This window comes from Methylobacterium brachiatum, assembly GCF_900113845.1.
GTDB lineage: Bacteria > Pseudomonadota > Alphaproteobacteria > Rhizobiales > Beijerinckiaceae > Methylobacterium > Methylobacterium brachiatum.
Genome location: NZ_FOQW01000010.1, coordinates 225,624 through 266,060, shown reverse-complemented (window position 1 = coordinate 266,060; position 40,437 = coordinate 225,624). Strand labels below are relative to the sequence as shown.

Annotated in this window: 35 protein-coding genes and 1 pseudogene (1 of these 36 cut by a window edge); 18 read left to right on the top strand and 18 right to left on the bottom strand. The window is 70.0% G+C overall.

The annotated features are described in order from the left end of the window. Positions 1-259: pseudogene (locus BMZ47_RS15440) on the bottom strand (sugar transferase); the annotation flags it as partial. Between the two features lie 853 nt (positions 260-1,112). Between BMZ47_RS15440 and BMZ47_RS15435 the strand changes: the two are divergent. Then, positions 1,113-1,781 carry a collagen-like protein gene (locus tag BMZ47_RS15435; protein WP_244536832.1) on the top strand — a complete coding sequence of 223 codons (669 nt, stop codon included), beginning with the start codon at positions 1,113-1,115 and terminating at the stop codon, positions 1,779-1,781. Positions 1,782-1,853: 72 nt separating this feature from the next. Here BMZ47_RS15435 and BMZ47_RS15430 read toward each other — a convergent pair whose 3' ends face one another. Next, positions 1,854-2,312: a nucleoside deaminase gene (locus tag BMZ47_RS15430; RefSeq protein WP_091863287.1), complete on the bottom strand. Its 459-nt coding sequence runs from the start codon at positions 2,310-2,312 to the stop codon at positions 1,854-1,856. Positions 2,313-2,363: 51 nt separating this feature from the next. Beyond that, complete coding sequence (locus BMZ47_RS15425; protein ID WP_091863286.1) at positions 2,364-3,431, bottom strand: spore photoproduct lyase family protein; 1,068 nt, start codon at positions 3,429-3,431, stop codon at positions 2,364-2,366. 182 nt (positions 3,432-3,613) lie between these two features. On the opposite strand from BMZ47_RS15425, the gene BMZ47_RS15420 reads away from it, so the two are divergent. After that, a complete protein-coding gene (locus BMZ47_RS15420; RefSeq protein ID WP_244536828.1) occupies positions 3,614-5,641 on the top strand; it encodes a putative bifunctional diguanylate cyclase/phosphodiesterase in 2,028 nt (675 codons plus the stop codon). A gap of 375 nt (positions 5,642-6,016) precedes the next feature. Beyond that, the gene (locus BMZ47_RS15415) at positions 6,017-7,069 is read left to right on the top strand and encodes an acyltransferase family protein (protein ID WP_091863285.1); all 1,053 of its coding nucleotides are present in this window, start codon (positions 6,017-6,019) and stop codon (positions 7,067-7,069) included. Here BMZ47_RS15415 and BMZ47_RS15410 read toward each other — a convergent pair. Genes BMZ47_RS15410 through BMZ47_RS15400 form a run of 3 tightly spaced genes read right to left on the bottom strand, consistent with a single transcriptional unit; the run spans position 7,061 to position 10,298 of the window. Next, positions 7,061-8,539: a flavin-containing monooxygenase gene (locus BMZ47_RS15410; RefSeq protein ID WP_091863284.1), complete on the bottom strand. Its 1,479-nt coding sequence runs from the start codon at positions 8,537-8,539 to the stop codon at positions 7,061-7,063. The genes BMZ47_RS15415 and BMZ47_RS15410 overlap by 9 nt on opposite strands. Further along, entirely contained in the window at positions 8,536-9,444 is a 909-nt protein-coding gene (locus BMZ47_RS15405; RefSeq protein WP_091863283.1) for an alpha/beta hydrolase, read from the bottom strand. Before BMZ47_RS15405 ends, BMZ47_RS15410 begins: the two co-directional genes overlap by 4 nt. Positions 9,445-9,446: 2 nt before the next feature. Further along, positions 9,447-10,298, bottom strand: coding sequence for an SDR family NAD(P)-dependent oxidoreductase (locus tag BMZ47_RS15400; RefSeq protein WP_091863282.1), 852 nt, complete (start codon positions 10,296-10,298; stop codon positions 9,447-9,449). A gap of 102 nt (positions 10,299-10,400) precedes the next feature. Here BMZ47_RS15400 and BMZ47_RS15395 point away from each other — a divergent pair, with 102 nt between their 5' ends. Both BMZ47_RS15395 and BMZ47_RS15390 read left to right on the top strand, forming a co-directional pair. Then, positions 10,401-11,042 (top strand): TetR/AcrR family transcriptional regulator, encoded by a 642-nt coding sequence (locus BMZ47_RS15395; protein WP_091863281.1) that lies wholly within the window; start codon positions 10,401-10,403, stop codon positions 11,040-11,042. Between the two features lie 57 nt (positions 11,043-11,099). Further along, positions 11,100-12,347, top strand: coding sequence for a NupC/NupG family nucleoside CNT transporter (locus BMZ47_RS15390; RefSeq protein ID WP_091863280.1), 1,248 nt, complete (start codon positions 11,100-11,102; stop codon positions 12,345-12,347). Between the two features lie 12 nt (positions 12,348-12,359). Here the strand turns inward: BMZ47_RS15390 and BMZ47_RS15385 are convergent, their stop codons facing one another. The 3 genes from BMZ47_RS15385 to pqqA (BMZ47_RS15375) all read right to left on the bottom strand — a co-directional run bounded on the left by BMZ47_RS15385 (position 12,360) and on the right by pqqA (BMZ47_RS15375) (position 13,811). Beyond that, positions 12,360-13,334 carry an NAD-dependent epimerase/dehydratase family protein gene (locus BMZ47_RS15385; protein ID WP_091863279.1) on the bottom strand — a complete coding sequence of 325 codons (975 nt, stop codon included), beginning with the start codon at positions 13,332-13,334 and terminating at the stop codon, positions 12,360-12,362. A 218-nt stretch (positions 13,335-13,552) separates the two neighbouring features. After that, positions 13,553-13,642, bottom strand: coding sequence for a pyrroloquinoline quinone precursor peptide PqqA (pqqA, locus tag BMZ47_RS15380; RefSeq protein ID WP_007559225.1), 90 nt, complete (start codon positions 13,640-13,642; stop codon positions 13,553-13,555). A 79-nt stretch (positions 13,643-13,721) separates the two neighbouring features. Next, the gene (gene pqqA, locus BMZ47_RS15375) at positions 13,722-13,811 is read right to left on the bottom strand and encodes a pyrroloquinoline quinone precursor peptide PqqA (protein ID WP_007559223.1); all 90 of its coding nucleotides are present in this window, start codon (positions 13,809-13,811) and stop codon (positions 13,722-13,724) included. A 425-nt stretch (positions 13,812-14,236) separates the two neighbouring features. Between pqqA (BMZ47_RS15375) and mgtE the strand changes: the two genes are divergently transcribed. Then, positions 14,237-15,607 (top strand): magnesium transporter, encoded by a 1,371-nt coding sequence (mgtE, locus tag BMZ47_RS15370; protein ID WP_007559221.1) that lies wholly within the window; start codon positions 14,237-14,239, stop codon positions 15,605-15,607. 186 nt (positions 15,608-15,793) lie between these two features. Here mgtE and BMZ47_RS15365 read toward each other — a convergent pair whose 3' ends face one another. From BMZ47_RS15365 to paoA, 4 genes are all read right to left on the bottom strand, one after another. Then, positions 15,794-17,335, bottom strand: coding sequence for a class I adenylate-forming enzyme family protein (locus tag BMZ47_RS15365; protein ID WP_091863278.1), 1,542 nt, complete (start codon positions 17,333-17,335; stop codon positions 15,794-15,796). 95 nt (positions 17,336-17,430) lie between these two features. Beyond that, on the bottom strand, positions 17,431-19,653 hold the full coding sequence (locus BMZ47_RS15360; RefSeq protein WP_091863277.1) for a xanthine dehydrogenase family protein molybdopterin-binding subunit: 2,223 nt from the start codon (positions 19,651-19,653) through the stop codon (positions 17,431-17,433). A gap of 21 nt (positions 19,654-19,674) precedes the next feature. Beyond that, the gene (locus BMZ47_RS15355; RefSeq protein WP_007559215.1) at positions 19,675-20,649 is read right to left on the bottom strand and encodes an FAD binding domain-containing protein; all 975 of its coding nucleotides are present in this window, start codon (positions 20,647-20,649) and stop codon (positions 19,675-19,677) included. Positions 20,650-20,659: 10 nt separating this feature from the next. After that, positions 20,660-21,310 carry an aldehyde dehydrogenase iron-sulfur subunit PaoA gene (gene paoA, locus BMZ47_RS15350; RefSeq protein ID WP_091863276.1) on the bottom strand — a complete coding sequence of 217 codons (651 nt, stop codon included), beginning with the start codon at positions 21,308-21,310 and terminating at the stop codon, positions 20,660-20,662. A gap of 204 nt (positions 21,311-21,514) precedes the next feature. Here paoA and BMZ47_RS15345 point away from each other — a divergent pair, with 204 nt between their 5' ends. From BMZ47_RS15345 to lptB, 9 genes are all read left to right on the top strand, one after another. Further along, positions 21,515-22,345, top strand: coding sequence for an aldo/keto reductase (locus BMZ47_RS15345; RefSeq protein WP_091863275.1), 831 nt, complete (start codon positions 21,515-21,517; stop codon positions 22,343-22,345). A 138-nt stretch (positions 22,346-22,483) separates the two neighbouring features. Further along, complete coding sequence (gene nadA / locus BMZ47_RS15340; protein WP_091863310.1) at positions 22,484-23,494, top strand: quinolinate synthase NadA; 1,011 nt, start codon at positions 22,484-22,486, stop codon at positions 23,492-23,494. Between the two features lie 2 nt (positions 23,495-23,496). Further along, the gene (locus tag BMZ47_RS15335) at positions 23,497-25,020 is read left to right on the top strand and encodes an L-aspartate oxidase (protein ID WP_091863274.1); all 1,524 of its coding nucleotides are present in this window, start codon (positions 23,497-23,499) and stop codon (positions 25,018-25,020) included. Next, entirely contained in the window at positions 25,017-25,904 is an 888-nt protein-coding gene (nadC, locus tag BMZ47_RS15330) for a carboxylating nicotinate-nucleotide diphosphorylase (RefSeq protein ID WP_091863273.1), read from the top strand. The genes BMZ47_RS15335 and nadC overlap by 4 nt, the downstream gene beginning before the upstream one ends. 175 nt (positions 25,905-26,079) lie before the next feature. Next, a complete protein-coding gene (locus BMZ47_RS15325) occupies positions 26,080-28,065 on the top strand; it encodes a potassium transporter Kup (RefSeq protein ID WP_091863272.1) in 1,986 nt (661 codons plus the stop codon). Between the two features lie 99 nt (positions 28,066-28,164). Next, on the top strand, positions 28,165-29,997 hold the full coding sequence (gene htpG / locus BMZ47_RS15320; RefSeq protein ID WP_091863271.1) for a molecular chaperone HtpG: 1,833 nt from the start codon (positions 28,165-28,167) through the stop codon (positions 29,995-29,997). A gap of 311 nt (positions 29,998-30,308) precedes the next feature. Beyond that, positions 30,309-31,028, top strand: a complete 720-nt coding sequence (gene lptC / locus BMZ47_RS15315) for an LPS export ABC transporter periplasmic protein LptC (protein WP_091863270.1) — start codon at positions 30,309-30,311, stop codon at positions 31,026-31,028. Continuing rightward, positions 31,025-31,693, top strand: a complete 669-nt coding sequence (locus BMZ47_RS15310; RefSeq protein WP_091863269.1) for an LptA/OstA family protein — start codon at positions 31,025-31,027, stop codon at positions 31,691-31,693. The genes lptC and BMZ47_RS15310 overlap by 4 nt, the downstream gene beginning before the upstream one ends. After that, complete coding sequence (gene lptB / locus BMZ47_RS15305; protein ID WP_007566282.1) at positions 31,690-32,550, top strand: LPS export ABC transporter ATP-binding protein; 861 nt, start codon at positions 31,690-31,692, stop codon at positions 32,548-32,550. Before BMZ47_RS15310 ends, lptB begins: the two co-directional genes overlap by 4 nt. Here lptB and BMZ47_RS15300 read toward each other — a convergent pair. Continuing rightward, a complete protein-coding gene (locus tag BMZ47_RS15300) occupies positions 32,547-33,749 on the bottom strand; it encodes an MFS transporter (protein ID WP_091863309.1) in 1,203 nt (400 codons plus the stop codon). The two genes, lptB and BMZ47_RS15300, sit on opposite strands and share 4 nt — an antisense overlap. Positions 33,750-33,819: 70 nt before the next feature. Between BMZ47_RS15300 and BMZ47_RS15295 the strand changes: the two genes are divergently transcribed. Continuing rightward, positions 33,820-34,179, top strand: a complete 360-nt coding sequence (locus BMZ47_RS15295) for a DUF4258 domain-containing protein (RefSeq protein WP_244536827.1) — start codon at positions 33,820-33,822, stop codon at positions 34,177-34,179. Further along, on the top strand, positions 34,176-34,373 hold the full coding sequence (locus BMZ47_RS15290) for a DUF2283 domain-containing protein (protein ID WP_091863268.1): 198 nt from the start codon (positions 34,176-34,178) through the stop codon (positions 34,371-34,373). Before BMZ47_RS15295 ends, BMZ47_RS15290 begins: the two co-directional genes overlap by 4 nt. Positions 34,374-34,439: 66 nt before the next feature. Here the strand turns inward: BMZ47_RS15290 and BMZ47_RS15285 are convergent, their stop codons facing one another. Then, positions 34,440-35,591 (bottom strand): dimethylmenaquinone methyltransferase, encoded by a 1,152-nt coding sequence (locus BMZ47_RS15285; protein ID WP_091863267.1) that lies wholly within the window; start codon positions 35,589-35,591, stop codon positions 34,440-34,442. Positions 35,592-35,787: 196 nt separating this feature from the next. Between BMZ47_RS15285 and BMZ47_RS15280 the strand changes: the two genes are divergently transcribed. Then, positions 35,788-37,101 (top strand): MFS transporter, encoded by a 1,314-nt coding sequence (locus tag BMZ47_RS15280; protein WP_091863266.1) that lies wholly within the window; start codon positions 35,788-35,790, stop codon positions 37,099-37,101. 7 nt (positions 37,102-37,108) lie between these two features. On the opposite strand, the gene BMZ47_RS15275 is transcribed toward BMZ47_RS15280, so the two are convergent. The 3 genes in view from BMZ47_RS15275 to BMZ47_RS15265 are tightly spaced (at most 11 nt apart) and all read right to left on the bottom strand, a layout consistent with a single transcriptional unit that may run on beyond the window. Then, positions 37,109-38,236, bottom strand: a complete 1,128-nt coding sequence (locus tag BMZ47_RS15275) for a glycosyltransferase family 4 protein (RefSeq protein WP_091863265.1) — start codon at positions 38,234-38,236, stop codon at positions 37,109-37,111. Between the two features lies 1 nt (position 38,237). Continuing rightward, on the bottom strand, positions 38,238-39,605 hold the full coding sequence (locus tag BMZ47_RS15270) for a right-handed parallel beta-helix repeat-containing protein (protein WP_091863264.1): 1,368 nt from the start codon (positions 39,603-39,605) through the stop codon (positions 38,238-38,240). Between the two features lie 11 nt (positions 39,606-39,616). After that, positions 39,617-40,437: the 3' portion of a glycosyltransferase family 2 protein gene (locus BMZ47_RS15265; protein WP_091863263.1), read on the bottom strand. Its footprint extends 121 nt past the window's final position; 821 of the gene's 942 nt are visible here — the last part of the coding sequence; its start codon lies off the right edge, out of view; its stop codon occupies positions 39,617-39,619.

Sequence of the window (40,437 nt, the reverse complement as noted above, 5' to 3'; positions counted from 1 at the left end):
GCCCGTCCCGGCCGAGCCGGGTGTGCCGGAAGATCGGCGCCTTGCGGTCGCCGGCCCAGACCAGGGCGGCGATCAGCAGCATCAGCGGCAGCAGCAGGAACAGCGCGGTCGCCGCGACCCCGATGTCGAGACCGCGCTTGGCCGCCCAGTCCAGCCGAAGCCCCCGGGCCACGAACGGCGTCTCCGGCAGAACCGCCTCCGCCACGGCCTCCGCAGCCTCGCTCACCTGATCCGCAATCTGATCGGCCACATCGGACATCTCAACCCTATGGTGCGGCGCAGAGGCGCCCGTGGATGTGGGGGATTCGGCATGACCCTGCATGGTCTCAGATCCTCGTTTGAGGCCAATGGCGGGTGGTTAATGATTAGTTAGTGCCGGGCTTATAGACGCCAATTAAGGGGCTGACAAGGCGGCGGCTATTTTATTTACCCTGCCTAAACAGGTTAGCTTTGTAAAAAAGTGCATATTGAACGGGGATTAAGCCGCCATAGGCGGGGTTGTCGCGCAAACCTCACGTTCAGTAGTTGATACTGAATCCCCGGCGCAGTCCGTCCGAAACAACGGACCGGACAACAACTTACGCAGCATTCGATTGTGCGCCGCACAAGCGGAATCCGCACAGGCTGCTGGCGGCCTCGAAGCGTGGCCGTGCTGGGTCGGGCGCTCATGGTGCAGCGCCGAACCCCCAAACGAACAACCTGCCAAAACCGTTGCATCGCGAAGGAACAGAAATTCGCGACCCGGCCCGGCGCGCGTCGGACAGCCCTCTTGCGGGGCGCGCTGGACAGGGCTGAGCGCCGCAGCGCCCCAAAAAGGGGCCGTTCCAGCAGCGGAGCAAGTGCCGACGACGCCCGTATGGCGTGACAGATCGGCGTACCGCCCTGTGCGCGACCGCACCCGGATCGGCTGTACCGGTCGGACGAAAGTGCGAGCCTTCGACCATATGGCGCATGTCAGCCATGCGAATACCGAATTCGGGCGTGTAGCTCGCTAAAACGTCGCTTTTCACACCGAACTTAAGCCGCGTTATTGCGAATCCGCAAAGGCGCGGCATGTTGCCGATATGAAGAACGCGGGACCCGCCATGTGTCTATCGCTCCGGTACGGGAGCGTGTTTCCGGTCTTTGCGGCGCTGATCGTCTGTATCGCGCCGGCCAAGGCCGATATGCGCATCGATGCCGCCAAGATCACGGCCGGCGACCTGTGGGTTCTGGGCAATACCGGAGAGCCGGACACCGACATCACGCTCGACGGCCGGTTCCCGCAGCGCACCGACAGCCGGGGCGCCTTCGAGTTTCACGTGGTCTATCATCCGGCCACCTGCATCGCGACGCTGCGCACCCCCAAACAGGTGCGCAGCGTCGTCGTGGGCGAATGCGGCCAGCAGGCGCCGGGGCTTCCCGGACCGCCCGGGCCGCGCGGCGAGGCCGGGACCCGGGGCGAGCCCGGTCCTCAGGGGGCGATGGGACCGCCTGGCCCCCCGGGTGCCGAGGGCCCGGTCGGCCCGCCCGGTGAGCGCGGTCCGCCGGGACCGGAGGGTCCCGTGGGCAGCGCCGGGCCGGCAGGTCCGCCCGGACCACGCGGCCCGCAAGGTGTGCCCGGACCGATCGGGAAGGCGGCGCCCCCGAGCCTCGCCGTCAAAGCCAAGCCCTCGCCGACCCGGACGGGCTCGGTGGCCAAACCCCGCGCGACTCCCCCGCTGCGGGAACCGGCACCGGGCACCGACGATACGGCGCCGTCGGACCCCGGAGCGGGAGTTTCCGCGGATGATCGCTACTAGCGTCCGTTACGGGGCGTGCCGGTCCGCGGAGACTCCGAGACGCCGCCTTGCAAAAACCCCTTCCGACAGGCCTCAGGCCTCGCGCCGCGCCCGCCACGCGGCGTAGGGCGCCGCGCCCGCGGGGCGGATCTGGCTGAGGCGCATCGGCTGCTCGTCCAGGGGGCGGCACAGCTCCGCATAGATCGCCGCGCTGCCGGCCCCGTGCTCCTCGGCTTCCTCGGCCGAGAAGGCGAAGTAGCCCTCGCGGAAGCCCGCGAGCCGCATCGCCGCATGGCACATCGGGCAGGGGCGGCCGCTCGCATACATCACGCAATCGGAGAGGTCGCGGCTGGCCAGAACCTGGCTGGCCTCGCGCAGCGCCACCATCTCCGCATGGGCGCTCGGGTCGTTGGTGGCGTGCACCGTGTTCGCGGCCCGGACCAGCACGGCCCCGTCGCGCACGATGACCGCGCCGTAGGGCGAGCCGCCGGCCCGGACATTCGCCTCGGCGAGCGCGACCGCCTCGCGGATATAGGCTTCGTGCTCGGACATCCCTGCGCCTTTCCCTGAACCCGCGCCCCAACGCGCCGTCGGCCCGGGAGTTCAGAAGGCGTAGCGCACGGTGCAGTACGGCAGGGTCTCGGCCAGCAGGGCCTTGAACCGGGCGAGCCATTTCCCCTTCCAGCCGGTCCGGTAGCGCAGGTTGGTGCCGCCGCCCTCCGAGACCTTCGCCTCCTGGATGTCCGGCCGCCACAGCAGGTCCTCGGCCTTGGGGTGCCAGCCGAGATTGACGTCGTGCAGGCCCGCATTGTGGGTCAGCATGATGATCTCGCATTTGAGCTGGGCCTTGGCGGCGTCCGAGAGCGTGTCGTCGATCTCGGCAAACAGCGCGCGCCAATCCGCCTCCCAACCCTCGTAGAGGATCACCGGCGAGAAATTGGCGTGGACCTCGTAGCCCGCGGCGACGAAATCGCTGATCGCGGCGATCCGCTCCGGGATCGGGCTCGTGCGCACATCGACGATCTTGGCGATCCGGGCGGGCATCAGAGAGAACCGGATCCGCGTCTTGGCCTGCGGGTCGTAGGCGAGGAGGTCGCGGTTGACCGCCTTGGTGGCGAAGGAGGCCTTGGCGTTCGGCAGGGTGCGGAAGCGCTCGACCAGGGTGCGCACGCCGGTGCTCACCGCCGCATCGACGGAGAGGTCGCCGTTCTCGCCGATATCGTAGATCCAGTAGGCCGGGTCGATCGTGTCGGGCTCCGGCAGGGGACCCTGGCGGTCGGCATGCCGGGCGATCGCCGCGCAGGCCTGGTCCATATTCACGAACAGCGAGATCGGGTTCGAGAAGCCCTTGCGCCGCGGCACGTAGCAATAGGCGCAGGCCATGGCGCAGCCGTTCGAGGTCGAGGGCGCGATGAAATGGGCGCTGCGGCCGTTGGGGCGCATGGTCAGGCCCTTCTTCACCCCGAGCACCAGGGTGGAGCGCTTGATGCGCACCCAATCCTCCACCGAGCCCGCGTTGCCGTGAAGCGCCGGGATGTTCCAGTGCGACGGGACCGGGATCCGCTCGGCGTCGGGAAAGCGCGCCAGGATCTCGTGCCCGATCGGGAACGCGCCGACATCGGGCTCGTGATAGATCGTCCGGATGTCGAGGAGGTCGCTGGTGAGGGCCATGGCGGATCCGGGGCCCGGCGGCGGCCCGGGATCGGATATGGCGCGGCGTGGCGGCACCGGAATGGCTTGCGACGCAGGGCCCCAAGTCCACAGACCGTGTCGGTCGATTCAACCGATCAACACGTTCAACACTCTCTTACGACTCTGGGTGGATAATCCGTGCGCCTCGGATTGGACGCACGATGACGCTTCACGACCTGGAGGGGCGCGCTCCTGGGCTGGCGGCCCCTGGTGCGACGTCCGATGATCCGGATCGCCGGCCGCAGGCGCTTGTCCGTCGGGATCAGCTCGAGGCCGTACGGCGCAGCGTCCTCACCGCCATTCCGGTCAACATGCTGCTGGGGCTCGCCAGCGTGCTGGTGGCGTTCCAGGCGGGCAACGGCCGCGCCGGGCTGATCTGGTACGCGGCCTCGACCGGCGCCAACCTCCTGCGCATCGGCCTGTGCAGGACCGCCTGTCCGGGGCTCGCCCTGACCGCCGCGATGCCCCCCGACATGGCCCAGGAGGCCGCGCGCTCGCTCGATGGGCATCTGCGCGCCTGCACCCTGGCGGCGCTGCTGTCGGGGCTCGTCTGGGCCTTTCAGCCGCTGCTCTGCGCGGGCTACACCTCCGCCCAGACCCTGTTCTACCTCACCATCACCTGCGGCATCACCGCCGGCGCGGTCACGCACGGCACCGCCTATGCCCGGATCCCGGTCTGCTTCATCCTGCTGCCGCTGCTGTCGGTGGCCTATTGCCTGTTCGCCGCCGACGGGTTCGACCAGAGCTGCCTGGCGCTCTGCGTGCTGCTCTATCTGGCCGCCCTGTCGCGGTCGGCGTTTCAGAGCGAGGCGGGTTTTCGCGAGGCGAGCCGGCTGAAGAACGAGGCCACCGCGCTGGCCCGCTCCCGGGCGGACGCGCAGGCCAGCGCCAACGCGCTCATCGAGGAGATGCGCTGGCGCGCGACCCATGACGACCTGACCGGCCTGCTCAATCGCGCCGGCTTCATCCAGCAGGCCGAGGCTCACCGGAACGCCGGGACCGCCTGCCTGCTGCTCCTCGACCTCGACGGCTTCAAATCGGTCAACGACGTCTACGGCCACCAGACCGGCGACCGGGTGCTGGTCGAGGTGGCCCGCCGGCTGCGGACCACCCTCCCGCCGGGTGGCCTGGCCGCCCGGCTCGGCGGCGACGAGTTCGCGGTGCTCTACGATCCCTCGGCGACCGGCGTGACCTACGCGGCCCTGGCCGCCGGCCTCATCGCCGCCATCGCCCAGCCCTTCGACGGGTTCGACGAGGGGCGGGTCGGGGTCAGCATCGGCATTCACGCCGAGCCCGAGCCCAGCCTGATGGAGATGCTGAGCTGCGCCGACGAGGCGCTGTACGCGTCGAAGGCGGTCGGGCGGAACCGCTTCCGCCTGTTCGACGCAGGCTTGCGCAGCTGCCTGGAGATGCGGCGCGACCTGGAGCGCGACCTCTCGCACGCGCTGGTCGAGAACGCCCTCGAGGTCTGGTTCCAGCCGATCTACGCCCTCGATGCCCGAACCCTGGTCGGGCTGGAGGCGCTGGTGCGCTGGCGCCATCCGCGCCTCGGCTGGATCTCGCCGCCCGAACTGATCGCCGCGGCCACGACGGCGGGGCTGACCGAATCGCTCCTGCGCTTCATCCTCGATCGGGTCTGCCGGATGATGCAGATCCTGCGTGCCCGGGGTCTCGGCGCCGTCCGCGTTGCCATGAACGTGTCGCCCCGGGAGATGGCGCAGATCCCGGTGGACGAGATCGTGATCGAGCGCCTCGTCACCCTGGGCCTGCCGGCCGAGATGCTGGAGATCGAGATCACCGAGGAGACCGCCCTCGATCTCGGCGCGGTGCAGGGCAAGCTGCAGGCCATCTCGCGCGCGGGTATCCGGGTGGCGCTCGACGATTTCGGGATCGGCTATTCGTCGCTGTCCTCGCTGCGCCAGCTGCGGGCCGACCGGATCAAGATCGACCGGAACTTCGTCACCGGGCTCAGCGCCTCCGACGACAAGCGCGGGCTGGTCCTGGCCGTTCTGGGCCTCGGCACGCTGCTCGGGCTCGAGGTGGTGGCCGAGGGCGTGGAGACGCAGGAGGATCTGCAGATGCTGCAATCCATGGGCTGCCCGTTCCTGCAGGGCTATCATCTCGGGCGACCCAGCCCAGTCCAGGATCTCGAAGCCGTCCTGTTCGCCCAGCAGCCGCAGGCGGCCTGAGGCGGGCGGGTCGGAACGCCTGGCGGACGCCGCCGGCGCGACCGGTGCGGCGCTGCCTTCCGAGACCAACGCCACGCCGAGGTGCCTCCTCGCGGTCGTCGAGTCGTGGAAGGGGCCGCAACCTCCTGGGGAGGTCCTGATCTCACACCACGTCGCCGAAGCGGCGCGATCGCTGTGTGCGCGTCAAAGCCGTGCCGGAACAACTGAAGAGCGTATCCTATTCATCAACACAACCGGTAGGCGCGTCTGCATGCAGAGGGTCGTCGCTGTCTAAAGATGCGACATTTTAACAGAATTCACAGCGTAAATTACTTGACACAGCCCTGACTTGATTGCTTAAGAAGATTAATATTTTATTACTTAGAGTTCTATGTCATGGCCTCTGAGGTGCGATATGAGGTCCTCGACGGGCTCAGAGGAGCCGCTGCAGTCGGGGTCATGATCTTTCATTTCTCCATCATCGGGCTCCCGCTCGCACCGCATGGCTATCTGGCGGTCGATTTCTTCTTCGTCCTGAGCGGCTTCGTCCTATCCCACGCTTACGCCGCGCGGCTCGACGCGATGCCGCTGGTCGATTTCATGCGGCTGAGGCTGATCCGGATGCTTCCGCTCAGCGTGCTCGGGCTGTCCATCGGAAGCTTATATTTCCTAGTTAGATTTTATACTCAGAATCATTCGCAATACAGCGTGTTCGATATCGTCGGCGGAACGGTGTTCAACACGGCCCTGCTGCCGAAGCCGTGGTCAAGCCCGGCTCCGACGGATACGATCTTCACGACGAATACGCCGCTATGGTCATTGTCGCTCGAGATCCTGATGAACCTCGTCTGGGCGGCGTTCTTTTATAAGGCGCGGTCCTGGATCTTGCTGATTGTTGCGGTCGTATCCGCTGTCGCCATCTACGCTTTCGCACTCGAGAATGGCTCGGCCGATCTCGGCGCGACGTGGCCCACCTATCCGGGCGGTCTCGCCCGGGCGGGATTCGGCTTCTTCATCGGTGTCGTTCTGTGGCGATACCGGCCTGAGCCCGACAAGGGGGGCTTTCTGCCGGAGATTGCGGCGGTGCTGCTCATCGCCGTTCTGTTCGTTCCGGATGTCGGCCCGTTATTCGATGTGTTTGCGATCCTCTTTCTGCTGCCCGCGATCATCTATCTCGCGGCCGGCTCGGATTATCGCAAGGAACGGGCGCTGTTTCGGGCCGCGGGCGGGTTGTCCTATCCCCTGTATGCCATCCATGTCCCGATGCTGCACTTCATGGTCGGCTCGGTGAAGATCCTCCACATGGAGAATCGTCCGGTCTTCGTCGCCGTGATCGCCGCGCTTCTCTGCACCGGGACCGCCTACGCGCTGGATCGGTTGTATGATCGCCCGATACGCAGGGTGTTGACGCGGGCCTTGGCCCCCGACCGCCCGCGACCTTCAACCTAGCCGGTAATCCGCCATCCGCGCCCGCCGCGCGCTGCGGCGGTAGGCCATCACCGAGTCGGGCCACAGGGTCGTGTTGCGGCCTTGGGCATCGAGGTACCAGCTGCGGCAGCCGCCGGCCTGCCAGATGCTGTCGGCCAGCCGGGTCCGGATCCGATCGAGGAACCGGGCCTGCGCCTCTGGGCGGACCTCGATCGCCCGGGCGCCGCCGCGCAGTGCCGCCAGGCAATCGAGGACATGCCGCACCTGGATCTCGATCATCGCGATGATCGAGTTGTGCCCGAGCCCGGTATTGGGTCCGAGCAGCATGAAATAGTTCGGGAATCCCGCGACCGTGATGCCCTGATAGGCGCCCATCCCGTCGGACCAGGCCTCCGCGAGGCGCCGGCCGTCGCGACCGACGAGGTTCATCCGGGCGAAGCTGCCGGTGACGTCGAAGCCGGTGGCGTAGACGATCACGTCGAGAGCGTGCGCCCGGCCGTCCGCGGTGGTGACGCCGGCCTCCGTGATCCGGGCGATGTCGCCGGTCTCGAGGGTTACGTTCGGGCGCTGGAGGGCCGGGTAATATTCGTCGGAGATCAGGACGCGCTTGCAGCCGAGGCGATAGTTCGGCGTCAGTTTGGCCCGCAGGGCCCGGTCGGGCACCGCCTTGGCGAGGTGGTGGCGGGCCAGGCCCTCGGCCTGCTTGGTCAGTTTCGAGACTTTGGTGAAGCCGAAGAACGCACGCAGCTCGTGCAGCCAGAACAGGCGCGCCCGCTCAAGCCGCCGGAGGACCGGCAGGCGCCGGTAGCGCGCCTTGGTGGAATCCGCGATGGCGTGATCGTGCTTCGGCATGATCCAGGGCGGCGTCCGCTGGAACAGGGTCAGGTGGCCGGCGACCTTGGCGATCTCCGGCACGACCTGGATGGCACTCGCCCCGGTGCCGATCACCCCGACGCGCTTGCCCGCCAGGTCGACGGAATGGTCCCACGCCGCCGTGTGGAAAGCCGCACCCGCGAAGGCGTCCCGGCCGGGCAGGTCGGGATAGGCCGGATGGTGCAGGCCGCCCATGGCGGAGACGATCGCCCGGGCCGTGATCGGCCCGCGATCGGTCTCGACATGCCAGAGCGCGCGCGCCTCGTCCCAGGTCGCGCCGGAGAAGGCGGTGCCGAGCTGGATCAGGGGCATCAGCCCGTGGCGCTCGGCGGTCTCGCGCAGATAGGCCTGGATCTCCGGCTGGGGGGCATACATCCGCGTCCAGTCGGGCTTGGGGGCGAAGGAGAGAGAATAGAGGTGCGAGGGCACGTCGCAGGCCGCCCCCGGATAGGTGTTCTCGCGCCAGGTGCCGCCGATATCCGCGGCCTTCTCGATCACCCGCATCGGACCGATCCCGGCCTGCCGGCAGCGGATCGCCATGGCGAGGCCGGAGAAGCCGGCGCCGACGATCAGGACTTCCAGGGGCTCGGCGGCGGGCTCGGTCGCAGGGGCCTTCATCGCGGCGAACTCCCCGATCCGGCCGCGTTCTGCGGCGCGTGGGCCTTGAGGAAGGCGGCGGCCTCGCCGAGCGAGGTCCGCGCCTCCGGGAGCATATGGGCGGCGAACTGCCAGGCATGGGCCACGACCGGGAAGAGCTTCAGCTCGGTCACGACCCCGGCCGCCCGGGCCTTCTCGGCCATGCGGATCGAGTCGTCGCGCAGGACCTCGCGCTCGCCCACATGGAACAGCAGGGGCGGGTAGCCGGTCGGATCGGCGAAGATCGGCGAGATCCGCGGATCGGCCGGGTCGGCATCGCCGAGATACATCGTGCGGATCACCGCCAGCGCCCCGGGGTCGAACATCGCGTCCCGCCAGGCATTGGTGCGCCGCGATCCGTCCTCGGAGACGAAGTCGGTGGCCGGCGAGAACAGGGCGGCCGCCCAGGGCATCGGCAGGCCGCGGGCGCGCGCCTCGCCGATCAGCACCAGGGCCATGTTGGCGCCCGCGGACTCGCCGGCGACGCAGGCGGGACCCTCGGCGCTGAACGCCTGCCAGACCGCCATCACGTCCTCCACAGCGGCCGGGAACGGATGCTCGGGGGCGAGGCGGTAATCGGGGACGAAGAGCGTGAAGCCGCGATTGGCCAGCGCGCCGGTCACCGGCCGATGGGTGCGCGGCGAGCAGGCGATGAAGCCGCCGCCATGGATGTAGAGCATCCGCAGACCCGATCCGGATTTCGGCCGGACCCATTCCCCCCGCACCCCGCCCAACGTGCCGGGCTCGTAAGTGACGCCCTTCGGGTCGGGGAAGGCCGGCGCCTCGAAGATGCGGCGGAAGGCGGCCGCGTCCCGGGCCTTCGACAGGGGGCCGCGCACTTTGTTGCGGACCATCCAGGTGCCCAGATAGGCGCGTAGGCTCGCCATGCTCAGACCTTCCCGCCGGACAGGCGCACGATCGTCTTCCAGTAGCCCACCGGCATCAGGCGCTGGATCAGGGCCGCGCTGCGCGCATCCTTGCCGATCAGGATGCGCGGCTGGCGACGCTCGATCCCCTGGATGATCGTGGCCGCGGCTTCCTCGGGCGAGAGCGTCAGCAGCTTGCCGAACGCCTCGCGCGCCTTCTCGTCCTCCACCCGGGCGCGCTCGGCGGCCTCCGGGTCCGTGGGCGGGCGCGGGCTGCGGGCGCTGCGGGCGATGGCGGTGGCGACGCCGCCGGGATGGACCACCGTGACCCCGAGCCCGGTGCCGGCATATTCGTGCCGCAGGGCCTCGGTGAAGCCGCGCACGGCGAACTTGCTGGTCGCGTAGGCGACCTGGCCGGGCGGCGCGATCAGCCCGAACAGGCTCGACAGGTTGACGATCTGGGCCGCCGGCCGGGCACGCAGCATCGGCAGGAAGGCGTGGCACATCCGCACGACGGCGCGCAGGTTGATGTCCATCAGCCATTCGAAATCGTCGAGATGCGTCTCGTCGAACCGCCCGCCCAGCGCGACGCCGGCATTGTTGATCAGGACGTCGAGGCGGCCGAAGCGCGCCTCGGCCCAGTCCGGGAGCGTCTGGATGGCCTCGGCGTCGGTGAGGTCCAGGACCCGGGTCTCCACGGCGGCACCGGCCGCGCGGGCCTTGCCGGCGACGGCCTCGAGGCCCGCCGCATCCCGGTCCACCAGCAGGAGGCTGCAGCCCTTGGCCGCCAAGCTCTGCGCCAGGGCGGCGCCGATGCCGCTCGCCGCGCCGGTGAGGAGCACGACCGCGCCCGCGAGTTGGAGTTTCTGGGCCAAGCCTCACCTCCCGTTCCGCCGAGCTTGCCCGACGACGCCATGGGGATAGCCCCGGCCGCGCGGATTGTCTAGGGTGGATACCCTAGAGCGGATTCGGGGATCATGCTGACAGGCGACAGCCGCAGGGGGCGAGGGGGCGACGGCCCGGAACGGCCCACGGGGACGCGCGAAAAAATTCTCGCGCAGAGTCTGGCGCTGTTCAACGCCCGCGGCCTGGGCCGGGTGACCACGGCGGAGATCGCCGCGGCATCCGGGATCCGGGAAGGCAATCTGCAATATCATTTCCCGCGCAAGAGCGGCCTCGTGGAGGCGCTGTTCTCGGCCTTCGAGGTCGAGGCCGAGACGGTGGCCGGGCGCATGCCGGCCGACCCCGCCGCCCCGGAGGCGCTGCTCGCCTATCAGCGGGGCTGGTTCGACCTGATCTGGCGCTATCGCTGCATCTACCGGGACGGGATCGCCATGGTGGAGATCGCCCCGGCGCTGCGCCCGCGGGTCCATGCCCTGCGGGCGCGGACGCAGGCGCTCGCCCGCGGCGTGTTCGAGGCGGCGGTTCGGGCCGGGCGGCTGCGGATCGCGCCGGATGCCCTGGGGCGCCTGATCGACAACGCCTGGATCGTGTCGAGCCACTGGATGAGCCACCGGCTCCAGGGCAGCACCGAGCTGACCCAGGCCGATCTCGACTGGGGCTTCGCGCAGGTCAGCGACCTGTTCGCTCCCTACCTCGTGATGGACAACCCGGATTGACGGGCCGGTTGGCCCGAACCTTCCATCCGGCGGTCAAGCTCGGACCCGAAGGATGCGATGCCCGACCGCCTGATCCATGCCGGCCTCTCCATCCTGCTCCTGCTGGCGATCGCCGCCCTGTGCTCCAACAACCGCCGGGCGATCCGCCCCCGGGTCGTGCTCGCCGCCCTGGCGCTGCAGGTCGGGCTCGGTGCGCTGGTCCTGTTCCTGCCGGCCGGGCAGGCCGCGCTGAAGGCCGCCGCGGACGTCGTGGTGACGGGGCTCTCCTACGGTGACCGCGGCACCGCGTTCCTGTTCGGCGGGCTGGTCGAGCCGAAGATGTTCGAGCTGTTCGGCGGCTCGGGGTTCATCCTGGCCCTGCGGGTTCTGCCGCAGATCCTGTACGTCTCGGCGCTGATCGGAGTCCTGTACCATGTCGGCGTGATGCAGGTGCTCGCCCGGGGGCTCGGCGCGGTGCTCCGGCGGATCCTGGGCACCTCGCCGATCGAATCCTTCTCCGCGGTGATCACCATCGCCATCGGCCAGAGCGAGATCGCGGTGGCGTTGCGCCCGTTCCTGCCGCTGCTCACCGGGGCGGAGCTGTTCGCCGTGATGGCGAGCGGCGCCTCCTCCACCGCTGGGTCGATCCTGGCGGGTTACGCGGCGCTCGGCGTGCCGATGACCTACCTGCTGGCGGCCTCCGTGATGGCGATCCCCGGGGGCCTGCTCTACGCCAAGATGCTGATGCCCTCGGTCGAGCCGACCCGGATCGCCACCACCCGGGTGGAGTTCGGCGAGATCCGGGCGGCCAACATCATCGAGGCGGCCGCCGACGGCACGCAGAAGGGCCTCGCGGTCGCGGTCTCGGTCGGCGCGATGCTGATCGCCTTCGTGGGCCTCATCGCCCTCGCGAACGGGATCGTCGGCTATGTCGGGGGGCTCGCCGGTTACCCGGCGGCCTCGATCGAGGGCGTGCTCGGCTGGGCGCTCGCGCCGCTCGCCTGGCTGCTCGGCGTGCCCTGGGAGAACGCGGCGCTGGTCGGCGGCGCGATCGGCCAGAAGATCGCCTTCAACGAGTTCCTCGCCTACGCCAACCTGTCGCCGACCCTGAAGGCCGAGACCCTCGACCCGCGTTCCCAGGCGATCGTCTGCTTCGCCCTGTGCGGCTTCGCCAACTTCGCCTCGATCGCGATCCAGCTCGCGAGCTTCTCCAGCCTGGTCCCCGAGCGCCGCGCCGAGGTCGCCCGCTACGGGCTGCGCGCGATCCTGGCCGGGACCCTGGCGAACCTCACGAGCGCGGCGATCGCCGGGATGTTCGTGGCCTGAGGGGCGGGGGCGTCAGCGGCCGAAGGCGTAGCGTTCCAGCCCGACCTCTTTCGGAGACAGGTAGGTCGGGTCGTGCGCGAAGGGCAGGGCGCGCCCGTCCCGCAACGCCTCCAGGATCTCGGCGAATCCGGTCCGGCAGCGGAAGTCGAGCACCGTCTCGGCGAGACGCGAATCGTAGACCCGGCCGATGCTGGCCGGCAGCGTCCAGCCTCTCCGGGCGTAGAGTTCCGCGGCGTCGGGGAAGTGACGCGCGATGACGGATGCGGCGTCCCGCTTGAGGTCTCCTGCCTCGGCGCGGTCGAACGGTGTCGGCGCGGAGAGGAGGAACAGGCCGAACCCGATCTCGGGCGCCCGCAGCAGCGCCGCGACGTGCCCCTCGGCGGCGTCCTCGACGGTCAGGCGCCGGTTCAGGAACTCGTTGGCCTTGAGGTTCTCGCCGGACAGCACCCGGTGCGTGTCGTCCTCCTCCGGGAAGAACCGGGCGGTGCGCAGGACCACGCAGGCCAGCCCGTACTCCGCGGCGTAGAGGCGGCACAGGCCTTCGGCCGCGAGCTTGGTCACCCCGTAGATGTTGCGCGGCGCCAGCGGCCCGCTGGTCTCGTCCAGCCAGATTGCGGCCTCGCCGGCCTCGTCGCGGATCGCCTGGCTGATCATCAGCGAGGTCGTAGAGGTGAACACGAAACGGTCGTTGCCGGCTGAGACCGCCGCCTCGAGCAGGTTCAGCGTTCCCGTGACGTTGCTGTCGATGAAGGCCTGCGCCGGGTAGCGCACGATGTCGGGCTTATGCAGGGCGCCGGCATGGATCACGGCCTCGATCCCGCGATCGAACGCCCGGCTGACGGTGCCGCGATCCGCGACGGAGCCGACCAGATCGGTCTCGGGCCCGGGGGCTACGTCGAGGCCGGTCACCCGATGGCCGAGGGCGCGCAGGCGCGGGGCGAGGAACCGGCCGAGCCAGCCGGAGGAACCGGTGAGCAGGACGTGCATGGCCCGACCCTTGGGGACCGGCGCTCCCGCTTCGGGGATCGCCGGGACATGTGGAAGCATCCGGCAAGGCTTCCGCCGTTAGCGACCGCCCGGGATGAGACCGCGCGAAGAAATCCGATCCTGCGCAGGTGATCAAGATCGTCCACCGGGCCTGCGCGCACAAAAAAGGCGCCGCTTCGTGTGAAGCGGCGCCCGAAACCATCCGGTGGATGGATGTCTCAGTTGAACGTGTCGATCTCAGCCGACTCGTAGCTGGTGACTTCCATGCCGACGCAGATTTCGGAAACGACGGGAGCGGACCAGGCCATGTTTTCCTCCAGGAAATGAACGATGGGACGATGACGACGACAATCCCCGGATCATTCAGCGACCCGGGGCGGGGGCGACTTAGTTGAAGGTGTCGATCTCGGCCGACTCGTAGCTCGTGACTTCCATGCCGACGCAGATCTCGGACACAATCGGGGCAGACCAAGCCATGGCGTTTCTCCTCGCTGTTGATGAGGATCATATAGGCAATATCTTGGGCGCAATACAAGCGAGCACAACACTTATATTTCTCATATGGACGCCGCCCGGTCCGGCCGCGGCCTTCCGGCAACGCTGCCGCACCGTCGTGCACGATGCCCGGGATGGGGGCCGGTTTCGGCTTGACGGATTTTTCCCGCAGGGGCACGAGGCAGCCGCGCGGGGCGTCCATCCGGGGGCGCCGCGCTCCCTTTCAGCATCGACCAGCGAAGCGACGTGCCTGACCGATCGTGCCTGCCGTGCCCGGCGACGCGCCGTCATCCCGCCTGAGCCGCTGAGAGGCCCGGCCGCGGGGTGAGCGGCGTGGCTCACCGGTCGCGGCCCTGAGAGCCAGCAAGACCGGCGGCGCGCCGTCTCGTCACCCGAGAGGCGAGGCCATGAACGAGATCGCCCCCATCGACGCGCGCGTCGACCCGTCCGTGCTGGCCGCACGCCTGTCGGACGAGCGCGCCCCCGACATCGTCGAGGCCCTGAACGAGGAGGCCCCCGAGGTCGCCGCGGCGATCATCCTCGGCCTGCCGATGGAGCGGGCGATCGAGGTGCTCGACCAGCCGGAACTCGACTGCGCGGCCGACATCATCGAGATGCTGCCGCGCGACCGGGTGGCCGCCTACCTCTCGGGCATGTCGGCCGACCGGGTCACGGACGTGTTCCGCGAGATCGAGGAGCCCGGCCGGTCAGACCTGCGCGCCCGCCTCGACGCCGAGACCCGCGGCGCGGTCGATCGCCTGTCGGCCTACGGCGAGGAGACGGTCGGCTCGCTGATGACCACCGAGTTCGTCACGGTGCCGGGCACCTGGACGGTGGGCCAGACGCTGGAGCACATCCGCCACGTCGAGAAGACCCGCGAGACCATCTACGCGATCTTCGTGCTCGACCCGCGCACCCGGGCGCTGACCAAGGCCGTGCCCCTGCGCCGGCTGATCTCGGGCGACCCGAACGACAACGTCCTCAGCGTCGCCCCCGGCCGGCGGCCGCTGGCCGTCTCGCCCACGGCGAGCCGCGAGGAGGCGGCCCGGCTGATCTCGAAATACGACCTGCTGGCGCTGCCGGTGGTCGACGCGGTCGGCCACGTGATCGGCATCGTCACGGTGGACGACATGATCGACGCCATGGTCGAGAAGCAGACCCAGGACGTGCAGCGCTTCGGCGGCATGGAGGCGCTGCCCGAGCCCTACATGGATATCGGCTTCTTCACGATGATCCGGAAGCGCGCCGGCTGGCTCTGCGCGCTGTTCCTGTCCGAGATGCTCACCGCCTCGGCCATGCAGGGGTTCGAGGGCGAGCTGGAGAAGGCGATCGTCCTGACCCTGTTCATCCCGCTGATCATGAGCTCGGGCGGCAATTCCGGCTCGCAGGCGACCTCGCTGCTGATCCGGGCGCTGGCCCTGCACCAGATCCGTCTGAGCGATTGGTGGCGGGTGGCCCTGCGCGAGCTGCCCACCGGCATCGTGCTGGGCAGCATTCTCGGCATCATCGCGGTGATCCGGATCGTCGCCTGGCAGAAATTCGGCCTCTACGATTACGGCGAGCACTGGCCGCTGGTCGCCGCCACGGTCGGCGCGGCCCTGGTCGGCATCGTGATGTTCGGCTCGCTCGCCGGCTCGATGCTGCCGTTCATCCTCCAGCGGATCGGCTTCGACCCCGCCACCGCCTCGGCCCCGTTCGTGGCGACCCTGGTCGATGTCACCGGGCTGGTGATCTACTTCTCCGTGGCACTGCTGATCCTGCGGGGGACGCTGCTGTAGGGGCGCGGTTCCCGTTGGGCCCGGAAGCGCGGGGCAGGCAGATCAAGCCACAATGTCATGCCGGCCTCCGCTCCTCGGTCCCGGTGTGACAGGCTGGATGTTTGCGCGCCGTGCACAACGTCCCGCGTCCTGAGCGTCCCAGGTCTCGATGAGCGATCGCTCACTCTGCGGATTGAGGATGCGGCCTCACCCCAAAGCCTCGACCAGACGCTTGCGCTGCACCTTGCCGTTGGCCGTCCGGGGCAGGGCGTCCAGAAAGCGGATCTCCCGCGGGCGCTTGTAGGCCGCCAGCCGGCTCTCGCACCAGGCGAGCAGATCCGCGGCGTCGGGCTCGGCGCCGGGCTGCAGCACGACGAAGCCGCAGATGACGGAGACGTCGGCGCGGACTGGCAACTCGGCCACCCCGACCTCCGCCACGGACGGGTGGGCGGAGAGCACGACCTCGACCTCGTTCGGCGAGACCCGGTAGCCCATCGCCTTCATCAGATCGTTGTTGCGGCCCTCGAACCAGACGTAGCCGTCGGAATCGAGCCGCGCGAGGTCGCCGCCGACGAACCAGTCGCCGCGCATCACCTCGGCCTCCTCGTCGGGGCGGTTCCAGTAGCCGAGCATCAGTGCCGGCTCCGAGCGGTGGACGGCGAGCAGCCCGGTCTCGCCGGCGGGCAACGGCACGGGCTCGCCCTCCACCGGCAGGATCGCCACGCGCCGCCCGGGTTGCGGCCGGCCCGGGGAGCCCGGACGGACCGGGATGGTCGGGCCGCTGGAGATGTAGGTGGAGATCTCGCTCATTCCGAGCGCCTCGTAGAGCGGCTTGGCCGTCGCCCGGGTCCAGGCCTCCAGCAGCTCCACCGACAGGGGCTCGCCGGCGGTGCAGCCGTGGCGCAGGCTCGATAGGTCGTGCTGGGCGAGAGCGCCGTATTTCAGGATCTGGCGGTAGAGGGTCGGAACCGCGGCGAACAGGGTGGCGCCGTATGCCGCGATCAGGCGCGGCCAGACCGCGGGGTCGCGGGGGCCGTTGTAGAGCACCGCGGTAGCGCCCACCGACCAGGGGTCGCTCAGGCCCACCCCCAGCGTGTAGGTCCAGTTCATGGTGCCGGCATGCAGCATCACGTCGGATTCGGTGAGCCCGATCCAGTGTTCGACCATCGGCCAGCGGCCGAAGGCGGCCCGGTGGGCGTGCAGCACGCCCTTGGGCCGGCTGGTGGTGCCGGAGGTGTAGATCAGCATCGCCGGGTCGTCGGCGGCGGTGTCGGCGTAGTCGGGCAGCGCCGGGCCGGCTTTCAGGGCGGCGATGGCGGCGGCATCGAGCAGGAGCCGGCCGCCCAGGGCCTCGGGCGGGACCGTGCAGCCGCAGCCGACCACGATCGCCGCCGCGCCGGAATTCTCCATCAGGAACGCGGCCTCGCCTTCGGTCAGCTGCGGCGAGGATGGCAGCGCCACGAGGCCCGCCGCCAGGGCGCCGAAATAGACCAGGACGTAATCGGCCTCGTTGCCCATCCGGATCATCACCCGGTCGCCTTGCTTCAGCCCGAGGCCGAGCAGGCCCGCCGCGATGCTGCGCACAGCGCGGTCGACCGCGGCGAAGCTGAGCCGGCTCTCGGTTCCGTCGCCGACCAGAACCAGGGCGGTCTTGTCCGGGCGCAGCCGCGCGTTCTCGGCCAGGCAGTACCGGGCCGCGTTGAAGCGGGCCGGCGGGTGGCGGTCGTGGGGCCGGAGGGCATCGGACAAAGGGCGTTCCCCGTGGTCTAGGGTTTTGCCCGGGTGTCCCGCATCGGCGCCGCGCCCGTCAACCGTGGGTGGGGCCGGTGCCGATGCGATGCGCGTCAGGTTCGGCGCTGGGCCTGGCCCTCCTGCTCCTCGAAGCCCTTGAGCACCTTGTCGAGGGTCATCGGGTACTCGCGGATCCGGATGCCGGTGGCGTTGTGGATCGCGTTGGCGAGCGCCGCCCCGGCGCCGCAGATGCCGAGCTCGCCGAGACCCTTGCTCTTGAGCGGGTTCGCCTTGTCGTCGAGTTCCGGCAGGAACACCGCGTCGATCGCCGGGATGTCGGCATGGACCGGCACATGGTACTCGGCCATGTCGTGGTTGACGAAGAAGCTGTAGCGGGAATCGACCACCGCATCCTCCATCAGCGCCGCACCGACGCCGAAGGTCATCCCGCCGATCGCCTGGCTTCGCGCCGTCTTCGCGTTGAGGATGCGGCCGCCGGTGAAAACGCCCAGCATTCTTCGGAGCCTGATCTCGCCTGTATCGGCGTCGACACCGATTTCTGCGAAGTGAGCGCCGTAGGAGTACTGCGAGAATTTCTGCTTCATCTCGCCCGGCTTGATCTCGCCGGTCGCCTCCAGGCCGTTCTTGGCGAGGTCGGTCAGGGTTTCTGTCCGGTTCCCGGACGTCACGGCGCCGTCCCGGAAGGTCGCGCCCTCCGGGTTGAGATCGCCCGCCTTCAACAGCGCCTCCCGCAAATTCTCGCAGGCGACGTAGAGCGCCGAGCCCGACGAGCCGGCGCCGAACGAGCCGCCGGAGCCGGCCGCGAACGGGAAATCGGTGTCACCCATCTCGACCCGCACCCGCTCGGGGGGCAGGCCGAGCATCTCGCCGGCGATCTGGGTCAGGATCGTGTAGGTGCCGGTGCCGGGATCGGTCATCGCCATGCGGACCACCAGCACCCCATCCGGCCCCAGCCGCACCTTGGCGGAGGACGGCATCAGCGGGTTGAGCCGGGCGGCCGCCGACATGCCCATGCCGACGAGCCAATTGCCCTCGCGCCGGCTGCCCGCCGCCTGCCGCTTGTCCCAGCCGAACAGGCGGGCACCCTCGCGCATGCAGGGCACGAGCTGGCGGGTGGAGAACGGCACCTTCTTCTCGGGATCCTCAGCGGGCTCGTTGCGCACCCGCAGCTCGATCGGATCGATCTTCAGGTGCTCGGCCAGCTCGTCCATGGCGCATTCGAAGGCGAGCTGACCCACGGCCTCGCCCGGCGCGCGCATCGATGACGCGATCGGCATATTCAAGTTGACGAGCCGGTGGCGCGTCACCCGGTTCTGCGCCGCGTAGAGCGAGCGGGTGACGTTGGCAGAGGTCTCGAAGAAGCCGTCGCCCTCGGCGGTGTCGGACCAGGATTCGTGGCTGATCGCCGAGAGCTTTCCGTCCTTGTCGGCGCCGAGCCGGATCCGCTGGATCGTGTCGGTGCGGTGGGTCGCGACGTGGAATTCCTGCTGCCGGGTCAGCGCGACCTTCACGGGCCGCTGGATGACCTTGGAAGCCAGGATCGCCAGGGTCGCCTCCGGCTGGACCTGCAGCTTCGCCCCGAAGCCGCCGCCGATATAGGGGCTGACGATCCGGACCTTCTCGGGGGCCAGCTTGAGCACCGAACCCAGCGCCTTCTGGCCGCGGTTCGGCATCTGGTTGGAGGTGTACAGCACCACGCCGTCGCCCTCCCAGGAGGCGATCGTGGCGTGCGGCTCCATCTGGGCGTGGATCTGCGGCGGCGTCGTGTACTCCACGTCGAGCTTCACCGGGGCCGCCGCGAAGGCCGTGTCGAAATCGCCGAGCTTGGAATCCGGGGGCGAGTTCATGGGCTTCGGCTCGTAGGCCGCCGCTATGTTGTCCTTCAGCAGCGCCCTGGGCTTGGCCGCGTCGTACCGGACCTTGACCAGCATCGCGGCGGCTCGGGCCTGCTCGAAGGTCTCGGCCACCACGAAGGCCACGGGCTGACCGTAGAACTTGATCTCGGTGCCCTGGAGCTGCGGCCAGACCTGCTCCTTCTTCTCGCCCTGCTCGGGCACGTTCTCGTGGGTCAGGACCAGGATCGTCCCCGGGGCCCGGCGGGCGGCCTCGGCGTCGATGGCCTGGATCGTTCCGGCCGCGATAGAAGCCGGCACGATGTAGCCGTAGGCCGGGTTCTTAAGGGCCCGGGTCTCGTAGGCGTAGGGGGCGTGCCCGGTGACCTTGAGCGGACCCTCGACGCGGTCCAGCGGCTTGCCGACGAGGCCGTCGGGCCGGTCGTCGAGGGGCGTCCGGCCGATCGGCTGGTTCATCTCCATGGGATTGGTCCTTGCTGGATTTTACGCGCGGGTCGCCTGCGCCATCACGGCGCGCAGGGTCCGCCGCGTCAGCGGGATCTTGAAGTCGTTGGCGCCGTAACCGCGGGCGCCCTTCAGAGCGGCGTCGGCGGCGGCATCGGCGGAGCCGGTCCGCACCAGCGCCTCCTCGGCCTCGGCCACGCGCCAGGGCTTGTGCGCCAGGCCGCCGAAGGCGAGCCGCGCGGCGGTGGGCTTGCCGCCTTCGGCGCCTGTGATGATTGCGGCCACCGACACGGTCGCGAAGGCGTAGGAGGCCCGGTCGCGGACCTTGCGGTAGATGTGCTGGCCGGCCACCGGCTTCGGCAGCGTCACCGCGGTGATGATCTCGCCCTTGCGCAGGTCGGTCTCGATCTGCGGCGTGTCGCCGGGCAACCGGTGGAAGTCGGCCATCGGGATGGTCCGCGCCTGCCCGGCCGGATCGACCGTCTCGACGGTGGCGTCGAGCGCGCGCATGGCCACGTTCATGTCGGACGGGTTGGTGGCGATGCAGGCCTCGCTCGTGCCGAGCACCGCCATGATCCGGTTGAACCCGCCGATTGCCGAGCAGCCCGAGCCGGGCTCGCGCTTGTTGCAGGGCATTGCCGTGTCGTAGAAATAGTAGCAGCGCGTTCGCTGGAGCAGGTTGCCGGCGGTGGTCGCCTTGTTGCGCAGCTGGCCGGAGGCCCCCGCGAGCAGCGCCTTCGCCAGCACCGCGTAATCCTTGCGCACCCGCGGGTCCGCGGCGAGGTCCGCGTTGCGCACCAGGGCACCGATCCGCAGGCCGCCCTCCGGCGTCGCCTCGACCTTGTCGAGCGGCAGCCGGTTGACGTCGATCAGCGTCGCCGGGGTCTCGATCTGGAGCTTCATCAGGTCGAGCAGGTTGGTGCCGCCGGCGATGAACTTCGCGTTCGGCCGCTCGGCCGCGAGCTTGGCTGCGTCCTGCACGGTTGCAGGACGCTCGTAGGTGAAAGCCTTCATGTCCGCCCCCTCAGAGGTTGCTGGCGGCGGTGTCGCGGATCGCCGCGACGATGTTCGGGTAGGCGCTGCAGCGACAGATGTTGCCGCTCATCCGCTCGCGGATCTCGGCGTCGCTGAGGCTCGGCTGTGACGCGATGTCCTCCGTGACGGCGCTCGGCCATCCGGCCTTGGCCTCGCTCAGCATGCCCACCGACGAGCAGATCTGGCCTGGTGTGCAGTAGCCGCACTGGAAGCCGTCATGCTCGATGAAGGCCGCCTGCATCGGATGGAGCGTGTCGCCGGTCGCCAAGCCCTCGATCGTCGTGATCGCGTCACCCTCGTGCATCGCCGCAAGCGTCAGGCAAGAATTGATCCGCCGGCCGTCTACCAGCACCGTGCAGGCACCGCATTGACCATGGTCGCAGCCCTTCTTGGTGCCGGTGAGGGCGAGGTGCTCGCGCAGGGCGTCCAAGAGGGTCGTGCGGGTGTCGAGGATCAGGTCGCGCGGTTGGCCGTTGATCGTCAGGCGCACCGGCATGGTCTGCGCCGCGGGATCGCCGGGGGCCGCCGCGGCGGGGGCCGGGCGCAAGCCGAGGGCGCCGAGCGCGCCGGCGGCCGCGCAGCCTTCCACGACGGCGCGCCGTGTCAGGGCGAACGGCTTCGTCGGTATCTCGTCAGTCATGCTGCTATCCCGCCCATGCGCGACGCTCACGGCGCGGCGCAGCCTGGAATCCAATGTCCCAACGTCAGCGTCCGCGGATTAGATCCGGTCCAGACTGCGCCCGTTCATCGCGGCCCCGCTGGCGCGGTCGAACGGCCGGCCCTGGTCGATCACCGGACCCGATCCAGGTGAAGCGGTTGGAACACGCGTTTGGGAGTTCTCAGTATGGCCGTCACCGTCCCGACCCTGCCCCTCAACGACGGGCGCCACATTCCGCAGATCGGCTTCGGCTGCTGGCAGCTCTCGGACGCGCAGGCGCCCGAACTCGTCGGTCATGCGCTTCAGGCCGGGTATCGGCTGATCGACACCGCCGCCGCCTATGGCAACGAGGAGGGCGTCGGGCGGGGGATCCGCGAGGCTCAGGTGCCGCGCGCGGATGTCTTCCTGACCACCAAGCTGTGGAATGATCGGCAGGGTCGCGATGCGGCGCGCAAGGCCTTCGACGAGAGCCTGAAGCGCCTCGGGCAGGATTATGTCGACCTCTATCTGATCCACTGGCCGTGTCCGCAGCGGCGGCTGTTCGTGGATACGTGGCGGACGCTGATCGAGCTCCGCGACGAGGGCCGCGCCAAGTCGATCGGCGTCTCGAACTTCACGCCGGAGCACATCGCCACGCTGATCGGCGAGACCGGCGTCGCGCCTGCCGTCAACCAGATCGAGTTGCATCCGCGCTTCCAGCGCGCGGAGCCGCGGGCCGACGATGCCCGTCGCGGCATCGTGACCGAGTCCTGGAGCCCGCTGGGGCAGGGCAAGGAGCTGAACGATCCGGTGATCGTCGCCATCGCCAAGGCCCACGGCAAGAGCCCGGCCCAGGTGGTGCTGCGCTGGCAGGTGCAGATCGGCTGCGTGGCGATCCCGAAGACCGCCCGGCCCGAGCGGATCGTCGAGAACGTCTCGGTGTTCGACTTCGTGCTCAGCGACACCGAGATGACGCAGATCGCCGCCCTCGACCGGCCGGATGGGCGGATCGGACCGGATCCCGCGACCTTCTGCTGAGCGTCACGCCCTTCGGCGGCGCAGCATAACACCGCGTCGCAAAAGATTTATGCTCAAGGCTAGCATATCTAGACAGACGGATCCGACGCCCATAAGTTAGACGGCACAATGCTCAAACTGAGCATAATGGAGGACGCCATGACGGCGACCGTGTCACCCGTCTCTCGAACGTCGGTTCCGGGCCTGCCGCTGCCGGATCTCTACGCCCGTGTCAGCCGCCACATCCCCGCGATCGAGTGGCCGGCGCTCGCCCCCGATATCGAGGCGATCCTGCGGCTGAAGCGCGAGCGCAATGCCGTGATCCTGGCGCACAATTACCAGGCGCCGGAGATCTTCCACACGGTGGCCGACATCGTCGGCGACAGCCTGGCTCTGGCCCGGGAGGCGGTGACCGTCGATGCCGACGTCATCGTCCTGGCGGGCGTCCACTTCATGGCCGAGACCGCCAAGCTCCTGAACCCGGGCAAGACCGTGCTGATCCCCGATATGGGCGCGGGCTGCTCGCTGGCCGATTCGATCACCGCCGCCGACGTGCGCGGCCTCCGGACCAAGTACCCGGGCGTGCCGATCGTGACTTACGTGAACACCTCCGCCGCCGTGAAGGCCGAATCGGACCTGTGCTGCACCAGCGGCAACGCCGTTGCGGTGGTCCGATCGCTGAACGCTCCCCGGGTCCTGATGATCCCGGACGAGTTCCTGGCCCAGAACGTCCAGGCCGAGGTGCCCGAGGTCGAGATCCTGACCTGGGCCGGGCATTGCGAGGTGCATGAGCGCTTCACGCCCGGCGATATCCGCGATGTGCGCGACAGCTATCCCGGCGTCACGGTGATCGCGCATCCGGAATGCCCGCCGGACGTCGTCGCCGAATCGGACTTCTCCGGCTCGACCGCGATGATGATGGACTTCGTGCTCCAGAAGCGCCCGAGCCAGGTCGTTCTGGTGACCGAGTGCTCGATGGCCGACAACATCGCGGCCGCGAATCCGGATATCGAGTTCATCAAGCCCTGCAACATGTGTCCGCACATGAAGCGGATGAGCCTCAGCAACATCCGCCGCGCCCTCGAGACGATGACCCACGAGGTCACGGTCGATCCGGCGCTCGCCGACCGCGCCCGGGCGGCGGTCGAGCGCATGCTGCTGGTGCGCTGACGATGAACGCCGTCTCTCCCAACACGGCCGACCGCGTCGTCGTGGTCGGCGGCGGCGTCGCCGGCCTCAGCGTCGCGCTGCGGCTCGCGCCGCGTCCCGTGACGCTGATCACCGCCTCGGCCCTGGGGCTCGGCACCGCCACCGGCTGGGCGCAGGGCGGCATCGCCGCCTCGGTCGGGGCTGACGATGCCGCCGCGCTCCACGCCGCCGACACCGAGGCCGCCGGCGCCGGGCTGACCGAGCCCGACGTGGCGCTCCGGGTCGCCCAGGCCGGGCCGGCGCTGATCGACTGGCTGGTGCGGATCGGCGTCCCGTTCGACCGCGCCGAGGACGGTGCCTTGGCGCTGGGTCTCGAGGCCGCGCATGGCCGGCGCCGTATCGTCCGATCCGGCGGCGACGCCACGGGCGCCCGGGTTCTGGAAGGCCTGGTGCGGGCGGTCCTGTCCGCCCCCTCCGTCGAGGTGGTCGAGGCCTGCGCCTGCGGCCTGCTGCGGGACACGAACGGCGCGGTGGCCGGCATCGTGGCCGAGCGCGACGGCGCCCGGTTCCGGATCCCGGCCCGCGCCGTGGTGCTGGCTACCGGCGGCGTCGGCGCCCTCTACGCGGCCACGACGAACCCGCCCGGCGCCGTCGGCGGCGGCCTCGCGCTGGCCGCCCGCGCCGGGGCGGTGATGCGCGACATGGAGTTCGTGCAGTTCCACCCGACCGCCATCGCGGCCGGCGCCGACCCGATGCCGCTGGCCACCGAGGCCCTGCGCGGGGAGGGGGCCCGGCTGATCGACGAGACCGGCGCTGCCGTCATGGCCGGGATCGCCGGTGGCGACCTCGCCCCGCGCGATGTGGTCGCCCGCGGCATCTTCCAGGCACTCCAGCGCGGCCGCTCGGTCTATCTCGATACCCGCGGCGCGCTCGGAGCCGCGATGCCGGTGCGCTTCCCGACCGTGGCGGGCCTGTGCGCCGCCGCCGGCATCGACCCGGCCGTGCAGCCGATCCCGGTCCGCCCGGCGGCGCACTACCATATGGGCGGGGTGAAGGTGGACGCGCATGGCGCCACCTCGGTGCCGGGCCTCTATGCCTGCGGCGAGGTCGCCTCGACGGGGCTGCACGGCGCCAACCGGCTCGCCAGCAACTCCCTGCTGGAGGGGCTGGCCTATGCCGGCTTCATCGCCGACGCCCTCGACGCCTCGCTTCCGGGCGCGATCGTGCCCGAAACGGCGGCGCCCCGGTCAGTCGCCGACTTGCCGGCGATCCGCAGGCTGATGGAGGCGAAGGTCGGCGTCGTGCGCGACGCCGCCGGCCTCGCCGAGGCGGTGTCGGCCCTCGAGCCCCGCGCGGACCAGTGCGACGCCGCCCTGGTGGCGCTGATAATCGCCCGGGGCGCACTCGCCCGCCAGGAGAGCCGCGGCGCCCATTGGCGCAGCGATTTCCCCCACACCGCCCCGGCGGCGCACACCGAGACGACCCTCGCCGCGCTGAAGGCCGAGCACCGCGAGACCATCGAAGCTGGGACGGAGCTGACGCCATGACGCAATCGGTCCTGACGCAATCGGTCCTGACGGCAGAGATCCTGCCCCTGCCGCGGCTCCTGGTGGAGCCGGTGGTGCGCGCCGCCCTGGTCGAGGATCTCGGCCGGGCCGGCGACATCACCACCGATGCCATCGTGCCGCCCGGCGAGCGGATGCGCGGCGTGATCGCGTCCCGGCAAGCCGGCGTCATCTCCGGCACCGACGCCGCGTCCATCGCCTTCGCGCTGATCGATCCGGCCGTGACCGTCACGGTCGAGCGCGGCGATGGCGCCCGCGTGTCGCCCGGCGACGTCGTCCTGCGCCTCGAAGGGCCGGCCCGGGCGATCCTGACCGCCGAGCGCGTCGCTCTGAACCTGCTGTGCCGGATGTCCGGCGTCGCCACGGCGACGAACGGCCTGGTCGAGGCGGCCCGCCCGCACGGCAAGGCCTCGATCGTCTGCACCCGCAAGACCACCCCGGGCCTGCGCGCCCTGGAGAAGCACGCGGTCCGGGCCGGCGGCGGCTCCAACCACCGCTTCGGCCTCGACGATGCGGTGCTGATCAAGGACAACCACGTCGCGGTGGCCGGCGGCATCGTGCCGGCGATCGAGCGCGCCCGGGCCCGGGTCGGCCACCTGGTGAAGATCGAGTGCGAGGTCGACAGCCTCGACCAGCTGGAAGAGGCCCTCTCGATCGGGGTCGACGCGGTCCTGCTCGACAATATGGGTCCCGACCTGCTGACCCGCGCCGTCGCGATGATCGACGGCCGCGCCCTCTCGGAGGCCTCCGGCCGCATCACCCGCGAGACCGTGGGCGCGGTGGCGGCCTCGGGCGTCGACCTGATCTCCTGCGGCTGGATCACCCATTCGGCGGCGATCATCGACCTGGGCCTGGACGCCGCCTGAGACAGAACACTCCCTCCCCGTGTTCGGGGAGGGGGCAACGAGCTTCATTCCAATGTCATCGGGTTCGGGTGACAAGTCTTCGCCGCGTTCGCGGCGGTGAGGGATTAAGTCTTCCGCCCCGCATCCGGCTTGCTAAGGTCGCGCACGACAGTGCCGCCATCGACCGGATACGCCCGTGCGCCAAGCCCTGAGTTCCGCGGCTGCTCCGGCGGTCACCCTGCCCGCCGCGCCGGTGGCGCGAAAACCCGGCGCCGTCCGGCACGGGCCCGGCCCGGCGCTCATGCTGGGGGCGCTGGGCGTCGTCTACGGCGACATCGGGACCAGCCCGCTCTACGCCTTCAAGGAGGCCGTGAAGGCGGCGACCGCGGGTGGCGCCGCGGTGCCGGCGGCGGCGCTGGGGGCGGTGTCGCTGATCCTGTGGTCGCTGATCCTGATCGTGTCGCTGAAATACGCGGTGTTGATCCTGCGCGCGGACAACCGGGGGGAGGGCGGCATCGTCGCCATGCTGGCCCTGCTCGGCGCCCGGCAGGCGCGGCCGGGGACCTGGAAGGCCGTGCTGCTGGTGGTCGGGCTGGTCGGCGCAGCCCTGCTCTACGGCGATGGCGCGATCACCCCGGCGATCTCGGTGCTGTCGGCCATCGAGGGGCTGAAGGTCGATGCGCCGGTGCTGACCCCGTTCGTGGTGCCGATCACGCTGGTGATCCTGGTCGCCCTGTTCGCCGTCCAGCACAAGGGTGTCGCGGTGATCGGCCGGGTGTTCGGCCCGGTGATGCTGATCTGGTTCGTGGTCCTGGTCCTGCTGGCGATCCCGAGCATCCTGCGCGCCCCGGAGATCCTGGGGGCGGCCAATCCCTGGCGGGCCGTGGACTTCCTCGCCCATGCGGGCTGGCATGTGAGCTTCATGATGCTCGGCGCGGCCTTCCTGGCCGTGACCGGCGGCGAGGCGATGTATGCCGATCTCGGCCATTTCGGCGCCCCGGCGATCCGCGCGGCCTGGTTCGGCCTCGTCCTGCCGGCGCTGCTGATCCATTATTGCGGGCAGGGCGCCCTGCTGATGGCCGATCCGGGCGCCATCGAGAACCCGTTCTACCTGCTGGCCCCCGAATGGGCGCATTATCCGCTGGTCGCCCTGGCGACGATGGCCACGGTGATCGCCTCGCAGGCGGTGATCTCGGGCGTGTATTCGCTCACCCAGCAATCGATCCAGCTCGGCTTCATGCCGACGATGCGGGTGGTCCACACCGATCAGGACGAGCGCGGCCAGATCTACGTGCCGGCGGTGAATTGGCTGCTCGCTGCGGGGACGCTGACCGCCGTCGTGGTGTTCGAATCCTCCGACGCGCTCGCCGGGGCCTACGGGATCGCGGTCTCGGCGTTGATGGGCATCACCACCCTGCTTGCCGCCCTCATCGCCCTGCGCTGGGGCTACAACCCGATCCTGGTCTTTGCGGTCAACGGCTTCTTCCTCGCCATCGACGCCCTGTTCTTCGCCGCCAACAGCGTGAAGCTGTTCGAGGGCGGCTGGTTTCCGCTGGTGCTCGCCGCCGCGGTCGCCTTCCTGATGCTGACCTGGATGAAGGGCAATCACGTCCTGGAGGCGGTGCGCGAGACCATGCGCCAGCCGGAGGCGACGTTCCTGGCCCGCCTCGCGTCTCACCCGCCCGTCACCCTGCCGGGCACCGCGGCCTTCCTCACCGCCGCCACCGAAGGCATCCCGATGGCCCTGGGCCGGCTGGTCGAGCGCAGCCGCTGCCTGCACGAGCGCATCCTGCTGATCACCGTGATCTACGAGGAGGCCCCGGTGATCCCCGCCGAGGAGCGGGCGCAGGTGACCCTGGTCGCCCAGGGCATCCGCAAGGCGATCTCGAAATACACCCCCGGCATGGAGCGCGTCGTCCTGCGCTACGGCTTCATGCAGACGGCCTCGATCCCCGAGGGGCTGCAATGCGCGGTGAAGAGCGGCCTGCTGCCGCCGGAATACCTGGAGGATCTGACCTACTTCGTCGGCCACGAGGTGGTCATCCCGTCGGCCAGACCCGGCATGGCCCTGTGGCGCCAGGGCCTGTTCGCCTTCATGAAGCGGAATGCCGAGCGCACTGGCGCCCATTTCTGCCTGCCGACCCGGCAGATCGTCGAGGTCGGGACCGAGATCGAGATCTGATTTCTTCACGCCCTGCCGATCCCCCGGACGCCTCATTGAAAACGGCTGGTCGCGCAGGCATATCCGCCCCGCATTTTCCCCTACGCGGAGGCATCACCCGTGAGCGAGACGATTGAGCGGCACGAGTTCGGGGCGGAGGTGGGGCGGCTCCTCGACCTCGTCGTGCACGCGCTCTATTCCGACCGCGAGATCTTCCTGCGCGAACTCGTCGCCAACGCCGCCGACGCCATGGATCGGCGCCGGTTCGAGGCCCTGACCTCGGCGGCGAGCGCCCTGCCGCCGGACGCCAAGGTCCGGATCGTGCCCGACAAGGAGGCGCGCACCCTGACCATCTCGGATGCCGGCATCGGCATGACCAAGGAGGATCTGGCGGCCAATCTCGGCACCATCGCCCGTTCCGGCACCCGGGCCTTCTCGCAGACCCTGGACGCGGCCAAGGCCGAGGACCGCCCGAGCCTGATCGGCCAGTTCGGCGTCGGCTTCTACTCGGCCTTCATGGTCGCCGACCGGGTCACGGTCACGTCCCGCCGGGCCGGCAGCGACGAGGCCTGGACCTGGGCGTCCGAGGGCCAGGGCAGCTACACGCTGGAGCCCGCCACCCGGGCCGAGCCCGGCACCGACATCGTGCTGCACCTCAAGGAGGATGCGGACGAGTACCTCGAACCCTACCGCCTCGATCACCTCGTACGGAAATGGGCCGACTTCATCACCGTCCCGATCGCCATCGTCCGCGACGGCAAGGACGAATCGGCCAACCAGGGCACCGCCCTCTGGCGGAAGCCCAAATCCGAGGTGACCGAGGAGCAGTACGAGGCGTTCTACCACGCCATCGGCATGAATTTCGACAAGCCCTGGGCGACGCTGCACTGGCGCGCCGAAGGCCAGCTCGAATTCTCCGCTTTGCTGTTCGTGCCCGGCGCGAAGCCGTTCCAGGCGCTGGAGAACGACCGGCAGAGCAAGGTCCGCCTGCATGTCCGCCGGATGTTCATCACCGACGAGGCCGAGCTGCTGCCGCCGTGGCTGCGCTTCGTCCAGGGTGTCGTGGACACCGAGGACCTGCCGCTCAACGTCTCCCGCGAGATGCTGCAATCGACGCCGGCCCTCGCCCGGATCCGCCGCGCGGTGACCGGCCGCGTCGTCTCCGAGCTGACCACCCGCGCCAAGGATGCCGAGAGCTACCAGACCTTCTGGGAAAACTTCGGCGCGGTGCTCAAGGAGGGCATCTACGAGGATTTCGAGCGCCGCGGCGAGATCGCGCCCCTGCTGCGTTTCCGCTCCTCCGCCGTGGAGGGCTGGACCTCGCTGCCGGACTACGTGTCCCGCATGAAGGACGGCCAGGATGCGATCTACTACCTCGTCGCCGACGATGCCGAGGCGCTGAAATCCTCTCCGCAGCTTGAGGGCTTCAAGGCCAGGGGCCTCGAGGTGCTGCTGCTCTCCGACCATGTCGACGCCTTCTGGCCCGACCAGCTCGGCAGCTTCGAGGACAAGCCGCTCAAGTCGATCACCAAGGGCGGCCTCGACCTGTCGAAATTCGCGCTCGCGGGCGAGCAGCCGGAGGCGCCGGAAGGCATCGACGCGTTCGTGGCCGCCGTGAAGACGGCTCTGGGCGCCGAGGTCTCGGACGTCCGGACCACCGACCGGCTGGTCGACTCGGCCGTGGTGCTCTCGGCCGGCAGCGCCGGCCCCGACCTGCAGATGCAGCGGCTGATGCGCCGCGCGGGCCGCGGCGCTGCCGCGCAGCCGGTGCTGGAGATCAACCCTCGCCACCCGTTGATCCGGGCGCTCGCCGCGGCGCCTGAATCGGACATCACCAAGGAGGCCGGCACGCTGCTCGACCTCGCCCGCATTCAGGACGGTGACAGCCCACGCGACCCGGCGGGGTTCGCCCGCACGATCGCGGCGGCCCTGGCGGCGGCCCGCGGCGCCTGACGCTGAGCGATTCGCTCCCTGGGATCGCGGCCGGGCCCCATGCGCTCGGGCCCGGCCGCGCTCGCGAAAACGGGGAGGCGCTTCGCACAGCGGACCTCTTCGCAGCCACGTTGCTGCAACAGGCGGGTGTGTGCTCACACACATCCGCGACGAAAGTTTCCGAGTTCGGTTGATCATTCCGAAACAGGCGAGCCATAACTTCGCCACCGGTCGGGGCCATCCCCCGATCGGAGGCGCGGGCGCGGTGGGGGCCGCAGGCGTCTGAGCCGATCCCTCTCGTGCGCGCGGCCTGCGCGCCTCACGGACGCTGCATGAACCCGGTCGAGGCTTCAGCCGGCAACGGACAGGCGGTCGCGGCGGCGCGCACGCGGGCTCATGCCCGGGCGTACCGCCACAGCGGCCGCGTGCGGACGATGCGCCGCCTCATCCCGGTCGCGGCCGGCGGCTCGGTCGCGCTGCTGCTCGCCTATCTGTTCAATCCCTTCGCGACGAACCTGCCGGGCGTCTCTCTTGGCCCGGTGACGGTGGCCGGCTCCAAGGTCCGCATGGAGAGCCCGCGGCTCGCGGGCTTCCGCCAGGGCAACCGCGGCTACGAGGTGACGGCCGATGCCGCCCTCCAGGATGTGCGCAAGCCGAGCCTGATCGAGCTGGAGCGGATGCGCGGGCATCTCGCCACCGACGACCAGGGCGGCATGGCCCGGCTCTCGGCCGCGTCCGGCCTGTTCGACACCGCCCGCGAGGCGCTCGACCTGAAGGACGACATCCGGATCTGGACCGACAAGGGCGAGGAGGCGCGCCTGCGCTCGGCCGCGGTGGTGTTCAAGACCGGCTCGGTGAGTTCCCAGGAACCGGTCACCGTCTCGACCCCGCGCGCCACCGTGAATGCCAACGCCCTCGACGTCGTCGAGAACGGCAAGCGGATCTCCTTCGTCGGGAACGTGCACGTCGTCATCGTCAACGACGACCCGGCCGACAAGGCGCCCCCGCGCATCCTGACCTCGAACGCCGAGCCGGCGGAAGGCAGCCGATGAGCGCGCGCGCAACGCTCTGTGCGGCCCTGGCCGTGGGCCTGGCATTCGCTGGCCCGGCCCTCGCCGAGAAGCCGGCGAAGAAGGATTCGCCCTTCGGCAATATCGGCGGCGGCGGCAAGGACCCGATCAAGATCGACGCCGACCGGCTCGACGTGTTCGACCGGGAGAACCGGGCGGTGTTCGTCGGCAACGTCGTGGCCGTGCAGGGCGAGAGCACGATCCGCTGCTCGACCATGACCGTCTACTACAAGCGCGGCAAGGACAGCGCGGCCAAGGATGCCGCGAGCAAGGATGCGTCCGCGGATGCGGGTGCCGAGGCACCGGCGCCGAAGAACCCGGCCGAGAACGGGATCCAGAAGGTCGATTGCGCCGGCCCGGTCACGGTGGTCCAGAAGGACCAGGTCGCCACCGGCGATCACGCGGTGTTCGACCAGGATGCCAAGCGCATCGTGCTCACCGGCAACGTCGTGCTGAGCCAGTGCCAGAACGTCACCCGCGGCCAGCGTCTGGTCTACGATATGGGCACCGGGCGGGCGAACATGGACCCGGTGGCCGGCGGGCGCGTCTCCGCCCTGTTCGTGCCCGGCGAGAAGGCCGACGCCAAGGATGGCAAGCCGAAGGGCTGCGCGCAGCCGCCGGTCAAGCCGCGGGCCCAGGTCAATTGAGCGGCGCGGTCGCGTTCCGGGCGGAGCCGCAGGATTCGGCGGCCCGCCCGACATGGCTCGGCCGCCTGTTCGGCCGGCGCGCCGATCCGCCCGTCGCGGATGCCGACGAGATTGCTGCGGCGGAGGAGGGCGGGCCCGGCATCCTCAGCGTGCGCGGCCTGCGCAAGAGCTACGGCGCCCGCACCGTCGTGCACGAGGCGGGGCTCACGGTCCGAACCGGCGAGGCGGTGGGGCTGCTCGGCCCCAACGGCGCCGGCAAGACCACGATCTTCTACATGATCACCGGGCTGGTGGCGGCCGACCGCGGCCACATCACCCTGGACGGCCTGCCGATCACCCATCTGCCGATGTACCAGCGGGCGCGGCTCGGGATCGGCTACCTGCCGCAGGAAGCCTCGATCTTCCGGGGGCTCACCGTCGAGGACAATATCCGCGCCGTGCTCGAAGTGGTCGAGCCGGATCGCAAGGAGCGGGCGCGCAAGCTCGATGCGCTGCTCGAAGAGTTCGACATCGCGCGCCTGCGCAAGTCGCCCTCGATCGCGCTGTCGGGCGGTGAGCGGCGGCGCTGCGAGATCGCCCGGGCGCTCGCCTCCTCGCCGACCTTCATGCTGCTCGACGAGCCCTTCGCCGGCATCGACCCGATCGCGGTGGGCGACATCCAGGATCTGGTGAAGCACCTCAAGCAGCGCGGCATCGGCGTGCTGATCACCGATCACAACGTGCGCGAGACGCTGGGCCTGATCGACCGCGCCTACATCGCCCATTCCGGCCGCATCCTCACCGAGGGCACGCCGGAGGAGATCGTGGCGAACCCCGATGCCCGCCGCCTGTATCTCGGCGAGGATTTCAGGCTCTAGCCCTCACCGGCCACGGGAAGTTCCGAGAGCCGGCTTGGCCGGCGGCGCACCAGCACCAGCAGCGCGATCATGGCCGCCCCGATACATGCGGCTGCGAGCATGAGAACGGCGGATGCGCCGAACCGGGTCAGCACAACCGCGAAAGTCGGTGGCGACAGGGCCGAGGCCAGGTTGAGTGGCAGCGCGATCCGGGATGCCGCCCGGGCGTAGGTCGCCCGGTCGAAGAAGACGAGCGGGATCGTCACCCGCGCCACCGCGAGGGCGCCGCTGCCCAGGCCGTAGAGCAGGATGAAGCCGCCGGCTGCCCAGGGGCTGCCATCGCCCGTCGCGAGAAGCAAGAGCCCCGCGAGGACGGAGAGTGCCGCGATCAGGCCGGTCGTCAGCCCGTCCCAGCGGCCGCCGCCGAGGAAATCCGCCGCGCGGGCGCCGATCTGGATCACCCCGAGGACGGAGCCGTAGCCGATCGCTTCCGAGCGGCTCAAGCCTTCCGCGATCAGCAACTCGACCAGGATGGCGCTGAACCCGAACCCGACGAAGGCGATGAGTGCGGTGCCGCCGGCGATCAGCCCGAGCGGACCGGTGCGGGGTGCCGGTTCGACCGGACGCGCGTTCCGCGGTGGATGCAGGGCGTCCCCGCTCGCACGGCGCGGCACGCCGTAGAGCGGCACGCAGACGAGCCACATCGCGCCGGCATAGACGAGGCACGTCCCCCGCCACCCATAAAGATCGCTCAGAAACGCCGTCGTCGGCCAGAACAGGCTGCTGGACAGGCCGGTCATGAGCATCAGCGCACCGATCGCCCGGCCGGCGGACCGGCCGACGCGTTCGGTGAGCAGGATATAGGGCGCGGTCGTCAGCGTGGCGCTCCCGGCTGCCCCGAGGATGATCCAGCCGACGAGATAGGTGCCGTAGCTCTGCGCGACCGCCAGGATGGCGAAGCCCGGGCCGGCCACGACACTCCCGGCCATCATCACCCGCCGCGCGCCGTATCGCTCGAAGGCCGGTGCCAGGAACGGGGCGCACAGGCCCATCATCGCGTAATGGACCGCGTTACCCGCAAAGACCGCGGCGACGTCCACCCCGAGATCGGCTGCGATCCGCAGGCCGACGATGGAGGTCAGGCTGACGCTGCCCCAGCCGACGATCTGCGCGATGGCGACGATGATCAGGACGCGAAGGGGCACGCGATCCGGACGCATGGATAACTCATCTTTGTCCCGGCCGCGAACGACTTGGGCCGACAGGAAGACCGGCATCGGCGACATGAGAATGTCGCTCCTGCGCGCCAGGATCGTCGACCCCGATGTTTGCAGCATCACCTTGGATGCCGACCCGCGACACCGGATGGTGGATGTGAGCCCGATCCGAATCCGATGGAGCGATCACGCCCTCGCGCGCATGCGCATGCGCGAGATCGAGGCAGCTTGGGTCGAGCGGACGATCCGTAATCCCGAGGTGATCGAACCCGATCCTAACCAACCCGGACGGGTTCGGGTCTTCGCGGCCGTGCCGGAGCGCGACGGGCGGATCTTACGCGTGGTATACGAGCCCCTGGAGGGCCACGAGATTGCGGTTGTGACGGCGCTCCTTGATCGGGGGCGCACCCGCCAGAGGAAACAGACCCGATGACATCCGAATACGATCCGACGGTCGACGCCCTCTACATCCGTCTCGCCGATGCGCATGTCGTCGAGAGTGAAGAGCTTCGCCCGGGCCTCATCGTCGACCTCGACGCCGAAGGGCGGATCGTCGGCGTCGAGATCCTGGACGCCAGCAAGCACGTCGCTCCCGGAGGCGACCTGGATCGTCTGCGCGCGGCCTGACCCCGGCCTGTTCCCACGACAGGGCTGTGAGTAGTCAGCTCGATAAGCGCCGAGCGTGGTCTAGCCTCAACCCTTCCAGTTCTTCAGCGCCGCGAACGGGCTGTCCGCCTCCGGCGGCTTGTCCGGGTTCAGCACCGGCTCGACCTGGGCGATCGCGTCCGTCATCGAGAAGGCCGAGCCGCTCTGGAGCCGGCCGCCGGCGGCATCGCGGTGGCCGCCGCCGCGGAACAGGCGGGCGCCGTCGAGCGCCGTGCCGTCGTTGGAGCGGAACGACAGCGTGCCCATCCGCTGCACGTTGACGACGCGCTTGGCCCGGCCTGCATCCATGATCAGGTCGGAGACCCGCTGGAACGTGCCCGAATCGAGGGCGAAGGACAGGAGCGTGCCGTCCTTGAGGGGGCGGAACAGGGCGTCCGAGCGGGCGAGCGCCCGGGCGAGCCGCATGCGCGTGGTCAGCGCCCGGTCGTCGTCCGGCGCGTCGCGCAGGAGGGTCTCGACCACGTCGGACCGGATCGCGAGGGCGCGCCGCTCGAGATCGGCCGGGGTCGCACCCTCGCGCAACGACACGGCGGCCGCCCGCAGCAGGCCGGACATGAAGGTCTCGTGCCAGGGATGGCCGACGGGCACGAAGCTCGACACGCTCTCCCAGAACAGCTCGTCGAGCGCCAGGCCCCCCGGGAAGTCGGGGCTGTCCTTGCGCCAGAGGTCAACCGCGTCGATCGCCGCCAGCAGGGCGGTGAGGTCGGTGTCGGGCTCGTGGGTGGCGAACAGGGCCCGGTGATCGAAGGCCATCCGGGTGGCGCAGACACTCTCGTCGATCAGCAGGGTGCAATCCGGATCGCCGAGGTCGATTCGGCTCAGGCCCGGCCGCTCGGGATCGGCCACGGGCTCCAGGCCTTGGCGGCGCAGCTGGTCCAGCGAGGAGGCGTGGTGGTCGAGGACCACGAGCCGGTGCTTCCGGCCGTCCTCACGGCGGCGGTTCATGGCGGCGAACTTCTTCAGGCCCGCGATGGTCTGCTCCTCGAGGCCGAGATCGGTCATGAGCAGGATCTCGCTCTCGCCCGCCCGGGCCAGGCGCTTGGTCTCGTCCTCGAAGACGGGGCCGACATCGCTGTAGCGCGGCACGTGGACGACGCGCTCGACCGCCGCGCAGGCGGAGGCGACCGTGGCGGCGCCGTAGCCGTCGAGGTCGTGGTGGGTGATCTGGATCAGGCGCACGCGGGACGGTCTCGGTCGGTGACGGGTCCGGGCGGTCTACGACGCCCGGCGCCGCGACGCGAGGGGGCCACCTGTTAGCCGGCAGCTTCCCCTGGCCGGCATTCGGTGCAGAATATCGGCGGGACACCGTGAGTCGCTGACGCGCGATCGGGCCCGAAGCACCGTGAAGAGTGCGCGTCAGCCCAGGGGGGAAACAGTGGCTCCAGTCGCAACGCCGCGCGTGAAGCGCATCCAGACGATCTCGCTCACCCTTCTGGTGACGGCCGGGGTGGTCAATTACGTCGATCGCGCCACCCTGGCGGTGGCCAATCCGCTGATCCGGCAGGATCTCGGCCTGTCGATTTCCGACATGGGCCTGCTCCTGTCGGCCTTCCTGTGGGCCTACGCCTTCGCGCAGCTGCCGGCCGGCGCCCTGTCCGACCGGCTGGGCCCGCGCCTGACCCTGACCCTCGGCTTGGGCTGCTGGTCGCTCGGCCAGATGCTCGGCGGTGTGGTGACCTCGTTCTGGCAGTTCGTGGGTGCGCGGATCGTGCTCGGCGTCGGCGAGGCGCCGCATTTTCCGACCTGCGCCCGGGTCTCGCGCGACTGGTTCAACATCCGTCAGCGCGGCACCGCCACCGGGATCTGGAACTGCGCGTCCTCGCTCGGCACCTTCCTGGCCCTGCCGCTGCTGACCTTCCTGATGGTGACGTTCGGCTGGCGGTCCATGTTCGTCATCATGGGCGCCGCCGGGCTGGTGCTGGCCGGCATCGTCTACCTGGTGTTCCGCAATCCCCCCGAGGTGGACCTGACCCCGGCCGAGCGCGCCTTCCTGGAGGAGGGCGACGCCCCCAACACCGACCGGCGCGTCACCTGGCACGCGTGGCAGCGGCTGTTCCACTACCGGACCAGCTGGGGCATGATCATGGGCTATTTCGGCTGCATCTACATGACCTGGCTCTACACGGCCTGGCTGCCGAGCTATCTCGAGATCGAGCGGCACTTCACCCTGCAGAAGACCGGCATCATCGGGGCGATCCCGTTCGCGTTCGGGGTGCTGGGCGGCATCCTCGGCGGGCGGATCGTCGACATCCTGGTCCGCCGCGGGATCGACCCGATCCGGAGCCGCAAGATCCCGATGGTCGTGGGCCTGCTGGCGACGGCGGCCTGCACCGTGGTGGCCGCGCTGACGCCGAGCGACACGCTGGCGATCGCGTGCATCTCGGCCTCGCTGTTCCTGGTCTATGTGAGCTCGTCGGCGGCCTGGGCGATGGCCTCCGTGGCGGCCCCGGCCAACTGCACCGCCTCGCTCGGCTCCATGCAGAATTTCGGCGGCTATATCGGCGGCGCCCTGGCGCCGATGATCACCGGCTTCATCGTCGGCGGGACGGGCCAGTTCTCGCTCGCCTTCATCACCGGCGCGGCGATCGCCGTGGTGGCGGCGATCGGATACTGGGTGCTGATCCAGGACCCGATCGCCGCCGAGACCCCGGCCGAGGCCTTCGCCGCCGGCCTCACCCCCGCCGAGTAGGCGGCGGTCAGCCGCGCATATGCGGCACCGGCGCGTGGAGATCGCGCGCCGGCCTGCGGGCCTGGAAATGCCGGCGCATCAGGTCGACGAAGGTCGCGGCCGGGCCGTCCCAATCGTGGCGGGCGGCGTGCGCCCGGGCGGCGCCGGCGTCGAAGGGCAGGCGGCCGTCGATCGCGGCGCCCATCAAGTCGGCCAGCCGCTCGACCCGGTCGGGGGCGTCCGGGTCGAAATAGCTCGCCGCGCTGCCCCCCGCCTCCGGGATCGCCGTCAGGCTCGACGCGATCACCGGCGTGCCCCGGGCGAGACTGTCGAGCACCGGGATGCCCCAGCCCTCGCCGCGGCTCGGGAAGACCAGGGCGGCGGCCCGGGTGTAGAGGTCGGACAGGCCGTTATCGTCGATGCCGGCGATGTGCACCGCGTCCGGGGTCCGGGTCAGCCGGTCGAGGGTCTCGGGCCGCTCGCCGTCGCCCTTGCCCACGACGATCAGCCGGGCCGCTCCCTCGGGCAGCCGCGCGAAGGCGTCGAGCACGAGGCCGAGATTCTTGCGCGGCTCCAGGCGGCCGACCATCAGCAGGTAGGGGCGCCCGTCCGCGAGCGGACTCCGTTCGGCGGAAGCCCGGGGCGGTGTCGAGCCGCAGCGCACCTCGGCGATCCGCTCGCGCTCGATGCCGTAGACCTTCGCGATGGAATCGCGGCTGTAGTCGGAGATGGTCAGGACCAGCTTGGCCCGCTTGGCCGAGAGGCGGGTCAGCACGCGGTTGCGCCAGCGCATCCGCCAGGAGAAGAATTCCGGGTGGGTCTCGAACAGGATGTCGTGGACCACCACGACCTGCCGGCTCCCCGGCACCAGCGGCGGGGCGATGTAGGTAGTCAGCAGGGTGTCGAGGCGGTCGCGGAAAACCAGCCACGGCCAGATCGCGAGCAGGCGCAGGCTCGCCGGCACCCGCGGCAGCCGCTTGTGCTCGATATTGGCGCCCGAGACGATGCGGGCGCAGGCCTCCGGGTCGTGGGAATAGACCAGGTAGGTCGCGTCCGGGTGGCGGGCGGCGGCCCGGCCGATGATGTTGACGAGCCAGGTGCGGCTGCCCTGGGGCTTGCCGGTGAGCACATGCGCGTCGATGCCGATGCGTAGCATGTTACGGGCTCCTGTAGGCGCCGAAGGTCGGGGCTTCGCCGGCCGCGTAGGCGCGCCCGGCGAGGTCGCGCGTCGCACCGAGCGGGATGCCGGCGCGGGCGGGGGGCGTGGTCAACGCGAGGCCGTTCGCGAGCGGTTTCGTCGGGTCGCGGAAGGCGGGGGTGCCGACGAGGTCGGGACCCTGGCCGTTCAGCGGCAGGGTCGCGCCGTCGCTGGTCGTGGTGGCGGCCCAGCGATAGAGCGGGGCGCCGACGCCGCTGCCGATGAAGTTCGGCCCGATCGCGTTGTTGTTGTCGGCGGTGGTCGCCTCGACCGCGATGGCCGCGATGCCGGGCCGGGTCGCGAAGGCGATGTTGTTGAGCACCCGGTTGCCCGCGGTGCGGTCGACCTGCTTGGTATAGTCGGAGGCCAGCACGATCTCGCCGCGATAGACGTGCTTGCCGCCGGAATCGCGCATGTTGCCGGTGACGGTGTTGTTCATCACCAGGTTCGAGCCGGCATCGAACAGGTTGATGCCGGCGCCGTCATTGTCGGTCGCCACGTTGAACGCGACGGTGTTGCCGTCGCACCATTGGTCGATCTGGATGCCGTTGCCGTCCTGGCCGGTGGTTTCCTTCTGGCCGGTGACGATGTTGTACCGGATGGTGTTGCGGTCGCCCGCGTCCTGGGCGGCGTCCTTGGCGTAGACGTGGATGCCCGAGGTGCCCGACATCCCGACGCCGTTGCCCGAGACCCGGTTGCCCTCGACCACGTAGCCGGAGCCGTTGATCTCCATCCCGTGGATGCCGTTGCCGGTCACGGTATTGGCCAGGATGAAGCTCGGATCCTCCGGCGGCACGTTGATCACGTCGACGGCGACGCCGTGGGTCTTGTTGTCGGCCAGCGTGTTGCCGGTGATGCGGTGACCGGCTCCCGCGCCGTCGCCGATCCAGATGCCGAGGCCGGATTTCGACACGGTCGAATCCGCAACCGTGACGTGGTGCGAGCCGCGGCGGATGATGAAGCCGGAATTGACCGCGCCTCGCACGGTCAGGCCGGTCACCGTGACGTAGGCGGCATTCTCGAACACCACCGAGTTTGACAGGACGGGCGTGGTCCCGGCCACCGCCGCCACGGTGACCGGCGCCTCGGCGCTGCCGCGGGCGCCGATCACCGCCACGTCGCCGTAGCTGCCGCCGCGGACCAGCACGGTGGAGCCGGGCGCGAGGCTCGCGAACGGGACATCGGCGAGCCGGGCCACCGTGCGGTAGCCGTCCATCGTGCCCCCCGCCGGGTCGACCAGGATGTTCTGCTGCGACTGGGCATCGGCCGCGCCGCAGGCGGCGAGCGCCGGCAGCAGCAGAGCCGCGACGAGGCTTCGAACGTGCATCCGCCGCCGCCTCACGCCGCCAGCGCCCGAGCGATGGCGAGCCGCTTCTGGCGCTGGAACAGCCGCCGCCAGATCGTGCGGCCGGCCTCCGGGCTGATCCGGGTCAGAGCCCGCGCCGCCATCTGCCAGCCGGGCAGGAGGGCGGTCGGCATCGCCAGATCGGCGACCCGATGGCGCGGCGAGGCGGCGAGCGGCGGCGGGCCGACGAGGCCCAGCCGGGTGAGGTCGGCGACCAGGTCCGGACGCTTGCGGTACCACAGCACCAAAGCCGCGCCCTCGCGCTCGGCGATGCGCAGATAGGCCGCCTCGTCGAGGAGGTGGTGGTGATAGGCCAAGGCTTCCGGAGCGTAGAACAGGTGCATGCCGCGCCGGGCGAGACGCTCGCCGAGCTCGATATCCTCGTGCCAGGTCAGCCGCGGGTCGAAGCCGCCGGCCTCGTCGAGCAGGCGGCGGTCGACGCTGACGTTGCAGGTCAGGAAGGCGTCCCAGCCGACCTCCACGCGCCCCGCGAGGGCGTCGTAGGACGCGTCGTGGTGCAGGGCCGAGAACGGCGAGAACGGCAGGGCCGGGTCGATGGTCATGCGCCCGAGGATCGCGGTCTCGCGCCCGCCCCGCTTGGCATGGGCGGCGCGATGCGCCGCGACGAGACCGGGGGACGGGATCGTGTCGTCGTTGACGATCAGCAGCCGCTCGCCCCTCGCGACCCCGATGGCATGGTTGCGGGCGGCGTTGGCCCCCTGGTTCTCCTGGCGCAGATGCACCACCGGAACGCGGCCCGCCGCCACCGCCCGGCTGATCACCGTGCCGGTCGCATCCGTGGAGCCGTCGTCGC

Bases quoted from the DNA above. Each gene is read 5' to 3' on its own strand.
- BMZ47_RS15430 (WP_091863287.1), bottom strand. From the start codon at position 2,312: ATGTCCGAGCACGAAGCCTATATCCGCGAGGCGGTCGCGCTCGCCGAG.
- BMZ47_RS15425 (WP_091863286.1), bottom strand. From the start codon at position 3,431: ATGGCCCTCACCAGCGACCTCCTCGACATCCGGACGATCTATCACGAG.
- BMZ47_RS15420 (WP_244536828.1), top strand. From the start codon at position 3,614: ATGACGCTTCACGACCTGGAGGGGCGCGCTCCTGGGCTGGCGGCCCCT.
- BMZ47_RS15415 (WP_091863285.1), top strand. From the start codon at position 6,017: ATGGCCTCTGAGGTGCGATATGAGGTCCTCGACGGGCTCAGAGGAGCC.
- BMZ47_RS15410 (WP_091863284.1), bottom strand. From the start codon at position 8,539: ATGAAGGCCCCTGCGACCGAGCCCGCCGCCGAGCCCCTGGAAGTCCTG.
- BMZ47_RS15405 (WP_091863283.1), bottom strand. From the start codon at position 9,444: ATGGCGAGCCTACGCGCCTATCTGGGCACCTGGATGGTCCGCAACAAA.
- BMZ47_RS15395 (WP_091863281.1), top strand. From the start codon at position 10,401: ATGCTGACAGGCGACAGCCGCAGGGGGCGAGGGGGCGACGGCCCGGAA.
- BMZ47_RS15390 (WP_091863280.1), top strand. From the start codon at position 11,100: ATGCCCGACCGCCTGATCCATGCCGGCCTCTCCATCCTGCTCCTGCTG.
- BMZ47_RS15385 (WP_091863279.1), bottom strand. From the start codon at position 13,334: ATGCACGTCCTGCTCACCGGTTCCTCCGGCTGGCTCGGCCGGTTCCTC.
- pqqA (WP_007559225.1), bottom strand. From the start codon at position 13,642: ATGGCCTGGTCCGCTCCCGTCGTTTCCGAAATCTGCGTCGGCATGGAA.
- pqqA (WP_007559223.1), bottom strand. From the start codon at position 13,811: ATGGCTTGGTCTGCCCCGATTGTGTCCGAGATCTGCGTCGGCATGGAA.
- mgtE (WP_007559221.1), top strand. From the start codon at position 14,237: ATGAACGAGATCGCCCCCATCGACGCGCGCGTCGACCCGTCCGTGCTG.
- BMZ47_RS15360 (WP_091863277.1), bottom strand. From the start codon at position 19,653: ATGGAGATGAACCAGCCGATCGGCCGGACGCCCCTCGACGACCGGCCC.
- BMZ47_RS15355 (WP_007559215.1), bottom strand. From the start codon at position 20,649: ATGAAGGCTTTCACCTACGAGCGTCCTGCAACCGTGCAGGACGCAGCC.
- paoA (WP_091863276.1), bottom strand. From the start codon at position 21,310: ATGACTGACGAGATACCGACGAAGCCGTTCGCCCTGACACGGCGCGCC.
- BMZ47_RS15345 (WP_091863275.1), top strand. From the start codon at position 21,515: ATGGCCGTCACCGTCCCGACCCTGCCCCTCAACGACGGGCGCCACATT.
- nadA (WP_091863310.1), top strand. From the start codon at position 22,484: ATGACGGCGACCGTGTCACCCGTCTCTCGAACGTCGGTTCCGGGCCTG.
- BMZ47_RS15335 (WP_091863274.1), top strand. From the start codon at position 23,497: ATGAACGCCGTCTCTCCCAACACGGCCGACCGCGTCGTCGTGGTCGGC.
- nadC (WP_091863273.1), top strand. From the start codon at position 25,017: ATGACGCAATCGGTCCTGACGCAATCGGTCCTGACGGCAGAGATCCTG.
- lptC (WP_091863270.1), top strand. From the start codon at position 30,309: ATGAACCCGGTCGAGGCTTCAGCCGGCAACGGACAGGCGGTCGCGGCG.
- BMZ47_RS15310 (WP_091863269.1), top strand. From the start codon at position 31,025: ATGAGCGCGCGCGCAACGCTCTGTGCGGCCCTGGCCGTGGGCCTGGCA.
- BMZ47_RS15300 (WP_091863309.1), bottom strand. From the start codon at position 33,749: ATGCGTCCGGATCGCGTGCCCCTTCGCGTCCTGATCATCGTCGCCATC.
- BMZ47_RS15295 (WP_244536827.1), top strand. From the start codon at position 33,820: ATGTCGCTCCTGCGCGCCAGGATCGTCGACCCCGATGTTTGCAGCATC.
- BMZ47_RS15290 (WP_091863268.1), top strand. From the start codon at position 34,176: ATGACATCCGAATACGATCCGACGGTCGACGCCCTCTACATCCGTCTC.
- BMZ47_RS15275 (WP_091863265.1), bottom strand. From the start codon at position 38,236: ATGCTACGCATCGGCATCGACGCGCATGTGCTCACCGGCAAGCCCCAG.
- BMZ47_RS15270 (WP_091863264.1), bottom strand. From the start codon at position 39,605: ATGCACGTTCGAAGCCTCGTCGCGGCTCTGCTGCTGCCGGCGCTCGCC.